This window comes from Vitiosangium sp. GDMCC 1.1324, from assembly GCF_003044305.1.
Taxonomy (GTDB): domain Bacteria; phylum Myxococcota; class Myxococcia; order Myxococcales; family Myxococcaceae; genus Archangium.
Map to the genome: position 1 here is coordinate 57,672 of NZ_PZOX01000014.1, position 57,671 is coordinate 115,342.

The 57,671-nt window shown below is 69.4% G+C and carries 32 protein-coding genes (2 of these 32 cut by a window edge); 17 read left to right on the forward strand and 15 right to left on the reverse strand.

Annotated elements, in window-relative coordinates; translation table 11 throughout:
• Positions 1 to 1,250: the 3' portion of a hypothetical protein gene (locus tag DAT35_RS34065; protein WP_146210008.1), read on the forward strand. Its footprint begins 514 nt before the window's first position; 1,250 of the gene's 1,764 nt are visible here — the last part of the coding sequence; its start codon lies beyond the left edge, outside the window; the stop codon is at positions 1,248 to 1,250.
• 48 nt (positions 1,251 to 1,298) lie between these two features.
• Here DAT35_RS34065 and DAT35_RS34070 read toward each other — a convergent pair whose 3' ends face one another.
• A complete protein-coding gene (locus DAT35_RS34070) occupies positions 1,299 to 2,288 on the reverse strand; it encodes a LysR family transcriptional regulator (protein ID WP_233261886.1) in 990 nt (329 codons plus the stop codon).
• Between DAT35_RS34070 and DAT35_RS34075 the strand changes: the two genes are divergently transcribed.
• The 3 genes from DAT35_RS34075 to DAT35_RS34085 all read left to right on the forward strand — a co-directional run bounded on the left by DAT35_RS34075 (position 2,287) and on the right by DAT35_RS34085 (position 4,820).
• Complete coding sequence (locus tag DAT35_RS34075) at positions 2,287 to 3,201, forward strand: NmrA family NAD(P)-binding protein (protein WP_108073070.1); 915 nt, start codon at positions 2,287 to 2,289, stop codon at positions 3,199 to 3,201. The genes DAT35_RS34070 and DAT35_RS34075 overlap by 2 nt on opposite strands.
• A 66-nt stretch (positions 3,202 to 3,267) precedes the next feature.
• Positions 3,268 to 3,813: a TetR/AcrR family transcriptional regulator gene (locus tag DAT35_RS34080; protein WP_108073072.1), complete on the forward strand. Its 546-nt coding sequence runs from the start codon at positions 3,268 to 3,270 to the stop codon at positions 3,811 to 3,813.
• Positions 3,810 to 4,820, forward strand: a complete 1,011-nt coding sequence (locus tag DAT35_RS34085) for an SDR family NAD(P)-dependent oxidoreductase (RefSeq protein WP_108073074.1) — start codon at positions 3,810 to 3,812, stop codon at positions 4,818 to 4,820. Before DAT35_RS34080 ends, DAT35_RS34085 begins: the two co-directional genes overlap by 4 nt.
• 71 nt (positions 4,821 to 4,891) lie before the next feature.
• Here the strand turns inward: DAT35_RS34085 and DAT35_RS34090 are convergent, their stop codons facing one another.
• Positions 4,892 to 6,505 (reverse strand): glycine--tRNA ligase, encoded by a 1,614-nt coding sequence (locus tag DAT35_RS34090; RefSeq protein WP_108073076.1) that lies wholly within the window; start codon positions 6,503 to 6,505, stop codon positions 4,892 to 4,894.
• A gap of 91 nt (positions 6,506 to 6,596) precedes the next feature.
• Complete coding sequence (locus DAT35_RS34095; protein ID WP_108073078.1) at positions 6,597 to 7,910, reverse strand: hypothetical protein; 1,314 nt, start codon at positions 7,908 to 7,910, stop codon at positions 6,597 to 6,599.
• Positions 7,911 to 8,064: 154 nt separating this feature from the next.
• Here DAT35_RS34095 and DAT35_RS34100 point away from each other — a divergent pair, with 154 nt between their 5' ends.
• Positions 8,065 to 9,447 (forward strand): MATE family efflux transporter, encoded by a 1,383-nt coding sequence (locus tag DAT35_RS34100; RefSeq protein WP_233261887.1) that lies wholly within the window; start codon positions 8,065 to 8,067, stop codon positions 9,445 to 9,447.
• A complete protein-coding gene (locus DAT35_RS34105) occupies positions 9,447 to 10,853 on the forward strand; it encodes a hypothetical protein (protein WP_158502019.1) in 1,407 nt (468 codons plus the stop codon). Before DAT35_RS34100 ends, DAT35_RS34105 begins: the two co-directional genes overlap by 1 nt.
• A gap of 24 nt (positions 10,854 to 10,877) precedes the next feature.
• Here DAT35_RS34105 and DAT35_RS34110 read toward each other — a convergent pair whose 3' ends face one another.
• A complete protein-coding gene (locus tag DAT35_RS34110; protein ID WP_108073081.1) occupies positions 10,878 to 12,242 on the reverse strand; it encodes a metallopeptidase TldD-related protein in 1,365 nt (454 codons plus the stop codon).
• 195 nt (positions 12,243 to 12,437) lie between these two features.
• Between DAT35_RS34110 and DAT35_RS34115 the strand changes: the two genes are divergently transcribed.
• Positions 12,438 to 13,709: a TldD/PmbA family protein gene (locus DAT35_RS34115; RefSeq protein WP_233261888.1), complete on the forward strand. Its 1,272-nt coding sequence runs from the start codon at positions 12,438 to 12,440 to the stop codon at positions 13,707 to 13,709.
• 50 nt (positions 13,710 to 13,759) lie between these two features.
• On the opposite strand, the gene DAT35_RS34120 is transcribed toward DAT35_RS34115, so the two are convergent.
• From DAT35_RS34120 to DAT35_RS34135, 5 genes are all read right to left on the reverse strand, one after another.
• Entirely contained in the window at positions 13,760 to 14,884 is a 1,125-nt protein-coding gene (locus DAT35_RS34120) for a hypothetical protein (RefSeq protein WP_108073085.1), read from the reverse strand.
• A 17-nt stretch (positions 14,885 to 14,901) separates the two neighbouring features.
• Positions 14,902 to 16,815: a hypothetical protein gene (locus DAT35_RS34125; protein WP_108073087.1), complete on the reverse strand. Its 1,914-nt coding sequence runs from the start codon at positions 16,813 to 16,815 to the stop codon at positions 14,902 to 14,904.
• Positions 16,816 to 16,959: 144 nt separating this feature from the next.
• The gene (locus tag DAT35_RS34130; protein WP_108073544.1) at positions 16,960 to 17,955 is read right to left on the reverse strand and encodes an aromatic ring-hydroxylating dioxygenase subunit alpha; all 996 of its coding nucleotides are present in this window, start codon (positions 17,953 to 17,955) and stop codon (positions 16,960 to 16,962) included.
• 20 nt (positions 17,956 to 17,975) lie between these two features.
• On the reverse strand, positions 17,976 to 18,146 hold the full coding sequence (locus tag DAT35_RS58385) for a Xan family putative trans-acting RiPP leader peptide (RefSeq protein WP_146210009.1): 171 nt from the start codon (positions 18,144 to 18,146) through the stop codon (positions 17,976 to 17,978).
• Between the two features lie 105 nt (positions 18,147 to 18,251).
• The gene (locus DAT35_RS34135; RefSeq protein WP_108073089.1) at positions 18,252 to 19,505 is read right to left on the reverse strand and encodes a threonine synthase; all 1,254 of its coding nucleotides are present in this window, start codon (positions 19,503 to 19,505) and stop codon (positions 18,252 to 18,254) included.
• A gap of 245 nt (positions 19,506 to 19,750) precedes the next feature.
• On the opposite strand from DAT35_RS34135, the gene sbnB reads away from it, so the two are divergent.
• The 6 genes from sbnB to DAT35_RS34170 all read left to right on the forward strand — a co-directional run bounded on the left by sbnB (position 19,751) and on the right by DAT35_RS34170 (position 38,510).
• Positions 19,751 to 20,764, forward strand: a complete 1,014-nt coding sequence (gene sbnB / locus DAT35_RS34140; protein ID WP_108073091.1) for a 2,3-diaminopropionate biosynthesis protein SbnB — start codon at positions 19,751 to 19,753, stop codon at positions 20,762 to 20,764.
• A 2-nt stretch (positions 20,765 to 20,766) separates the two neighbouring features.
• Complete coding sequence (locus DAT35_RS34145) at positions 20,767 to 21,435, forward strand: hypothetical protein (protein ID WP_108073093.1); 669 nt, start codon at positions 20,767 to 20,769, stop codon at positions 21,433 to 21,435.
• 33 nt (positions 21,436 to 21,468) lie between these two features.
• Positions 21,469 to 22,896 carry a hypothetical protein gene (locus DAT35_RS34155; protein ID WP_146210010.1) on the forward strand — a complete coding sequence of 476 codons (1,428 nt, stop codon included), beginning with the start codon at positions 21,469 to 21,471 and terminating at the stop codon, positions 22,894 to 22,896.
• A gap of 18 nt (positions 22,897 to 22,914) precedes the next feature.
• Entirely contained in the window at positions 22,915 to 36,624 is a 13,710-nt protein-coding gene (locus DAT35_RS34160) for a non-ribosomal peptide synthetase (RefSeq protein ID WP_108073099.1), read from the forward strand.
• A gap of 337 nt (positions 36,625 to 36,961) precedes the next feature.
• Complete coding sequence (locus tag DAT35_RS34165; RefSeq protein WP_108073101.1) at positions 36,962 to 37,399, forward strand: hypothetical protein; 438 nt, start codon at positions 36,962 to 36,964, stop codon at positions 37,397 to 37,399.
• Positions 37,400 to 37,490: 91 nt separating this feature from the next.
• Positions 37,491 to 38,510: a type VI immunity family protein gene (locus tag DAT35_RS34170; protein ID WP_108073103.1), complete on the forward strand. Its 1,020-nt coding sequence runs from the start codon at positions 37,491 to 37,493 to the stop codon at positions 38,508 to 38,510.
• 227 nt (positions 38,511 to 38,737) lie between these two features.
• Here DAT35_RS34170 and DAT35_RS34175 read toward each other — a convergent pair whose 3' ends face one another.
• From DAT35_RS34175 to DAT35_RS34185, 3 genes are read right to left on the reverse strand one after another with little or no spacing between them, the layout of a single operon-like run.
• On the reverse strand, positions 38,738 to 39,733 hold the full coding sequence (locus DAT35_RS34175) for a hypothetical protein (RefSeq protein ID WP_108073105.1): 996 nt from the start codon (positions 39,731 to 39,733) through the stop codon (positions 38,738 to 38,740).
• A gap of 32 nt (positions 39,734 to 39,765) precedes the next feature.
• Positions 39,766 to 40,293: a (2Fe-2S)-binding protein gene (locus DAT35_RS34180; protein ID WP_108073107.1), complete on the reverse strand. Its 528-nt coding sequence runs from the start codon at positions 40,291 to 40,293 to the stop codon at positions 39,766 to 39,768.
• Positions 40,290 to 43,145: a xanthine dehydrogenase family protein molybdopterin-binding subunit gene (locus DAT35_RS34185; RefSeq protein ID WP_158502020.1), complete on the reverse strand. Its 2,856-nt coding sequence runs from the start codon at positions 43,143 to 43,145 to the stop codon at positions 40,290 to 40,292. The genes DAT35_RS34180 and DAT35_RS34185 overlap by 4 nt, the downstream gene beginning before the upstream one ends.
• Positions 43,146 to 43,298: 153 nt before the next feature.
• Here DAT35_RS34185 and DAT35_RS34190 point away from each other — a divergent pair, with 153 nt between their 5' ends.
• On the forward strand, positions 43,299 to 44,273 hold the full coding sequence (locus tag DAT35_RS34190; RefSeq protein ID WP_158502021.1) for a sterol desaturase family protein: 975 nt from the start codon (positions 43,299 to 43,301) through the stop codon (positions 44,271 to 44,273).
• Between the two features lie 3 nt (positions 44,274 to 44,276).
• On the opposite strand, the gene DAT35_RS34195 is transcribed toward DAT35_RS34190, so the two are convergent.
• Both DAT35_RS34195 and DAT35_RS34200 read right to left on the reverse strand, forming a co-directional pair.
• Positions 44,277 to 45,182, reverse strand: coding sequence for an ATP-grasp domain-containing protein (locus DAT35_RS34195; protein WP_233261889.1), 906 nt, complete (start codon positions 45,180 to 45,182; stop codon positions 44,277 to 44,279).
• 235 nt (positions 45,183 to 45,417) lie between these two features.
• Positions 45,418 to 51,963, reverse strand: coding sequence for an IPT/TIG domain-containing protein (locus DAT35_RS34200; protein WP_108073115.1), 6,546 nt, complete (start codon positions 51,961 to 51,963; stop codon positions 45,418 to 45,420).
• A gap of 242 nt (positions 51,964 to 52,205) precedes the next feature.
• On the opposite strand from DAT35_RS34200, the gene DAT35_RS34205 reads away from it, so the two are divergent.
• Positions 52,206 to 53,015, forward strand: a complete 810-nt coding sequence (locus DAT35_RS34205; RefSeq protein WP_108073120.1) for an intradiol ring-cleavage dioxygenase — start codon at positions 52,206 to 52,208, stop codon at positions 53,013 to 53,015.
• A gap of 55 nt (positions 53,016 to 53,070) precedes the next feature.
• Here DAT35_RS34205 and DAT35_RS34210 read toward each other — a convergent pair whose 3' ends face one another.
• Complete coding sequence (locus DAT35_RS34210; RefSeq protein ID WP_108073123.1) at positions 53,071 to 54,387, reverse strand: GNAT family N-acetyltransferase; 1,317 nt, start codon at positions 54,385 to 54,387, stop codon at positions 53,071 to 53,073.
• A gap of 151 nt (positions 54,388 to 54,538) precedes the next feature.
• Between DAT35_RS34210 and DAT35_RS34215 the strand changes: the two genes are divergently transcribed.
• Positions 54,539 to 57,034, forward strand: a complete 2,496-nt coding sequence (locus DAT35_RS34215) for an esterase-like activity of phytase family protein (RefSeq protein ID WP_108073126.1) — start codon at positions 54,539 to 54,541, stop codon at positions 57,032 to 57,034.
• 127 nt (positions 57,035 to 57,161) lie between these two features.
• Positions 57,162 to 57,671 carry the beginning of a substrate-binding domain-containing protein gene (locus DAT35_RS34220; RefSeq protein WP_158502022.1) on the forward strand. 2,103 nt of this gene lie beyond the right edge of the window, so only the first 510 of its 2,613 coding nucleotides appear in the window; the start codon lies at positions 57,162 to 57,164; its stop codon lies off the right edge, out of view.

Sequence of the window (57,671 nt, forward strand, 5' to 3'; positions counted from 1 at the left end):
TCGCCGACCGGCGATGGGCCGACGTCTCGCTCGCGCTCATCGAGGGTGACAAGGTGCCATCTGCGAGCGTGTTGTCATTCGTGCGTCCCGCGCTCGACAAGATGCCGCCGCTCCGTGTGAAGCTCGCGGTGGAGGAGCACCCGCTCGGCACACGATACGTGCTCGACGATGGAGTGTGGTTGACCGACACCAGCATCGACGCGGCCGATGCGTCGGTGGGGGCCGCGTTCGTCCGCAAGGTCGCGAGCTGGCTCGAGGTACCGGTCACACTCGAACCCGGCGTGCCGCGTTCGTCGTTCTGCGTGCGCGCGGCGCCGAGCGAGAGCGTGCGGCGCGTCGGCGTCGAGACAGAGTTGCTGTCCATCGGCTCCCAGGATGGTGTCGATCTGCTCCTCCACGTCGCGCGAGGCGTCGGCATCGCCGAGTTCGAGGAGCGCAGCCCGCACCAGCGGCGACGCCTTGTCGACCTCTTCGCGCGTGCGCTCGTCGGTGCACGTGTGAACACCGATGCGGCATACCGCGGCTTCGAGCGCGTCATCACGGAGCCTACATCGCTAGCCTTCGGCGCATTCGCGGGCGAGCGCCTCGTCACGGCATGGTGGCGGCGAGGGAAGTCGGCCATTGCGATAGAAGGCAGGGACATTTTCGAGCTGCCGGGGCTCTGCACAGCGATCGCCAGCACGTCTCGACGGATCGCCCTCTCGCTCGTCACTCCGGGTTTCGTCAACGAGCGCTCCCAGGGCTACGGGCAGGATGATGCCGCGGTCATCGTCATCATTGACGTCGATACGGGGCAGGTGCACGAGGTGCTCCGCAGCGACGAGCACCTGAAGTTCGGTTTCACGCACCTGTGCTTCGCGGGTGACGTGCTCGGTGTCCGGGCCGAGCGCGACGGAATGCCAATCATCGTGACGCTCGACGGCGGCAAGCGGAAGGAGCTCCCAGGGGACTTCCAGCAGTGGGCGCGCGAGGCGATGCGGGTCCCTCCCTCGGTCGACAACCTCTATTCGACATATGAGCTGCCAATGCTCTGGGCCGGACCGGATGCGGTCGTGGCCGTCGAGGAGCGAGCGCGCGACAGCGGGCGCACGGACGAGGGCGCGACACTCGTCCTGCTCAACCTGCGCACGAATGAGCGGCGCCCCCTCTTCGACGCAGCGGGCCTCGAGCCGCTCGCGTGCTCCGCGAGCGGTGCACGGTGCCTCGCGAAAATCGATTCCCGGAGACTCTTCGTCGGGAACCGGACCTGAGCGCCCTCTTGGTCTGACAGCTCCCCGTGCCCCTCGCTGCCGGCGGCGTCATTCGCGGCGACCCTCTCGCCCCCTCCGTCTCTGTTCCAGTGGGAGCATCGGTTCTACGAGCGCGGCCAGCGCGTCGACGAAGAGTCTGACCTTCGCGGGGAGGTGCTGCCGGCTCGGGTAGACGGCATACACAGTGCGAAGCATCGCGGGCTCTGGACCGAAGAGGACCTGGAGGCGTCCCTCGCGCACGGCATCCCTGCACACGATCGCCGGGAGTCGTGCAATGCCAACACCAGCGATCGCGGCGTCGCATGCGGCTTCGAGATCGTTGAACACCAGCACGGGCTCGATTTTCGACTGCACACCCGAAACAGCCCATGTCTCGAATGGCCTGGTGCCAATACAGCGCGCAGTGCGGAAAGTCTTCGCGCTTGGTGTTCCGTGCGCTGCAAGAAACTTCGGGCTCGCGACGTAATAGACGTGCGCTTCACCGAGCTTCCTCGCGACGAGCGAGGAGTCGTCCAGGTCCCCCACTCGAATGGCGAGGTCGAAGCCCTCCTCGATGAGGTTGACACGGCGATCGGCGAGTACCACCTCGACTCGCACCTTCTGATAGCGATTGAGGAAATCGGCGATGACTGGAGCCAGGAAGCGGCGGCCGTAGAGCACTGGCGCCGACACCCGCAACAAGCCTGCCGGCTCTGCTTGCCGCTGCTGCACTTCGTTGTTGGCTTCGTCAATCTGCGCCGCGATAGCGGAGCACCGCTCGTAGTAGGTGGCTCCGACGTCTGTCACGCGGATGCGGCGCGTCGTCCGCTCGAGCAGCCGCACGCCCAGTTGCTCCTCGAGCTTGGCGAGCCGCTCGCTCACGGTCTGCTTGGTGAGGCCGAGTTGCTGCGCTGCTCGTGTGAAGCTGCCCTCTCGAACGACGGTGGCGTAGAGGAGCATGTCGCCAGGCAAGATCATGATTGTCTGATCCTGCCTGACAAACCGTTCGATGCAAGGCGCATTGTCCGGACGCGGGGACGACAGCATCTTGTAGCCCATGGACACCAAGCTCATCGTCGTGGTCGGTGGCGCCGGCAAGCTCGGCCGCCTCATCGTGAACTCTCTCCTCGCTCATCCAGACACCCGGGTCCGGGCCCTGGTGCGAAATCCAGGCAAGCCCGAGGTCGCGGCTCTCGCGCAAGACCGGGTCGAGCTGGCAGCTTTCGATGCCGTCAGCGCCGATGACGAAGCACGCGCGGACGCGGTGCGCGGCGCGTTTACCGTCGTGTCGGCGTTGCAAGGTTTCGGGCCCGACATCATCATCGACGCGCAGCTCTCGCTGATCCGAGCCGCGAAGGCCGCTGGAGCCCGGCGCTTCATTCCCTCGGCCTTCGCCTACGACTTCTTCACGCTTCCCGCGGGTATCAACGTGCACTCCGACTGGCGCCGGACGCTCGGAGAGAGCGCGCGGAGCGAAGTCTCGGATTCGTTCGAAGTCGTCCACGTGCTCCAGGGAATGTTCGCCGATCGCAACGTGCTCGGCTTCCTCGGACTGTTCGACGGCGAGAAGGGCATCGTCCGCTACTGGGGCGATGGGACGACGCCCATCGACTGGACGACGTGGGAGGACACGGCTCGCTTCACCGCCGCGGCCGCGCTCGATGAACGGAAGGTGCCGGAGCGCCTCTTCGTGTCCGGCGACCGGATGGACATCCTCACCTTCGCGAAGACGTGGGAATCGATCCGCGGCAGAAAGCTCTCCCGCGAACGGCTCGGATCGCTCGAGGAGCTTGAGCGCGAGACGAAGCGCCGCATCGCACAGGAGCCGCGCAACGTCCCCGCCTGGCTCCCTCTCATGTACGCGCGCGGCGTCTTCGGCGGTCAAGCGTTGCTGGGGCCGAGCCACAACTCCCGCTACCCGGAGATCCACGCGGAGAACCTGGCCGCGGCCATCGCTCGGGGAGCACTCTGATACCGGGTGCGGCACGCCGACGGCCGGGGACTTGATACTCAACCGTCTGGACGGTACAGTTTCTCCATGCAGACACGCCCCTCTCGTCGAGAAGCCCTGCTGGAAGCCGCCGCGCGCATCGTGCGGCGTGATGGTTATGAGGCGTTGTCCCTGGATGCCGTGGCCGCGGAGGCGGGCCTGAGCAAAGGGGGACTCCTGTACCACTTCCCGTCCAAGGAGGCCCTGGTCGCGGCGCTCGTGGAGCAGCTCGTGGAGTCCTTCGAGACGGCCCACGCGGATGCAGCGGCGGCCGGCCCCCCCGGGCCCGGGGCCTGGAGCCGCGCCTACGTGCGGGCAACCCTGGACAGACCCGGGGAGGAGGACGCCGTTTCCGTCGCGATCCTCGCGGCCGTGGCGATGAACCCAGCGCTGCTCCAGCCGCTGCGTCAACGCTACTCCGCCTGGAATGAGGCACTCAGACGGGATGGCTTGCCAGGGGTTGATGCCTGGGTGGTCCGGCTCGCGGTCGACGGGCTCTGGCTGAGCGACCTTCTGGGCTTCGAGCCCCCGACGGGCAAGATCCGCTCCCGTGTCGTCGCGCGTCTGCTGGAGCTGGCGGGAGGGCAGCCATGAACCGGTGGATTCCTCGCTGGCTGGCCTGGGGAATGGTCATCGCCTCCTTCCCGGTGTGGAGCGGCGTCTTCGTTGCTCCATTCCTGCCCTTGCCCGCCGAGCAGCGCGCCCTGGTGGCTGCACTCTCCGTGGGCCTGGGAGAGGGACTCTTCTGGGTGGGGGGCGCGCTGCTGGGGAAGGAAGTGCTCGCGCGGCTGCGCAAGCCCAAGGTGAACACGGGGAATAGCTTCGCGGGCCGCCGTGCCCTGGTCCTCGGTGCTTCGGGAGGGTTGGGCGAGGCGATTGCGCGCGCCCTCCACCGGGAGGGAGCCTCCGTCGGGCTGGTGGTCCGAGACCCCGTCAAGGTCCAGGTGCTGGCCACGGAGCTCGCGGCGCCGGTACTCCAGGCAGACCTCACCGACGCCGCCTCGCTGGAGCGGGCCGCGGCATCCTTCGGAGCGTTCGACCTGCTGATCAACGCCTCTGGCCAGGACACGCGTCAGTCCTTCGCCAGCCACACGCCCGAGCAGCTCCAGCGCGAGCTGGCGGTCAACCTGGCCGGGCCCATGCTGGCCCTGCGCGCCTTCCTGCCCCACCTGCGCGAGCGGGGTGTGGCCCTGCTGCTGGGGGGCTTCGGGGATGGACGGCTGGCCTTCCCCTACTACACCGCCGATGTCGCCGCCCGTGCGGGCCTGGCGGCATTCAGCGAGGCCCTCAACCGGGAGCTGGCGCTGGAGGGGAGAGACATCGTGGTGAGCTATCTCTGCCCCGAGCCCGCCGACACAGAGGCTGAGCGGCCCTTTACCCGGCTCTGGCAGGAATTGGGCACGAAGGTGGTGGCCCCCTCAGCGGTGGCCGACTTCGTGCTCCAGAGCGCGCTGGCCCGCCGCAAGGTCGCCATCATGGGGAGAGCGACTGCGCTGCTGTCCATGATCAACGCGCTCTCGCCCGCACTCGCCGATCTGCTCGCCCTGCGCCGGATCGGGCGCGCCCTCCGGGAGGCCTTCGGCCGCAAGGCCCTGGTGTAGAATGAATGACTCCACCAGGAGAGGCATCCGCCCCCCTGGTGGAGAAATCCACCGCTTCGGCCTGACGCCGCCTACTGCATCTTCTCGCGCAGGTAGGTCTCGAGCTCGGAGATGGCCACGCGCTCCTGCGCCATGCTGTCGCGGTGGCGCACGGTGACCGTGTCCTTGAGCGATGTGTCCTTCCCCTCGCCCAGCGTGTCGAAGTCGACCGTGATGCAGAACGGCGTGCCGATCTCATCCTGGCGCCGGTAGAGCTTCCCGATCGCGCCGGTGTCGTCGTAGACGGTGCGCATCGAACCCGTCGACTGGAGCTTCCTCCGGATGCTCTTCGCGGTGTTGACGATCTCCGGATTGTTCTTCTTGAGCGGAAGCACCGCCACCTTGATGGGCGCCAGGTGCGGCTTGAAGTGCAGCACCGTCCGGTAGAACTCGTCGACCACCGGGTCCACCTGGCCGCGCAGCTTCTTCGCCACCTCGATGCTCTCCGCGCCGGGCAGCGAGAGCAGCCCCGTGATGGACGGCAGCCGCTCGCCGAGCGCCTGGGCGATCCGCTCGCCCTCGGCGATGATGGTCTCCTTCGCCTGGGCCGAAAGCTTCTCGTTGCGGCCCACCGACTTGAGGAACGTGCCGAGCGCCTCTTCCACCGGCTTCAGGCGGTCCGCCGGAGCGGGCTTCACCTGCTCCTCCGCGTAGGCCTCGCTCAGGATCGCGAGCACGCCGCGGTCCACGCCGGCCGACGGCTCAATCACGAAGGGCACCACGTGCTGCTTCGTCTCGGGATCGAAATAGGTGAGCTTCTCCGTGCTGTGCGCGTTGGGGCTGACCCGCGCCTTCAGCCCGAGCGCGCCCTGGTCCTTGCTGTGCGATCCCAGGTCGTAGTCGGTGCGGTTGGCGATGCCCTCGAGCTCCTCCAGTCCGTGCGGGAAGCGGTAGAGCAGGTCCACCGTCGCCTTGGCGTAGTGGGCGAGCTCGTTGGGCTTCTGGTGGTACGGCTCGAGGTTCTGCCGGGACAGGCCCACCGACAGCCACCAGTTGATCCGATCCTCCACCCACTTCTTGTGCCAGGCCTCGTCCTCGCCCGGGCGGACGAAGAACTCGATCTCCATCTGCTCGAACTCGCGGACGCGGAAGATGAAGTTGCGCGGGGTGATCTCGTTGCGGAACGCCTTGCCAATCTGCGCGATGCCGAACGGGAGCTTGCGCGACGTGGAGTCGAGCACGTGCTTGAAGTTGACGAAGATGCCCTGTGCCGTCTCGGGACGCAGGTACGAGAAGGACTCGGGGTCCGGCACCGGTCCGACCTGCGTCTTGAACATCAGGTTGAACGGGCGCGGCTCGGTGAGATCCGTCGACGCGCAGTTCGGGCACTTGCCGGAGATCTGATCCGCGCGCCAGCGCATCTTGCAGTTCTTGCAGTCGACCATCGGGTCCACGAAGGTCTCTTCGTGGCCCGAGTAGCGCCAGGCCAGCTTGTTCATCAGGATCGCCGCGTCGATCCCCTCCATGTCCTCGCGCTCCCAGACGTTGGCGCGCCACCAGGCGAGCTTGAGGTTGTTCTTCAGCTCGACGCCCAGCGGGCCGTAGTCGTAGGTGCCCTGAAGGCCGCCGTAGATCGCCGAGCCGGGAAAGATGAATCCCCGGCGCTTACACAGGGAAACCAACTGCTCCATCGTCTGCGCGGACATCGAACTGTTACTCCTTCGCGTGCCAGATCGGCAAGGTGCGGCAGCCTACACCGACTGGCGCGGAAGAGAGTGGCCCCGCGTTGGGCACCGTTCAGGCGCCGACGAGGGCGCGCTTCGCCACGAGCGCGGTGAGCACGTCCCGCATCCGCTCGCGCGACCACACCACCGAGCCGCCCTGGCGCTCCTCCACCGCCTCGTCCAGCAGAGCCCCCACCCGGTGCGAGCCCCCACCCGACAGCCGCTGGAGCAGCTCCACCAGCCCGCGGCTCTCCGGGAAGCACGTCACGTTGCCGTTGGCCGCCACGGCCAGCTCCCCGCTGGCGAGCTTGCGCCAGACGAGTCCCGCGTGTGTGGCCAACTTCATCGCCCGTGCCTCGTCGAGCACCGCTCCCGAGTCGGGCGGAGGCACCTGCAGGAAGCCGCTCCCGCTCACGTACCTCAGCCACGAGAGCTCCATCTCCCGCTCCAGGCCTCCGTCCACCAGCCGCTTCAGCCCCTCGACCGCGCGCCGGGTGGAGTCGCGCAGGCTCTCGGGCAGGGCGCCCGCCAGCTCCTGACGGCGCGCCGGCTCGTAGGCCGTGAAGGACATGTCCTCCTCGAGCGGCGGCAGCACCGCCTCGAACACCTTGTCCGGCATGCTGTCCACCAGCGGCGAGGTGTTCAGGTAGATGGCCAGGTTGTTGGTGACCGACAACCCCCCGGTCCCCTCCGCGCAGTGCCAGAAGGAGCCCGGCCAGTAGAAGAGATCGCCCGGCTCGCCCTCCAGCGCCATGGCCGGCGGAGGCAGCTCCGTGAAGCTGCGAATCTGGAGCGTGAAGTCGAGCGACTCCGGATCCAACCCGCCCTTCGTGTAGGGGAGCAGCGACTCATAGGTCCACAGCAGCATGCGCTTGTGGCCCTCGGCGATGAACGCGAAGTTGCCCGTCACGTCCTTGTGCACGCCAAAGGGAGTCTCGCGATAGTCCCCGGCGAAGATGTCCGAGTCGATCCTCCAGGGCGGCAGGCCGATCTCCTGGAACAGGCCGTCGGTGAACTGGCGGTAGCGCTCGAAGATGAGGTTCGACCGGCTCTGCAGCCCACTCATGTGGAAGCAGAAGCTCTGGCCCTTCGTCTCCTGGCGCATGCGGCGGGCCCAGCCCTCGAAGGAGCCGTCCTCCTGGCGCGGCATGTAGGGGAGCTGCACCATGAGCTGTCCGCGCTCGATGGCCACTCGCGAGGGGCGGGGACGCATCCACGCTCCGGCCGTCGGGGCATACCGGACCGTCTCCTCCGAGGCGACACGGAAGAGTTCCTCCGGAGAGGCCAGGAGCTCGCCACCGAAGACCTTCTTGAAGACCCGAGGCTGCTTGCCCCAGACCTCCCGCGCAAAGCTCTTCCAGAAACCGGTGGGGGGCTGAAAGCTCATGGCGTCCTTTCCCCACCGTCCGGAGGAGGGGAACGGCGGGCAGAAGCTCGATGGGGGGCGCTCAACGCTAGGCGATGCCCGGTGCGAAGTACAGACGCCCTCCATGGGCCCGGGTCGCGGCGACTCGGCCGGGTGCGCTAGCCTCCCCACTCCCATGTCCCCCCCGACAGCCGTCTCCTCCCGCAGTGAAGAGCTCCGGGAGTTGTGGAAGCTCGCCATCCCCATCGCCATCGCCCAGGCGGGCCAGTCGCTCATGGGATTCGTGGACACGGCCGTGCTGGCTCGCGCGGGCACGTCCATCCTCGCGGCCGTGGCCCTGTCCAACGCCGCCCTCTTCGTGGTGGGCAGCTTCGGCGTGGGCCTGATGATCGGCGTGGACCCGCTCGTGTCCCAGGCGATGGGCGCCGGCAATCCCTCCCGGGCCCGGACCCTGCTCTGGCAGGGCAGCTACCTGGCGGTGCTCGCGGGCCTGGTGCTCGCGGTGCCGGTGGTGGTCGTTCCCCGGTTGCTGCCGCACTTCGGGTGGGGCTTCGAGGAGCTCCCCCACGTCCAGGACTACCTCACCTGGCGCGCCCCTGGTCTGCCCCTGATGATGCTCTTCATCACCACGCGGGCCTACCTCCAGGCCGTGGGGCGCACCGGCGTGCTCGTGGTGGCCACCGTGGTCGCCAACCTCTTCAACCTCGCGGCCGACATCCTGCTCGTCTTCGGCGGAGCGGACCTGCCCGCCTTCTTCGGTCCGCTGCGCGCGGTGCCCGCCATGGGCGCCAAGGGCGCGGCCATCGCCACCACGCTGTGCACCCTGGTGCAGTGGCTCATCGTGAGTGTGGCCGTGCGCCGCGTGCCCGTTTCCGGTGGAGCGCCCTCGCGGCGGCCCGTGCCGGCGGACATGCTCCAGGCCCTCCGGGTGGGCGTGCCCATCGGGCTGCAGATCATCGCGGACGAGGGCATTCACGCCCTCACCAGTGTGCTCGCGCGAGGGCTCGGCCCGGAGAGCGTCAGCGCGCATCAGATCGCCATCTCCTACAGCATCTTCTCCTTCACGGTGGCCGTGGGCATCGGCAACGCGGCCAGTGTGCGCGTGGGCTGGGCGGTGGGGGCTCGCAACGCGTCCCAGGCGCGGCTCAGCGGGCAGCTCGCGCTCTTCTCCGGCGCCTGCTTCATGGCGTGCAGTGGGCTCCTCTTCGTGCTCTTCCCCGAACAGCTCGCCCGGTTGATTGGCGCCGCGCCCGACGTCGTCTCCCTCCTGGTTCCGCTGCTGATGGTGCTGGCCCTCTTCCAGCTCTCGGACGGCGTGCTGGCCGTGGGCTCGGGCGTGCTGCGCGGCATGGGCGAGACGCGCTTCCCCTCCACCGCCGTCCTGGTGGGCCATTACCTGGTCGGCCTGCCCGTGGGCCTGGTACTGGCCGTCGTGCTGAACTACGGCGTGGTGGGCCTCTGGGTCGGCCTGTGCGTGGGACTGGCCACCGTGGCACTCGCCATCCTCTGGCGCTTCGAGCGCCTGAGCACCGGCCCCCTCCAGCCTCTGGAGGCATAGTGCTAACCTCCTCCTCCATGCTGGCCCCCCCCGCTCCCGCCCCCCTCTCACCGGCCCAGGGTGAGCCCTCGCTCGCGCTCCCCCGCTCCTTCTGGAAGGACTTCGCGAAGCGGTACTGGGATCGCGAGCCGGTCCTCTTCCGGGGCCTGTTCCAGGCCCACTTCCCCTCCACCGAGGAGATCTTCGCCGCCGCCGTGGAGGCCAGCGCCCGCAGCCTGCGCGACGAGTACCCGCCCATGAGCGTCGTGCGCTTCTTCGTCGAGCACGAGGACAGCCCCGATGGGATGCCGTACTACTCGCTGATCTTCCCGCTCACGAAGAAGCACCTGCCGCTGCCCGAGGACCGCAGCGCCAACGACTACGTGGAGCGCGTCACCCGGAACCTGGGAGGCAAGCGCTTCGGCCTCGTCCTCAACCGCGCCCAGTGCCACCACTGGGGCCACTGGCTGCAGATGCGCAGCTTCCTGTCCGGCTTCCATGAGGCCGTGGGCGTGCCCCTGGGTCTCAGCGACTCGTGCGTCTTCTTCGGCAACTACCTCTACACGCCCTTCGGTGTGCACAAGGACGACCTGCACATCTTCTACTTCGTCGTCGAGGGGCAGAAGACCATGAGCATGTGGCCCTTCGAGCTGCTCTCCGGACGCGAGGAGGTGCCGAAGGATCCGGGCTTCATCCACCGGCCGGGCGCCATCGCCCTGCGCGACAAGGCCGATGAGAAGCAGGTGCTCGCCCAGGCCACCACCCTGGTGGGCCGCGCCGGAGACCTGATGTACTGGCCGGCCTCCTACTGGCACCGCGCCGAGCCCTCCCAGGGGTTGGCCATCAGCGCCTCGCTCGGGGTGAACTTCCAGCCTCCGGAGTTCGCCGGCCGCGCGCCCAAGGGCCAGTGGCCCGGCCGCCTGCGCCACACCGAGCTGCCCGGGAGTGGCGCCTGGCGCGTACCGGCCTCCGTGCGCAAGTCCATCCAGCAGCGGACCCGGCGCGAGGAACTGCTCGCCGCAGAGCGTGAGCAGCTTTCCGACTGGACCCGCTACCTCACCGCTGGAGCCCTGCTGGGCTCCCCTCCCGAGGCCACGGGCGAAGCGCCCCTCACCCCGAAGGAGTGGATCCGCACCAGCCCCCAGCGCCCCATCGTCGCCGTCTCGCTGCCCAAGGGGCAGGTGCTGCTCTCCGCCAACGGCCACTCCACCACCCTGTCGCCGTCCCCCACGGTGCGCCGCCGGATCGACGCGCTCCTCAAGGCCCTCAACAGCGGCAAACCCCAGCACGTGGAGGCGCTCGAGGAGGCCTTCTTCACCCGGCTGACGGCGCGCGGATTCAACACGCGGGCCTTCCGCTCGCTGCTCCAGGACCTGGTGCGCTGGCGCGCCGTGTCGCGCTGCGAGCCGCTCGTGGCCCGCCGCTGAGCCGCACCGTGCCCGGAGAGATGCTCATCCCCCCAACAGCGGCGGGAGGATGAGCGTCGGAGTGCCACACCCCTCGGCAGTGGGGAAGAACGTCAGGTCCGACCCCACGCCTCGCAGTCCACGGAACGTCTCCAGCACGGGCAGGTTCAGCTCCACCGGGGCGATCCTCCGCACGCGCCGGCCCTCGTGGACCTCCCAGCCTCCCGCCATCAAGGACACCGTGCCCGGACGCGGCATCGTGGTGAACATCTCCACGCGCGCCACCAGCTCCGTGTGGCGCTCGGGGAGCGCATCGCCGCGAGGGACGATGAAGAGGTTGAGCGCCGAGGGCACCGGCGCGGAGGACTCGAAGCGCAGGCCACGGCCGTTGGGCTCCGCGCCGAGCCGTGCCGCCGTCCCGGCCGAGTGGAGGAAGCCCTGGAGCCGCCCCTCCTCGACGAGCCGCAACCGGCGCGTGGGCACTCCCTCGTCATCGGAGCCTCGTCGCCAAGCACCCAGGGGATGGAGCGGATCGTCCTCGACGCCGAGCACCGAGGGAAAGAGCTTCTTTCCAACCGCGCGGGAGAGGGCGGGTGTCGACGCCACCACGTCCCCCCGCAGCAGCCAGGCCAGCCCCGCGACGAGCGGCGCCGCGACCGCGGGCCGGAGCACGAGGGGCAGACCCGGGTCCACCGCTTCCGCGGGTCCCTCCAGGGCCTCGACAGCCTGAGCGAGCCGCTCCCGCAAGGAGGTGATGGCCCAGTCCTCCGCCACCGGCGAGGCCACCGCGTCCACGATGGCCCCGCGCGATGTCTCACAGCGCACGAACGCCTCCTCGCGCGAGTCCGAGCCGAACCGAAGGGTGCCGTCGCCCCGCACGAGCACCCTCCAGCTCACGGTTCGTGCGAGCACCACCGCCTGGACCACGACGCCGGGCGGAACCACCGTGTGGACGAGCAGCTCCGCGAGCCACTGCATCCGCTGAGCCGGGAGTTCCGGAAGCGGGGGCGGCACGTCTTCATCCAGGCCTGGTGCCACGACAGGCGGAGCGGCGGAGCCCGGCCCCATCCGAACCAGCGCCAGGGACAGCACACGCTCGAGGTCCTCGGGCGCGCCGACGGGCAACACCGCGTGCCCGGAACGCTCTCCCTGCCACACTCGCGCCGCCGCCGACAGCGAGTCGCCCCGGTTGAAGGTGAGGCCCCCCGTGCGAGCCTCGTACTCCAGCGTCAGCCCCCGGCTCGCCGTGAGGAACAGCTCGGAGGAGGAAACGTCATGCCTTCGTGAGAACGCGGTCAGCGCATCCCGAGCCCACCCGGCCAACACACGCGGCGCCATGGCCGCGCCCACCTCACGCCCATCCGCGCCGGTCTCCGGCATCTCGCTCTCCGCGCTCACTCCACCCATCATGCCCCATCCCCTCTCCCTACCCGAGTGGCTACCGGCGGGACGGGTGACTCCCGGCGGCGCTTTTCGCGGACTGGTCCGACCATCGGACCACTTGCTCGAAACCAGGCCCGGAGGGCTGCCTGCCCTCGAGTCGTTCGTCCCCCGTCAACGGGCTCGCCGCGAATGGGTTAAAAAGGTGCTCGGAGGCACATCGTCTTGCGGGACTGGTTCGTGGAGCGGCGCGAGGTGACCGAGGTCGTCTACCAGCGCTCGGGATTGCGTGTGCAGTCGCCCGTGCTCGAGCGCGGTTTCGCGGCCCGCCAGGACGTGCCCGGTGGCAGTGAGCAGACCTGGGCCGAGGTGGCGGGAGGCTCGCTCCCAGCAGGTGCCCTGCCCTCGGAGGTGCTGACTCCGGCGCGCGAGCTGCTCGGACCCGAGTCGCCCCCGTGGAACGAGAGCGCGGCGACGGAGCTGGTGCGTCGGCTCGTGGACACGGCCCGCGCCGCCGGCGCCGCGCACCTGGATGTGCTGCTGCGGGAGGTGGATCAACACACCCTCTTCGCCACCGAGTCCCTCCAGGCCAGGGACCGGCGCCGCTACGCGCTGCTCGAGGTGAAGGCGTACCACGCCACCGAGGCGGGCATGGCCGAGCTGTGGCGCTGCGCGGCCCGGCCGGACGGTGCGGCGATGCGCGCGGCCCTGCCCGAACTCGAGGCCCTGGTGGCCGGACTTGCGCGCCAGCTCCAGGAGTGCACTCCCGTCGTGCCGTGCCCCACGGGTCCGCTGCCCGTGGTGTTCCCTCCCGGTGCCGCCTCCGCCTGCTTCTTCCACGAGGTGTGTGGCCATCCCATGGAGGGAGACGTCATCGCCCGGGGTGGCTCGTACCTGGCCCACCGGCTCGGACAGCGCGTCGCCGAGCCGTTCCTCTCCGTCTCCGACAATCCGACCGACGGACATGGGGCGCTCGCCTACTCCTGGGATGACGAGGGCCAGGCCGCCCAGCCCGTGCACCTCATCCGCGAGGGCGTCGTCGGCGCACCGCTGCTCGATGTGCGGAGCGCCGGAGCCCTGGGCCGCGCCCCCAACGGCCATGGCCGGCGGGTGGGCTTCAAGCACCCTCCCCTGCCTCGCATGGCGCACACCTGCGTCGAGCCCCACCAGGGCTCGCTGGAGGGACTCCTGGCCGACATCTCCTATGGGCTGATGATCCGCCACCTGACGCCCCGCCACATGAACCTGCTGTCGGGGGACTTCAGCTTCTCCATCGTCGAGGCCCAGGAGATCCGCGACGGCCGGCTGGGACGGCTCGTGGGGCCGGGCATCCTGCGCGGCAACGGCCTGGAGGCGCTGGCGGCCATCGACGCCGTGGGCGCGGACTTCCAGAACCTCTTCGCCACGCGCGGCTGCCGCAAGCTGAATCACGGCCCGCTGCCCGTCTCCTTCGGACAGCCCACCGTGCGCTTCCGGCGGCTGCACGTTCATCCCTGAAAGGCCGGGACCCGCTCACCCCGTGGGGGCGTGGCGGGCCTCACCCTGTCTCACGGCAGGCACTGCCAGCTCGTGTCCGGCTCGGGCACGTGCTCGGCGAGCGGATCCTCCGGCCCCGCCTCGGGCATGGCGTGCAGCCGGGCGAACGAGACACCTGGAGTGGCGTCGAAGGAGAACCCAGGGGTGGACCAGGGACGCGGGCCACCAGGACCCGGCTCCTCGCCAGGCGCCGACGTCACGGTGTCGTGGAAGCTCACCGCGACCTGCCCCGTCGCGCCCTTGGGCAGAACGAGCGCGTAGTACCCGAGCGGGCTGATCTCCCCAGGAGGCAGGGCGAAGTAGCCCATGGGAGAGCGGCCGGGGGGAGGCGGCTCCGGGTCGCCTTCATGCGCGTCCGGCGCCCAGCCGATCGGATACAGGGTGCCCTGACTGGCCTCCGCGGAGATTCCACCGGAGGGGGAGTCGAAGACGTCAAGCACGGGGCTGGGGGCATAGAGCCAGATGAGCGCCACGCCCCCCGTCTTCGTGGGGTCGACCAGGTCGGCGGGAGTCGTCGCCGTGCCCATGCTCGTCAGCAGGTTGGCCACCGCGCCGAGCGCGCCGGCTTCACCCACCACCGTGGCCATCTGCAGCGGGCAGGAGCCCACTCGCGGCACGATGGGGCGCAGCGTCGTCGTCGAGTAGTACTTCGCGGGAGGAACGGGCGGGAAGACCTCCGGAGGGAAGAACTCCGGCTCGTTCCAGAGCTCGATGCCCCCTTGCGGAGGCGTGGACTTGACCTGGTACACGGTCTCACCCGTGGACAACCCTCCCAGCTCCCAGAAACCGTTGGGCGCCGAAGCCCCGCTGGACACCTCGGAGCTCCCCTGGGTGACGCTCATCTGCGCCACCAGCGGGCTGGAGCGCATCAGGTAGGGGATGCCCACCATGAGCGCGGGAGGAGGTGCCTCGTCGTCCGGAGACGGCTCCTCTCCCGGGGGCGGCGCCGGCCACGTGGCGACGGTGAAGAAGAAGGCCTCCGGGTCGTACACGATGCCCGACACGGTGCTCCGCCGCGACGGCAGCTCCGAATAGAGATCACTGCCCTGGATGGGCGTGGACTGCGACTCCACGCTGGAGCAACCCCCCAGCGCGGCGGCGAGCGACAGGCTGATGACGAAGGATGTGGCCCTCATGTCGTTCCTCGGGAAGCTCATTGGGCGGGGATGACGTGCCGGGAAGGCGGAGTCGTGACGTGACACGCGTTGGCGCAGTTGCCGTAGGCGTTGGGCGTGTTCTGGAGGCTCTCGAACTTCAGGTCGAAGTACTCGGTGCCGTGCGCGTTCACGTGGCAGCCGTTGCAGGCCATGATGCTCGGCCGCAGGGTGCTCTCCCGCGTCAGGTGGCACAGCGTGCAGTCCGCCTTGTTCTGCGCGTACTTGCGCGAGCCCATGTGCAGCCGGTGCACCATGTCGGAGATGTGGCCCACCGTCTCGTCGAAGTGGCACGTCTTGCACGACTCCACATGGTCCACGGACATGCCGTGGTGCAGGTTGACCAGCGAGTTCACGCCGTTGTGGCAGATCTGGCAGTTGCCCACGCGGCCCGGGTACGAGGTGGGCTTCTCCTGGCCCACCTGGAACATGAACGAGTCCAACCGGTTGAGGCGCTCGCCCATGAAGGAGCGGTGCCCCTTGAGCAGCAGGGCGTAGGTGCCCGGCTTCGCGTCCGACGGCAGCTTGACGCTGTAGCGCGTGGGCTGCTGGGCGTCCACGTAACCGGCGATGACGCGCAGCAGACCCGGCTCGACGATGAACTTGGGCTCGCTCGTCTCCGGGTAGGCGAAGTAGGGCAGCGAGTAGGTGCCGTTGACGACCTTCAGCTGATCCAACGGGCCCACCACCTTGTAGCCGGCCTCGGAGCTGCTCGCGTCACGGAAGGTGGTGATCATCCACTCGTTGAAGTAGGCGATGCCATTGGACTCGCTCGCCAGGTACTGGTTGTACGAGGGGAGGGAATCGCGCGGGTGCAGGCCGTTGCCGTCACCGTCGTGCAGGGAGATCTGGAAGTCGACCGTCTCGCCCGGCATGAAGTACTTGCCGTTGTTCGGCTTCTGGAAGCGCACCGTCTGCTCGAGGCCGAAGCCGCATGGCACCTGCTCCTCCGTGGCCAGCCCCGCGGCGTCCAGCTTGTAGCAGGTGGCCTGGCGATCCGGCTCGTTGACGAAGGTCACCGGGAAGACGAAGGGCTCCTCGGGCATCAGGCTCCAGGTGAGGCGGATGACGCCCTCGCCCGTGAGCTGCGGCATGCGGAACGACTTGAACGGGTTGGTCGAGTTGGCGAACGAGACCTTCACACCCGTGTGGGTGATGGGGGTGCCGAAGTCCGGGGACGGGTGCATCACCGGATCCCCCGGGTACTCCGGACGGGACAGGCCATAGAGGGTCCAGCTCGCCCGGGTGCGCCCGGTGACGCTGTTCTCCGCGAGGAAGTCCTTGCGGCCGTACGTTTCCGAGGCGCGCACGGTGCCGTCCGCGTCGAGCACCTCGAGCTTGAAGGTGTCGTCGTCGGAGATCATCCACGCGGCGTTCTCGAAGAACGTCTCGCGCTGGAACATGGCCTCGCCCTGGCTGCGCCACTCGTCACGGCCGATGGTCATCCCCGACCAGTCCAGGCTCTTGAAGCGCGACTGCTTGCGGATCCACGTGGCCTGCGTGCGGCGATCATTGAAGAAGGCCGGATCCACGGGGAGCGAGAGCCGGGTGGCCACCGCGTCCATGGCGGTGAACTCGCGCAGGAAGTAGAGCGAGCCGGCGACGATGGGCATCTTCGCCTCCGGCGGCGCGGGGTCCTTCAGCGGCAGCGAGTCATTGATGCGCTGGCACTTGTCCGGGTAGCCCGGCAGGTTGAGCGACCCGCGGGACACCGGCTCGCCGTTGGGCAGGATGGCGCAGCCGTTGAAGTACAGCAGCGACAGGGAGATGGCCCCGGACGCCGAGCTCGAATAGGGGTCGAACGCCTTGGCGCCACGGCCACGCGTCCCCTCCGCGTCGGTGGTGGTGAAGACATCACAGCCCGACGCGAGCAAGACAAGACACAGGAGGAGACTCTTGCGGTGCAGGTTCATGCGGTGGGGGGTGCTGCGCGCTCCGCCGGGGCGGCAGGCGGGGGGAGATGGAGCGTGAGGGTGGGCGCAGTCTACAAGAGCGTTCGCGCGAAATGAAAGTCGGAGGCCATAGGAACCCCAGAAACCGAGAAGAAACGGCCGCGCTCAGCCCGGAGTGGGTCCATCCACGGGCCGGCCCAGCCGCAGGGCGATCACTCCCCGGCGGTACTCGATGGGCAGACGGTCCGCCTTGACGTGGACCTCGCCGGCGAAATCCAGCGGGTGCGCCCGGGGCCGCTGCGCCTCGGCGATCAGACGATCCTGCTCCAGGATGGCCAGCTCGGACTTCACGAAGATGTCCGGGAAGTGCCGCAGCGCCGGGTGGTACGAGGAGAAGTAGAAGCACTGCATCTTCTCTTCCGACCACGGTGAAGCAATGGCGTACACCGTGTGCGGGAAGAAGAGCGAGGGCTTGAAGGTGAGGCGCACCGCGAAGGGGAACGTCACCTCGTAGGTGAGCGAGGTCCGGTCCACCTTGGGAGGCGCTCCGTCCAGAGGAGGAGCCAGCGCGGGATAGGAGATCTGCGCCCGGACTCCCGAGGCCGTGCGCTCTACCTCGTAGGCAGGCACCTCCTGCTGCTCGGGATTGCCGAAGGTCCCCTTGTGCACCCAGGACAGGTGCGTGACGTCGAGGACGATCTCCATCATCCGGCCCGCGGACACGTCCCAGTCCAGACGCGGGAGCGCCACGGTGGCCACCTTGCCCGTCTCCAGCTCGGGCCACTCGGGCAGCGGCGCCGCGGGCTCGGGCGCCAGACACACCCAGATGAGGCCGTAGCGCTCGGTGGCGGAGTACGAGGCCAGTGCGGCGTTGGGAGGAAGCGGAGCGCCCGGCTGCGAGGGCACGTGCACGCACCGCCCGTCACGCCCGTACGTCCACCCGTGAAAGGCACAACGCAGGCCCTCGGCGGAGACCTCTCCGGCGCAGAGATCAGCGCCGCGGTGCGCGCAGTAACGCTGCGTCACGGCGACACCGGAAGCCGTGCGCCACACCACGAGCTCGCGACCCAGCAGCCGCGCCGCCAGGGGGCGATCCTTCAGCTCCTGGGAGAACGCGACGGGGTGCCAATACGGGGAGAAGGCTTCTTCGTAGGAGCGCACGCCTGGGTCCAGCGAAGGGCTCACGCCAGCGCGAGCGGGGCGATCTTGCTCTCGATCTCCTCGAGCAGGAAGTTGATCTCCTCCAGTTCGTCGAGCTTCTCCGGCACGGCGGGCGCGGCGGCGGCAACGGAGGGGGTGGACTCGGTGGCGGAAGCCTCAGCGGAAACCGGGGTGGTCTCTTCCAACGCCATGGGGGGTGCCTCCTGGGGGGGAGTAACTATGCAGCGCGGGTGCATAGTCTCGTGTCCAAGGGCTTGCTGTCAACGCATGATTTCCCGATTTCTGAGGTTCCAGCGTCAATTCGAGGCTGGCAGTCTCAATTTATGGAGCACGGACTCCAGGGCGGCCAGGTCCGGGGGCAGGTCCACGGGAGGCGCCGCGGTCTGGATGGCGCTGCGCACATCCTTCAACCCGTTGCCCGTGACGACGACGACGGCGTCTTCACTCCGATTCACGATGCCTTCACGCACGGCACGGGTCAGACCCGCCAGGGCCGCGGCCGCGGCCGGCTCCCCGAAGACAGCGGTCCGCCGAGCCATCCTCGGCATGGCCTCGAGGATCTCCTCGTCCGTCACCTCGAGCAGCGCGCCCTGGGACTCGCGGATGGCCTGGAAGGCCTTGCGCCAGTTGCGCGGCTGGCCCACGGCGATGGAGTCCGCCAGCGTCCGGGCCTCCACGGGCACCGGCTCGCCCCCCGAGGCATACGCACGCACCATGGGCGAGGAGCCCGCGGCCTGCACCCCGAGCATCCTCGGCAGCCACGGCAACAGTCCCAGCCGGTGCATCTCCCGGAGGCCCTTCCACGCGCCCGCCAGCGTGCAGCCGTCTCCCACGGAGAGCACGACCCACTGCGGCATCCGCGCGCCCAACTGCTCGGCCAGCTCCAGCCCCACCGTCTTCTTCCCCTCGACGAGGTAGGGATTGATGGCGCAGTTGCGGTTGTACCAGCCGTAGCGCTCGCACGCGGCATGGCACAGCCAGTACGCCTCGTCATAGCTGCCCGCCACCCGCAGCACCCGCGCTCCATAGATGAGGAGCTGCGCCACCTTGGGCTCCGGCGTCCGGTGAGGCACGAAGATGACGCTGTTCAGCCCGTACGCCGCGGAGAAGCCCGCCAGCGACGAGGCCGCGTTGCCCGTGGAGGCACAGGCGATGACCTCGCGGCCCAGCTCGCGCGCCTTCACCACCCCCACCGCGCTGGCCCTGTCCTTGAACGAGCACGTGGGGTTGCGCCCGTCATCCTTGAGCACCAGCCGCGCCAGCCCCAGCTCCTCCGCCAGGCGGGGCGCCTCGTACACCGGCGTCAGGCCCACCTGTAGCTCGGGCAGCTCCTGGCGCGCGTCCACCGGCAGCAGCTCCATGTAGCGCCACTGATCCCTCCGGCGGGAGGGGAGCGACTCGCGCGTGAGCGTCCGCGCCACCCGCTCGTAGTCGTACCCCACGTCGAGGATGCCCTCGGTGCCACAGGCCGGGCACGTGTACGCGACGTCCAGCCCGTGCGTCCGCCCGCAGCGGACACACGTCAGCGTCGTGATGTGTTCGAGCGCCACCGCGTCTCCGATCCGCCCGGATGGCGTGCTCGCCCCCGGCGCGTTCTCATCCTCTCACGCGTTGAAAAAACACGGCAGAACCGCATAGGCTGAGAGGACCATGAAAACAGCGAGCTTGGCAACTCGGGAGATCGCGCTGGGGGCTGGCGGGAGACCCTCTACAATCCCTTCCAACTGACCCGGCTCGAGCAGTCACGCTCATCGCAACACTCCCCACGCCGGTCGGTTCGAAAGGCCCTCAGGCAATGCGTTTCGATTTCTCCATCATCACAGGCAAGGTCACCCACGACATCATCCACGGCGACGTGGCCGGGTGCATCCAACAAGTGGAATCCGCCTACCTGACGCACGGGGAAGGCAACAGCGTCAACCCGGACAGCTACTTCCTGCGCTTCCCCGAGAAGCCCGACGCCCGCATCATCGCCCTGCCCGCCTACCTCGGCGGGGACGTGGATGTGTCGGGCATCAAGTGGATCGCCAGCTACCCGGCCAACGTGAAGCGTGGCTTCCCGCGCGCCTCGGCGGTGCTGCTGCTCAACAGCTACGAGACGGGCTATCCCTTCGCCTGCCTCGAGTCCTCCATCATCTCCGCGGCGCGCACGGCGGGCTCGGCGGTGCTGGCGGCGCAGTGGATGAACGGCGGAGCTCGGCGCGCCCGCTGCCTGGGCATCGTGGGCAACGGCCTCATCTCGCGCTACCTCTATACCTTCCTGCTGGCGGCGGGCTGGGAGGTGGACGAGGTCCTCCTGTTCGACACCACTCCCGGTGAGTCCGAGCGCTTCTCCCAGCAGGTGTGCCGCCCCGAGCGTCACCAGCGCGTGAGCGTGGCGCCAGACCTGGACTCCCTGCTCAAGCGCAGCGACGTCATCATGCTGGCCACCACCGCCGCCACCCCGTACATCCACGACCCGGCCCTGCTCGCGCACAACCCCCTGGTGCTCAACATCTCGCTCCGGGACCTGGCGCCGGAGCTGCTGCTGAAGTCCTACAACCTCGTGGACGACGTGGAGCACGTGATGAAGGCCAACACGTCCCCCCATCTCGCCGAGAAGCTGACGGGAGGACGCGCCTTCGTCACCGGAACGCTCGCCCAGCTCATCCGCGGCCAGTGCAAGGTGGATCGCTCCCGCCCCATCATCTTCTCGCCCTTCGGCCTGGGCGTGCTGGACCTGGCCGTGGGCAAGTGGGTGTACGACCGCGCCGTCGCCTCTGGGAAGGCGATCGCCGTGGATGACTTCTTCTTCGAGCTCGCGCGCTGAGCATGGGCTCCGAAACTCGCGGCACGCACACGGAGAGCCCTCCGCAGCGCTCCCCCCGCACGTCTCCCCGCTGGGAGGGGCCGGCGGCGGCGCTCGGGGGGCTGCTGTGGTTCCTCTACTACGCCGTCGATGTCTGGGCCGGGCTCCAGACCGGACAGGTTGCTTCCTCCGACCTGAACGCGACCCCGCTGTCCTGGCTCGGCTTCTCCTCGTTCGGCGGAGGCCTCCTCTTCCTGGACTTCGCGCTCGTGGGGCTCCCGCTCCGCCTCCAGGGACGCGCCCGGTGGCCAGCCAGGGGAGCGCTGGTGCTGGCCGCCCTCGCCCTGACGGCGTCCACCCTCTACTCGCTCCTGCTGTCGGGCCTCACCGGGTCCGTTCGCCTCGTCCAGGAGTTCGGGGCCATCGGGGTGCTCAGCTCCTGTGTCAGCGCGACATTCCTCGGCATCGCCATGGGGCGTGAGGCCACGCTGCCTCGCCCGGCCTCCACCCTCCTGCGCTCCTTCGGCGGCCTGATGGTGGCCCTGCTCATCCTCTCCAACTTCCACGGCCCCTTCCCCGCGTATGCAATGGACGGCCTGCCCTTCGGCATCGCGGGACTGGTGTGGATCTTCCTGGGCTCGGTCCTGTGGCGGACCCCCCCGGTATTCCGCGCCCCTGCCGCCGCTGACTAGACTCCCCCTCCCCCCACAGGCTCCCCCCATCCGATGCGCTTCGCTCCCGCCGCCGCCCTGGTCCTCCTCTGGAGTTGCGCCGCCACCGCAGAGTCCTGGCGTGGGGCCGAGCCGGCCCCCGAGCCCGCCTCCGTCACCGAGCCCGCGCCTCGGGCAGAGGAGTCCACCGCGCCGGCGGCCCCGGCTTCGTCGTCCATGGACTCGCTGATGCGGCCCGCGGTGATCACCGACCCCGAGGAGGACGGCTCGGACCTGAGGACGCCCCACCGCGTTCCCATCACCGACGCGGCTCCACCCCGGAGCGAGGAGGAGTCGCAGCCGCGCGACCTCCTCACCCTGGGCGGCCTCTACTACCAGCGCGCCGAGCTGAGCGGCGCACTCGCCCCCGAGGACACCCGCACCTCGCTCCATCCCTCCGTCCCCTCGCTCGTGGACCTCTCCCTGGACATCAAGCCCTCGGAGAGCATGTCCGGCTTCGTCAAGGGACGGCTCCTCTATGATCCGCTCGACAAGGTGCTCTCCTCGCCCAGCGTCCAGCTGGATCAGTTCTGGTTCCAGTTCGGCATCGCCCGGCGGGTGTTCGTCAGCCTCGGACGCCAGCAGATCAAATGGGGCAGCGCCCGAGTCTGGAACCCCACCGACTTCCTCCGCCAGCCGAACCCACAGCCGCTCGATGCGTTCGACCTGCGCACCGGCGTGGACATGCTCAAGGTGGGCATCCCCTGGGAGGAGATGACGTCGAACCTCTGGTTCATCGCCACCGCGGACCTCAACGGCACCGGCGAGGACAAGCTGCGCTACGGAGGCGCCGTGCGCGCCGAGACGGCGATCGGCGGCAGTGAGCTCGCCGCCACCGCCGTCTTCCAGCAGGGACGCCGCCCGCGCTACGGCCTGGACTGGGGCATCGGCCTGGGACCGCTCGAGCTCTACGCCGAGGCGGCGCTCGTGCGGGACTCCGACGTGAAGCACTGGAAGCGCACCGCCGAGGGCTTCGCGGAGGATCCCCTCCAGGGCCCGAGCGTGCTCGCCAGTGGAGGCATCACCGGGACGTTCCGCGTCGCCGATGTCTTCCGCTCCGTCCTGCGCCTGGAGGGCTTCTACAACCCGCTCGGGTACGACGACCGCGGGATGCTCACCTGGCTGCAATCCACCGGGGACTACCGCCCGCTCTACTTCGGCCGCTACTACGGCATGGCCCAGGTGAGCCTCGCCCGGCGCAGCCAGTACGAGCCCACGGTGATGGCCACCGCGCTGATGAACGTCGAGGACCGCACCGCCCTGGGGCGCGTGGACTTCAGCATGTACGCGCTGCGCGATGTCATCGTCCGGTGCTTCGTGGAGATGCCCTTCGGCGAGCGCGGCGGCGAGTTCCGTTTCGAGCCCGACCCGTCCGTGGCGGACCTCCCCGCCTCGGGCCTCGCCCTCTTCCGCGCCGGGTTCAGCGTCCGCATCCGGTTGTAGGGAAATACCGACTCCGCCATGGCCTCGCGAAACGACCTCGACACCCTCTCCCCTGGCGAGAAGCGCGCGCTGCTCAAGCAACTGCTCGAGCGCGGAGCCCCACCGGCCGCGCGCCCCAACGTTCCCGTCTCCCACGAGGGGCCTACACGCCGTCCCGCCCAGGAGGCCGCGGTGCCCTCCTTCGCGCAGGAGCGGATGTGGTTCCTGCACCAGCTCGCACCGGGCTCGGCGGCCTACAACGTGCCTCGGGCCGTGGAGCTGGGCGGCTCGGTCGACGCGGGCGTGCTGGAGGCGGCACTGCGCCAGCTCCTCTCGCGCCACGCGGCGCTGCGCTCCGTGTTCCCCTCCACCGAGGGCCGTCCCCTGCTCTCCTTCCGGGAGCCCCCCGCCCGGGTTCTCGCCACCGAGGACCTGTCCTCCGCCGCCGAGGCCGAGCGAGAGGGACTGCTGGCACGCCGCCTGCGCGAGGAGGCCACGCGCCCCTTCGACCTGGAACAGGGGCCGCTCTACCGGTTCCACCTCTTCCGGCTCTCGCCCCAGCGCCACGTCTTCCTCTATGGGGTGCACCATCTGGTGATCGACGGCTGGAGCGCCAACGTGCTCATGCGCGAGCTGGGCGCCCTGTACACCGCGCTCGGCCAGCAGCAGGCCCCCCAGCTCGCGCCCCTGCCCCTGGAGTACGCCGACTTCGCCTCCTGGCAGCGCACTCCGGCCGCCGCCTCGCGTGAGACCGAGCACCTCGAGTACTGGAAGCGCCAGCTCGCCGAGGCTCCCTCGCTGCTGGAGCTGCCCACCGACAATCCCCGTCCCGCCGTGCGCTCGGACACCGGTGCGCAGACCGAGCCGCTCCCGCTGCCAGCCACGTTGACCGGAGCGGTGCGCGCCCTGTGCCGCGAGCGTCAGGTGACGCCCTTCATGGTGTTCTACGCGGCCTTCGCCGCGCTGCTGCACCGCTACTCGCAGCAGGCGGAGCTATGCGTCGGCACGCCCGTCGCCGGCCGCACGCACCTGTCGATGGAAGGCGTGGTCGGCCTCTTCGTCAACACCGTGGTGCTGCGCAGCCACGTGTCGCCCGGCGCTCCCTTCGCGTCCCTGCTGTCCCAGGTGCGAGAGACGACCCTGGGCGCCTATGCGCACCAGGAGGCCCCCTTCGAGCGCGTGGTGGAAGCGCTCCAGGTGGAGCGCAGCCTGAGCTGGACGCCGCTCTTCCAGGTGATGTTCGACCTGTACCAGGAGGAGCGCTCGCTCACCGATGCGCTGGGTGGCCCTGGCGCTCGCGCGGTGCACGTGGACACCGGCACCAGCCACTTCGACCTCTCCCTCACCGTGGTCGAGGGCGCGTCCGGTTTCTCACTCTCATTCCAGTACAGCACCGAGCTCTTCGAGGCCGGGACGGTGCAGCGGATGCTGGGCCACTACGTGCGGATGCTCGAGCACGCGGTGACGGTGCCCCAGACGCCCGTGGACGAGCTGCCCCTCCTCTCTCCCGCAGAGCGCGAGCAGGTGCTGGTCGCCTTCAACGACACCGCCCGCCCCTTCGACGCCGAGGCGACGATCGTCTCCCTCTTCGAGGCCCAGGCGGCTCGCACTCCGGATGCTCCGGCGGTGGTGGCCCCCGAGGGCACGCTCACCTTCCGCGCGCTCGCCGAGCAGGCCTCACGCCTGTCCTCCCATCTGGTCGCGGCCGGCGCGGGCCCCGAGGCCGTGGTGGGCCTGTGCCTGGAGCGCTCGCTCGACGCGGTGGTGTCGCTGCTGGCCATCTTCATGAGCGGTGCCGGATGTCTCCCGCTGGAGTCCTCCCACCCGGTGGCCCGCCGCGCGGCGCTCGTGCGCAAGGCCGGCGCCCGGCTCGTCGTCTCCCGGCCCGCGCTGTTCGCGGGTGAGCCGCTCGACGTGCCCCTGGTATCCCCGGACGTGCGCGCCCAGGCCGCGCCCACAGTGCCCCACCGGCCGGCCCGCGCCGAGCACCTCGCCTATCTGCTCTACACCTCCGGCTCCACCGGCGAGCCCAAGGGCGTCGAGCTGACACATCGCAACGTCGTCCATTGCTTCGCGGCCTTCGACCCGTACTACGAGACGCGGCCCGGAGACCGCTGGGCCTCCTCCGGCAGCCTGTCGTTCGACATCCACCTGGAGGAGCTGCTCTTCAGCATCACCCGCGGCGCCTGCACCTTCCTGCGCGACGTGGGCCCGCTCGGGCTGGGGCGCGACATCCTCCGCCACGGCATCACCCACGTCGTCATCATGCCCTCCTCGCTCGCCACGGCTCTCGAGGAGCCCGGGGCCCTGGAGGCCTTCCGCTCACTGAAGGTGCTCGTCACCGGCGGCGAGGTGCTGCCGGATCCCCTGGTGCGGCAGCTCGCGCTCACGCGCACGCGGCTCGTCAACACCTATGGCCCCACGGAGACGAGCATCAACGTCGCCGCGGAGCGCTCGGTGCCGGAGCGGCCCGTGCGGCTGGGACGGCCTCTGGACCGGTGCCGGTTGTACGTCCTGGACGAGCGCGGTGAGCCCGTGCCCCCCGGTGTGCCCGGCGAGCTCTACATCGGCGGCACGTGCCTGGGGCGCGGCTACCGGAGCCGCCCCGAGCTCACGGCCGACCGCTTCGTGCCCGATGCCTTCTCCGGCGTCCCCGGTGAGCGGCTCTACCGCACGGGAGACCGGGTCCGGTGGAACGCGGATGGCTCCCTGGGCTTCCTGGGGCGCACGGACTTCCAGGTGAAGGTCCGCGGCGTACGCGTCGAGCTGGAGGAGATTGAGGCCACCCTGCTACGGCAGCCCGGTGTGAGGCAGGCCGCGGTGGTGGTGCGCGGCAGTGGCCGAGACACGCGGCTGGATGCCTTCTTCGTCCCGGACAGCGCGGCCCCCGCCAACGGCAAGCGGCTGCGCGAGGCCCTGCGTCTCACGCTGCCCGAGGCGATGGTGCCCTCGCGCTTCGTCGCGTTGCAGGCCGTGCCCTTCACCACCAGCGGCAAGGTGGATCGCAAGGCGCTGGCGGCGCTCTCCGTGGAGGAGGCCTCGGTCGAGTCCTCCGAGGGCGAGCCCCCGCGCGGCCCCGTGGAGGAGCTGCTGGCCCAGCTCTTCTGCCAGGTGCTCGGGCGGGAGAAGGTGTGGCGCGAGGAGAACTTCTTCCACCTCGGCGGCCACTCGCTGAGCGCCACGCGGCTGCTGGCTCGCGCGCGCCAGGCTTTCGGTGTGGAGCTGCCGCTGAGCGCCATCTTCGCCACGCCCCACGTGGCGGGACTGGCACAGGCCATCACCGGACTGAGGGGCAGTGCCCAAGCCGAGGTGCCCGCGCCCACGCCGCGTCCGGCGGGTGCGTCTCCGGTGCTGTCCGCCGCGCAGGAGCGCATGTGGCTGCTGCATCAGCTGCGGCCGGACTCGAGCGCCTACCACATGTCCGAGGCCGTGGAGCTGGAGGGCGCACTGGACGCCAGGGCGCTCGACGAGGCGCTGCGGCTCCTGCTCACGCGCCACCCCGTGCTGCGCACCACGATCTCCGTACGAGACGGACAGCCCGTGGCGCACGTGCGTCCCGTGCCCGAGCACGTACTGCGGGTGGAGTCACTGGAGGGTCTTTCCGAGAGCGAGACCCAGGCCCGGTTGGCGGCGCGGCTTCGTCAGGAGGCAGACAGGCCCTATGACCTGGAGGAGGGCCCTCTCCATCGCTTCTGGCTGTGGCGGCTCGGCTCCGAGCGCCATGTGCTGCTGCTGGCCGTCCACCACCTGCTCGTGGACGGCATCGCCCTGGACCTCGTCGTGGGCGAGCTCGGCGAGGCCTACGCCCCCCTGAGCCAGGGCCAGCAGCCCGCGTTGGCTCCCGTGCGTCTGGACTACGCCGACGTGGCCGCCTGGCAGCGCACCGATGCGGTCCGCGCCCGGGAAGACGCCCAGCTCGGGTACTGGCGCAAGCAGCTCGACGGAGTCCCCGGGCTGCTGCAACTGCCCACCGACAGGCCCCGTCCCGCCGTCCTCTCCGACAAGGGAAGCGCCACCCCTCGTCTGCGCCTGACTCCGGAGCTCGTCCAGGCCCTGGGCGCGCTGTGCCGCCAGCACCAGCTCACGCCCTTCATGGCCCTGTGCGCCGCATTCTCCGCCCTGCTGTACCGCCACTCGGGCCAGGAGGACTTCTGCGTCGGCACGCCCGTCTCCGGCCGCACCCACCCGGCCACCGAGAACGTGGTCGGCCTCTTCGTCAACACCGTGGTGCTCCGCACCCGCGTCGAGCCCTCCGCCTCCTTCGCCTCGCTCCTATCCCAGGTGCGCGCCACCGCCCTGGAGGCCTTCACCCACCAGGACGTCTCCTTCGACAGGCTCGTCTCGCACCTCGGCGTGGAGCGCGGTCCCTCGCACTCGCCGCTCTTCCAGGTGGCCTTCGCGTGGCACCGCACCCACCACGCCTTGAGCAGTGCCTTCCACGGCCTCGCCTCCCGCCCCGTGCCGCTGCCGGCCTCCGCCACCAAGGCGGAGCTCGCCCTCGCCGTCCACGAGAGTGACTCCGGCCTGGAGCTGGAGCTGGAGTACAGCACCGAGCTGTTCGAGGCCGCTTCCATGCGCCGGCTGCTGGAGCACTACCTCCAGCTCCTGACGCACGCGCTGCGCTCGCCCCATGCGCGCGTCGACTCCCTCTCCCTGCTCTCCGGGGACGAGCGTCACTTCGTCCTGCGCGCCTGCAACGACTCGCTCCAGCCCGTGCCCGAGCAGGACACTGTCGTCTCCCTCCTCTCCGCCCACGCGCGGCGCGCTCCCGAGCAGGTGGCGCTGGCCTTCGAGGGAGGCCGGTGGACATACGCGGAGCTGGAGGCCCACACGAACCGCGCGGCACGTGCCCTGGTGGCCCAGGGCGTCGGTCCCGAGTCACTGGTGGCCCTGGTGGGCCCTCGTACCGAAGCCACCGTGCGCGCCGTCCTCTCCGTCCACAAGGCCGGCGGTGCGTTCCTCCCTCTCGAGTCGCGCCTGCCTCCCGCTCGCATCGCCCAGGTGCTCTCCGAGAGCCGCCCTCCTTTCGCCCTGGCGCTCGGTGACGCGGGCTCCCTGCTCACCCAGGCGCTCGAGCTGCTGCCCCCGGAGCTGCGTCCACGCCTCCTCTCCCTGGAGCACCTGGACGCCCACGGCCCCGAGCCCCTGCCCGCTCGCTCCACTCCCGACTCCCTCGCCTACGTCCTCTTCACCTCGGGCTCCACCGGCGTTCCCAAGGGGGTGATGATCGACCAACGCGGCATGCTCAACCACATCCTCGGCATGCAGCGCTCCCTGGGCCTGGGCTCCAACGAGGTCATCACCCAGACGGCCGCGCTCAGCTTCGACATCTCCGTCTGGCAGATGCTCGGGGCCTTCGCCCTCGGCGGCACCACCTGGCTGCTCGACGACGACGTGGTGCGCGAGCCGCTTCGGCTGGCCTCGGCACTGGAGGCGTCCGGCGCCACCACCGTCCAGCTCGTTCCCTCCGTGCTCCAGGCCCTGCTGGAGGACGGCGAGCCTCACTCCCTGCCCTCCTTCGCTCGCCTTCGCAGGATGGTCACCATTGGCGAGGCCCTGCCGCCCGCCGTTTGCCGTGCGTGGTTCTCGCGCTATCCCCAGGTGCCTCTCGCCAACACCTACGGCCCGGCCGAGTGCTCGGACACCGCCACCGTGCACGTCATGGACGCGCCGCCCTCGCGCGCCAGCACCCCCATCGGCATGCCCAAGGCCAACATGGAGGTCTACGTCCTCGACGAGGCCCTCCAACCCGTGCCCACGGGCGTCGTGGGCGAGCTCTACATCGGCGGCGTGGGCGTGGGCCGCGGCTACCGCCACCGCCCGGAGCTGACGGCCGAGCGTTTCCTCCCGCATCCCTTCAGCCAGCGGCCCGGTGCCCGCCTCTACCGCACCGGTGACCTGGGACGGCGCCTGCCGGACGGGCGGCTCGAGTTCCTCTCCCGCACCGACTTCCAGGTGAAGGTGCGCGGCATGCGCATCGAGCTGGCGGAGATTGAATCCGCTCTGCTCCAGTTGCCCCCGGTGCGCTCGACAGTGGTGCTGGCTCGCGAGCGTCGGCCGGGGGACAAGTACCTGGTGGCCTTCGTGGTACCGGCGGACTCGGGCACCAGCGAGGCCTCGGTGAAGGAGTCTCTCGCGGGGCTCCTGCCGGGCTACATGGTGCCCGCGCGAATCGTGCTTCTCGAGGCTCTCCCCCTGAGCCCCAATGGCAAGGTGGATCGCAAGGCCCTGGCGGCACTGCCGGTGGAGGAGTCGGCGCGGGCCCCCGAGGGCGAGGCTCCCCGTGGGCCAGTGGAGGAGCGGCTCGCCGGGCTCTTCCGGCAGGTGCTGGGGCTGGAGGATGTGCGGCGCGAGGATGACTTCTTCCAGCTCGGTGGCCACTCCCTGACCGCCACGCGCCTGATGGCCCGCGTCCGCCAGTCCTTCGACGTCGAGCTGCCGCTGAGTGCCCTCTTCGCCCACCCCACGGTGGCGCGGCTGGCGCTCGAGGTGTCGCGGTTCCAGGGCGGCGCGTCCGGACTGCCCGCTCCCACGCCCCTACCGGCCGGTACGCCGCCGGTGCTGTCCACCGCGCAGGAGAGCCTGTGGTTCGAGCAGCAGCTCCAGCCGCGCTCCAGCGCGTACCACACGCCCGAGGCCGTGGAGCTGAAGGGCTCGCTGGACACGGGTGCGCTGGAGGAGGCACTGCGCTGGCTGCTGGCGCGCCACTCCGTGCTGCGTGAGGTGCTGCCCACGCTCGATGGCAACCCCGTGGCCGCCGTGCAACCGGTGCCCGCCCGGGCCCTGAGCCATGAGTCCCTGGCCGGCGTGCCCGAGGCCCGCGAGCGGCTCACCCAGCGGCTGCGCGAGGAGGTGGAGCGCCCCTTCGACCTGGAGCGAGGCCCCCTCTACCGCTTCTGGCTGTGGAGGCTCGGCCCCGAGCACCACGTGCTGCTGGTGGTCTTCCACCACGTGCTGGTGGACGGCCTGTCGCTCGACATCCTCCTGCGCGAGCTGGGTCAGGCCTACGCGTTCCTGCGCCAGGGCCAGCCTCCCGCGCTGCCCCCGGTGCGGCTGGCCTACACCGATGTGGCCGCCTGGCAGCGCACCGACGCCGTGCTCGCACGCGAGGCGTCACAGCTCGAGTACTGGAAGCGCCAGCTCTCCGGCGCGCCCGGGCTGCTGCAGCTCCCCACCGACAAGCCACGCCCCGCGGCGCCCTCGCAGCAGGGCGGCTTCACTGGCCTCCACACGCTGTCTCCCGAGCAGACGCAGGCCCTCCAGGCGCTGTGCCAGCAGCACCAGGTGACGCCCTTCATGGTGCTCTACGCCGCTTTCGCCGCGCTGCTGCACCGCTACTCGGGACAGGGAGAGCTGTGCGTGGGCGCACCTTCCGGTGGCCGTACCCATCCGGCCCTCGAGGACGTCGTCGGACTGCTCGTCTCCACCCTGGTGCTGCGCACCCGCGTCGAGCCCTCGGCCTCCTTCGCCTCGCTGCTGGGCCACGTACGCACCACCCTCCTGGAGGCGCTCGCCCACCAGGACGTACCCTTCGAGCGCATCGTGCGCTCGCTCAGCATCGAGCGCAGCGCCAGCCACTCGCCCCTCTTCCAGGTGATGTTCGACTTCGTCAGCGGTGAGAACACGCTGGCCGATGTCTTCCCCGGACTCGAGGGACAGTCCGTCCTGAAGGTCTCCTCTGGCAGCCCCTTCGATCTCTCCCTCAGCGTCTTCGAGCGCGGCGGCACCCATGAGCTCGGCATCCGCTACAGCGCGGACCTGTTCGAGCCCGGCACGGTGCGGCGGATGCTCGGCCACTACCTCCAGCTCCTGACGTACGCGCTGCGCTCGCCCCATGCGCGCGTCGACTCCCTCTCCCTGCTCTCCGAGGACGAGCGTCACTTCGTCCTGCGCGCCTGCAACGACTCGCTCCAGCCCGTGCCCGAGCAGGACACCGTCGTCTCCCTCCTCTCCGCCCACGCGCGGCGCGCTCCCGAGCAGGTGGCGCTGGCCTTCGAGGGAGGCCGGTGGACATACGCGGAGCTGGAGGCCCACACCAACCGCGCGGCACGTGCGCTCGTCGCCCAGGGCGTCGGCCCCGAGTCACTGGTGGTCCTGGTCGGCCCTCGCACCGAGGCCACCGTGCGCGCCGTCCTCTCCGTCCACAAGGCCGGCGGTGCGTTCCTGCCGCTCGAGTCGCGCCTGCCTCCCGCTCGCATCGCCCAGGTGCTCTCCGAGAGCCGCCCTCCTTTCGCCCTGGCGCTCGGTGACGCGGGCTCCCTGCTCACCCAGGCGCTCGCGCTGCTGCCCCCGGAGCTGCGTCCGCGCCTCCTCTCCCTGGAGCACCTGGACGCCCACGGCCCCGAGCCCCTGCCCTCCCGCTCCACTCCCGACTCCCTCGCCTACGTCCTCTTCACCTCGGGCTCCACCGGCGTTCCCAAGGGGGTGATGATCGACCAGCGCGGCATGCTCAATCACATCCTCGGCATGCAGCGCTCCCTGGGCCTGGGCTCCAACGAGGTCATCACCCAGACGGCCGCGCTCAGCTTCGACATCTCCGTCTGGCAGATGCTCGGGGCCTTCGCCCTCGGCGGCACCACCTGGCTGCTCGACGACGACGTAGTGCGCGAGCCGCTTCGGCTGGCCTCGGCACTGGAGGCGTCCGGCGCCACCACCGTCCAGCTCGTTCCCTCCGTGCTCCAGGCCCTGCTGGAGGACGGCGAGTCCCATTCCCTGCCCTCCTTCGCTCGCCTTCGCAGGATGGTCACCATTGGCGAGGCCCTGCCGCCCGCCGTTTGCCGTGCGTGGTTCGCTCGCTATCCCCAGGTGCCTCTCGCCAACACCTACGGCCCGGCCGAGTGCTCGGACACCGCCACCGTGCATGTCATGGACGCGCCGCCCTCGCGCGCCAGCACCCCCATCGGCATGCCCAAGGCCAACATGGAGGTCTACGTCCTCGACGAGTCCCTCCAGCCCGTGCCCACGGGCGTCGTGGGCGAGCTCTACATCGGCGGCGTGGGCGTGGGCCGCGGCTACCGCCACCGCCCGGAGCTGACGGCCGAGCGCTTCCTCCCGCATCCCTTCAGCCAGCGGCCCGGTGCCCGCCTCTACCGCACCGGTGACCTGGGACGGCGCCTGCCGGACGGACGGCTCGAGTTCCTCTCCCGCACCGACTTCCAGGTGAAGGTGCGCGGCATGCGCATCGAGCTGGCGGAGATTGAATCCGCTCTGCTCCAGTTGCCCACGGTGCGCTCGACGGTGGTGCTGGCTCGCGAGCGTCGGCCGGGGGACAAGTACCTGGTGGCCTTCGTGGTACCGGCGGACTCGGGCACCAGCGAGGCCTCTGTAAAGGAGTCTCTCGCGGGGCTCCTGCCGGGCTACATGGTGCCCGCGCGAATCGTACTGCTCGAGGCTCTCCCCCTGAGCCCCAATGGCAAGGTGGATCGCAAGGCCCTGGCGGCGCTGCCGGTGGAGGAGTCGGCGCGGGCCCCCGAGGGCGAGGCTCCCCGTGGACCGGTGGAGGAGCGGCTCGCCGGGCTCTTCCAACAGGTGCTGGGGCTGGAGGATGTGCGACGCGAGGATGACTTCTTCCAGCTCGGTGGCCACTCGCTGACCGCCACGCGCCTGATGGCCCGCGTCCGCCAGTCCTTCGACGTCGAGCTGCCGGTGAACGCCGTCTTCTCCGCGCCCACGGTGGCGGGCCTCGCGGCTCGGATTGGCAACGCGCCTCGACGGAGGGAGGAGTGGCCTCCGGCCGGACCTCGCCCCTCGCGCGTTCCCGCGTCGCTGGTGCAGGAGCGCCTCTGGTACGCGCTGCAACTGCCCGAGGCGCCGCCCTACTCGCTCGTGCAGGCGCTCGTCCTCGACGGCGCGCTCGACGTGGCGAAGCTGGAGCGGGCACTCGCGGCGGTGGTGGAGCGCAACGAGACACTGCGCTCCACCTTCTTCCAGGAGGAAGAGACGCTCCTCGTGCAGGTGGGCGCTCCGGCGGGAGTGGGGCTCGCGCGCACGGACCTGTCGCACCTCTCGCCTGAACGGGCGATGGAGGAGGCACGCGCCGCGGTGACCCGTCACGACGCGCGGCCCTTCGACGCGCGCCTCGGACCCCTGTACCGCTTCGAGCTGCTCCGCCTGGACACGGCGGGCACCCGGCACGTGCTCATCGCGGCGGTCAGCCACCTCGTCATCGACGGCATGGGCATGCAGGCGCTCATGAACGAGGTGGCGATGGCCTACCGGGCGGCACTCGCGGACCAACCCGTCCTGCTGCCACTCGCCCCGGTGCAGTACGCCGACTTCGCGCTCTGGCAGCGGCGCCCCGAGCACGCACGCCAGCTCGACGAGAGCCTCCAGTCCTGGAAGCAGGCGCTGGCGGATGCGCCCACGGTGTTGGATCTGCCGCTCGACTTCCCGCGCCGGGCTCCGGCACTCAACGCCAACATGAGGCAGGTGCCCATCTCCCTGGGCACCGGGGACGCGGCGGCGCTCAAGGCGCTGGCCCGGCGCGAGGGCGTGTCCACCTTCACGGCCGTGCTCGCCCTCATGCAGGCGTGGCTGCTCCGGCTGAGCAACCAGCCCCACGTGGTGGTGGGCTCCCCCTTCTCGGGGCGCACCCTGCCCGAGACGGAGCGGCTGGTGGGCTACTTCACCAACGTGCTGCCGCTGTGCACGGACGTCTCGAGCGATCCATCCTTCCGTACACTCCTCAAGCGTGCCCACGCGGTGGTGACGCACGCCACCGCCCACCAGGAGCTCCCCTTCAAGCGCATCGCGGACGCCGTCCAGCCCGACGCCGATCGCACCGCGCCCGCGCTGGCCCAGGCGCTCCTGCTCTTCGAGCCCTTCGATCCACCCGGCTTCGAGGGGCTCGAGGCCACGGCGCTCGAGGCCGACGGCGTGCTGCCCGCCTATGACGTGGTGCTCAGCCTCGTCGAGCGGGCCGGGGGAGGGCTGGGGGGCGTCGTCGCCACCGACAGCGCCCTCTTCACGGCCACGACGATGGGCCGCATGGCGGATGCCTTCCAGCAGCTCGCCGCCGAAGCCGTGCGAGCCCCGGACCTGCCGCTGTCTCGAGTGCCGCTGCTGTCGGCGGAGCAGCGCGCCCGGGTGCTGGCGGAGCTCGACGGTGGGCCGAGGGCCGTGCCTCCCGGGGCGTGTGTCCACACGCTCTTCGAGGCCCAGGTGCGGCGCACACCCGAGGCGCCCGCCGTCGCCCATGGCACCACCACGTGGAGCTACGCCGAGCTCAACGCCCGAGCCAACCTCCTGGCCGTGCAGCTCCTCTCGCAAGGACTGCGGCCCGAGGAGCGGGTGGGCGTGATGATGGAGCCATCCGCGCAGGGCATGGCGGTGCTGCTGGGCATCCTCAAGGCCGGTGGCGCGTATGTCCCGTTGGATCCAGGCTGGCCGGAGCAGCGCAAGCGCGCCGTGCTGGCACGCGCCGGAGTCCGGCGCCTGTGGCTGGACGCGGAGGCGATGGAGACTCACTACGACCTGGCACCCATGACGGAGGTGCCCCCCCGGCCCGAGCACGTGGCGGAGGACCTCGGCCCCGGACCGAGGACGGTGTCCGACTCGCAGCTCGCGTACATCGTCTTCACCTCGGGCTCCACGGGCGAGCCCAAGGGCGTGATGGTGGAGCACCGCTCGGTGGTGAACCACAACCTGGCCATCGCCGAGCGCTTCGGCCTGCGCCCGGGCGATCGCATGTTGCAGTTCGCGCCGCTCAGCTTCGATGCGGCCGCCGAGGACCTGTACCCGCCGCTAGCGGTGGGAGCCACCGTGGTGATGCGCAGCGGACTGCTGCCCGCGCACGCCATGACGCCCTACCTGGAGCAGGAGGACATCACGATCATCAGCCTGCCGCCCACGTACATCGAGGAGTGGGTGCGGCAGATGGAAGCGCAGGGCCAGCGCGTGCCCGAGCGGCTGCGGCTGCTGGCGCCCGGCGGCGACGTGCTCAAGCGCGAGACCTTCGAGGCGTGGCAGGGCGTGGGCGGCACGCACGCGCCCTGGGTCAACGTCTACGGCCCCACCGAGTGCACCATCACCTCGGCCACGTGTGACATCCCCGGAGCGGAAGGCGTGGGCACGGCGCCCACGTTCCCCATCGGACGGCCCATCACCCGCGTGCGCTTCTACCTGCTCGACGAACACTTCGAGCCAGTGCCGCCAGGGCTGCCGGGCCGGGTGTACATCGGCGGAGCGGCACTCTCGCGTGGATACCTCGAGGCCCCGCACCTGACGGCCGAGCGCTTCCTGCCGGATCCATTCTCCCGCGAGCCCGGCGCGCGCATGTACCACACGGGCGATCTGGCGCGGCTGCTGCCCGACGGGCGCCTGCGCTTCCTCGGGCGGGCGGACCACCAGGTGAAGATCCGCGGCTTCCGCATCGAGCTGTCGGAGATCGAGACCTGCCTGCGGCGCTACCCGCAGGTGGAGGAAGCGGTGGTGCTCGCGCGCACGTCCTCCACGGGCATGCAGCAGCTCTGCGCCTACGTCCAGGCACCGGCCCCGGTAAAGGCGGACGCCCTGCGCACGCATGTGGCGGAGCAATTGCCCTCGTACATGGTGCCTGCGGCCTTCGTCGTCCTGGAGAAGCTGCCGGTCAACAACAACGGCAAGGTGGACCGGCACGCACTGCCGGACCCCGAGGCGCTCGCCGCCGCGGCTGCGGCCCCCGTGCCCGAACAGACCGAGGCGAAGCTGGAGACGCCCTTCCGCTCGACACTGGAGATGCGGCTGCAGCGCTTGTGGAGCGAGGTGCTGAACCAACCTGGCCTGGGCGCGGAGGATGACTTCTTCCTGAGCGGAGGCGACTCCATCCTGGCGATGCGGCTGCTGGGACGGATGGAGGAGGAGTTCGGCCTGCCGGTGCCACTGGCGACGCTCTTCCAGGCACCGGTGCTGAAGGACACGGCGGATGCACTGCGCGAGCTGATGGAGGCCGGGCCCTCACAATCGAGCGTGGTGCGCCTGTCGGGTCAGGACACACCGGCCGACGCCCCGCCCATCTTCTTCCTGCACCCGGGCGACGGAGAGCTGCACCACTACCGCCACCTCGCGCCCCGACTGGAGCCGCATTACCGGAGCTTCGGCATCCAGGCACCCGAGACCCTGTCCCAGCGAACCTTCGCCAACTTCGACGAGCGCCTCTCGACGTACGTGAAGGACATCCAGGCCGTGCAACCACGGGGGCCGTACCGGCTCGTGGGCTACTCGTACGGTGGCTATCTGGCGATCGGCGTGGCGGCGGCGCTCGAGGCGCTGGGGGAGAAGGTGGAGCTGATGGCCATGCTCGACACGATCACCCTGCAGGTCTTCAAGGAGATCGAACCCACGCGAGCGGATCCCGCGCTGCAGGTCGCCGAGGAGTTCGGCGTGCTGGACGAGGAGCTGGAGCGAGAGCTGGCGCCGCTGCAACTGGACGCGAAGTGGGAGCGCGTGGCGGCCCGAGCGAAGGCGAAGGGGACCGCGGCCAACCACTTCGACGGACGGGAGCTGGCGCGGCTGTGGCGAATCCTCGGGGAGATCCTGGTACCGCAGGTGCGTGAGTGGAACGTGCCCGCCTCGCTGCGCGCGAGGCTGCTGCTCTTCCGCGCCGAGGGCACGCGCGCGGATGACGAGACGCTCGGCTGGGGACACCACGTACCGCGCGAGCAGATCGACGTGGTCCAGCTACCGGGCAGCCACTTCAGCCCCTTGCAACCACCGGACGTGGACTCGCTGGCCAGGCGACTGCGCGCCATTCTGGAGCAGACACCGCGCTGAGGCACCGGGCGCGAGGCGCAATTGACGGTATAGAGAGTACACAGTGACCTCTCTTCAACCTGACTCGTCCTGGACCTGGTCGTGGGCGCTTTCGCGCACTCTCCTCGCCGCCTCGGCTGTCGCGCTTCTCTGCCTTTCCTGCTCCACGACCCCATATGCGCCGCACGGCTCGCTGCCCATAGACCACCCAGCGAGCGTCCAACCTCGAGCCACATGGAGCGCTCCGCACACCAGCTCACGGTCCCAGTTCAACCAGTCTTGTGGCGCGGCATGCGGCGCCCCAGTCAATGCAAGCACTGGCGAAATCCTCGCGCCGGCAGTGTCCCGGGCTGGTCAGGTGGTCGAGAAAATCCGTCAAGCCACCGAGGCCATCCAGGGCTTCCTCACGGTCAGTCGGTTTCTCGACGTGGATCAGAAGAAGGTGGTCGAGGACATCCTCGTCTTGTGCGTGAGGGAGGCCAACACAAAGGTGGACGAGGAACTCTTCGGAAAGGGGCGCGCACTGCCTGATTCCGAGTGCGGCAAGGAGCCAACCGTCAAGGATAAGCTCGCGCCCACCTGGCGGAGACATCTCGGAAAGCTGAAGCACGCCGCCGCCTTCGAGTGTATCCAGCGTCGGCTCTCAGAGAAGTTCCCCAACAACTTCTCAATCGAGCCGCGCCTTCGAAAGGATGACATCACCAAGGAGGTGCTGCTCACCTTCAGTGCATCTACGACCTCAAGTTTCCATGCGGTTACGACGTGGGTACCAATCCGTGGACTCCCGAGGTCGTAGCGCAGATAGAGTCCTACGGACGCCTTGGTGGTGAGTGCCCTCCCGCCCTGGTTACCCCGCAGCAAGCCATCGTTCGCCAGTAGAGAAGCCCATGATTTCCATCCGCCCGCGAGTCCGAATCCCAGGACCCATCCGATATACGTCGTGGACTCCCGAGACAGGCGAAGGTGCGAATAACTGGGACCGCCTCATTGCTCGTGACGTCGTGCGTATTGTCTTCTTCGTGCCCCACGACAACTACGACATCGCCACCGAGATCTCCCACGCTCTTGACAGCTACCTCCACGCTGTCAACGCCTACCCGGTCGCTCTCTCGCAATACACTTGCTGCTACTGGGAACCGGGCAAGCTCGATGACAAAGGCTGGGAGCTCATACGGGCCACCCTGAACCCGCGAGAGCGCCGATACGCTGATGAATACACACGCGACGAGGCCTTCTATCCCCTGAAGGACGGTGCAGATCCCTACTTTGGCATCTACGGCCAGCAAGACAGCGGCTTCTCCTTCGAATATCACGCTCGGATTCCTTGGAGAGAGGCACCAGCTAGCAGAGCGAGTGTCTTCCGCGCGACCCTGCCCACGGAGTACCTCGAGGAACGAGGAGCGGGCTTCGTGCGTGAGCTTGTTCTCGACTTGGCCTCTCGTCTTCCATTCGCCTCCGGACATGCGGGACTTGCTCTTGACGTCGCATATCCCAGACTCAGTCGGCTGGATGCGCTGCGCCCACTGATCTTCCGTCATCCTGGATTCGATATTCGCGATGCCGGCATTCGCGACGAGATGGGCATCAAGGTGGATGGCGTCCACTGGATGAACTTCCTCGGCCAGCCCGTACTTGCCGAGTTGGGTGGAGCTGCGGGACTTCGCGCCCAGCTCCAGTCCCCCTCCACGGACGTGCGGGAGTTGGGCGACGGGCGCGTTCTCGTGACCCTGGGGTCAGAGCCCGAAGCGGGAGACCTGGCCCAGGGCGAAACTCTCCCCGCCTACCGCGAACTCGCGAGGGTGTTGGAGCCCTGGCAGGAGCCATTCCCTTGGGACCATCTCCGAGACCAGGGTAAAGCCGCCGACGAAGAGGAGTGGCGCCTCTGGTGGCGCCGATTCCTCGACTAGCTCCCGAGCCGCGAGCACCCGGATCAGAAGCTCCGCTGGAGCCCCCGGTGTGGCCCTGGCCAGGGCGGTAGTACGAATCTCCCTCCGCAGCGCCACCAGCTCGCCCGTGCCGAGCAGCAGCTCCGGCTGCCAGTCTCCGGGACGGATGAGGACCGTCCCCGGGTAGTCTCCACACAACATCTGCCTTCAGTTGCGAGTCCAGGGCGCCGCGCATGTCGGCCTGCGCTTCAGGGGCTGGCGCCGGTGATGGGCGTGGCGATGCAGCCAGGGGCCTTGGGATCCTTGCAGCACCGGGCGAGTTCCTGGACGCTGCGCCGGTAGGTGGTCTCCCACTGCTCCAGGGGCATGGAGAGCCCCGGCGGCATCCAATGCGAGTTCGGGTAGAGCAGCCCCCACGAATCCAGGTACGGGCTGAGCGACTCGCCCACGGACTCATACATGGCCGTCGTGCAGGTGTGCAGCGAGCCGATGCGGTGGCAGCCCGTGCACGTGTTGCCCCGCGTGGAGAGCGCGAGCGGCTTGGGCCACTTCTTGAAATCCTCGCCAATGTCATTGGCGTACCAGCCGAGCGGATCCCTCGGCATCTTGCCGGTCTGTCCGATGAGCGGGCTGTACATGAATGGATCACTGTCATGACACGAGCCGCAATTGCTGGCGGCCGTCTTGACGGGCGGGTTCCAGAAGTCGCGCGCGGCCACCTTCCCCGGGGGCGGTGTCGCCTCCTCGGGGGAAGGAACGCGCCGCCCGTCCAGCCCCTTGTCCGGCGACAGCGGGTTGGGCGCGAGTGCCTGGAACCAGCACGTGCTGCCCGTCTCCACATTGTGCGAGATGAGGTCCACCTCGTCATAGAGGTAGCTGTCCGCCGGGCGGATCTTCTTCTGACGGCAGTAGGCGCTGATCTGCACCTTGCCATCGTCTCGCAGCACCAGCGCCCGTGAGCCTGGAATGCATTGCCCGTCGGTGTTCTCGCCCTCGCCAGGAGGCAGGAGCGAGGGCCGATCGCACGTCATCTGGGGAACGTAGGCGGCGGGGACCTTGCCGTTGACGGTGATGGGGACGTTCGTGCCCGTGCGGCAGTCGAACGAGGGAATGGGTCCGATCTTCTCGGCGCACTCCCGGGCATAGGGCAGCAGCTCTTGTTGCGCCCGTGCCCCCGGTGCGAGCAGCACCAGCAGCCAGCAGGCACCAAGGCGGAGGAAGGGTATCGGTCTGGACCAGCGCATGGGGGAACGGGCGCCTCCCTGGAGTCGAGTGCTCACCGCTGAATCAACCCGGGCGTGCCCAGGATGACCTTGCGGATGGCGGCGTAGTAACGGGCGTAACCAGTGCATCGGCAGATGTGGCTACCGCAGGCGTCCTGGATGGCCGCCTCCAGCCCGTCCAGGGGGATGGGCCTGGCGCGCAGCTGCTCCATCAGCATGTTCGTGGCCATCAGGAAGCCGGGGGTGCAGTAGCCACATTGGAAGGCGAACTCGTCGAGGAAGGCCTGTTGGAGGGCACTCGGGCCCTTGGGCCCCGCCAGACCCTCCACGGTGGTGATGGACTGTCCATTGAGCTCGCCCACGGGCGTCGAGCACGCGAGCGTCGGCACCGCGTGCGCCTGGGGAACCCGGCATGCGGCGACCGTGCACGCGCGGCAGACGCCGATGCCGCAGCTGAACTTGGTACCCGTCAGCGACAGCTCCTCGTGCAGGAAGTCCACCAGCGGCAGCGAGGCCGGCACCTTGCGGGTATATGTCTTGCCATTGACCGTGAGGGTCACATTGACGAGGGGGGCGCTCATGAGCGGAGGGACTCCAGGATTCTGGCCGGGGTGATGGGCAGCGAGCGGAAGCGGCGTTGGGTGGCATCGGCGACGGCGTTGGCGATCGCCGGGGCAATCGGGCACAGCACCGCCTCGGCGATTCCCTTGGGGTGATCCTCCGGCGGTGGCAGGGGCGGCAGCAGGTTCAGCTTCAGCCGTCCCAACGGCAGGTCTCCGGCCAATGCCACCTTGTAGCGGTCCAGGTTCCAGTTGCCCTCGCCCGCGCCTCCCTCGCCCAGCGGGAGTTGCTCGAGCAACGCGTAGCCGATGCCCATGGCCACCGCGCCCTCGGACTGGCCGCTGACCAGCTCGGGCTGGATGATGCGCCCCGCGTCGAGGAAGGTCTGGACCTCGACGACCTGGACGCGGCCCGAGGTGGGGTTGATCTCCACCGCCACCAGGGCACCCGAGGGCGAGTAGAGGCTGCGCCCGTAGGAGGCGCTCTCGGTGGTGGGCGCGACGACGTTCTTGCGCTCGTGCCACTGCCACTGGACGGCGCGGGCCTGCCGTGTGCACAGCCCGTCGATGGGCCATGTCCAGGTGGAGCCCTCCAGCGTGTAGTCCGCCTCCACCCAGCGTGCCTGGTAGAGAGCGTGCACCATGGCTCCCGCCACCCCGTTGTCCGCGTGGAGCCGGGCGGCGATGTCCGCCAATGCCAGGCGCGGCAGCTCCTTCGCCACCAGGAAGCCGTCTTCCCAGCGCGTCTCCTCCGCCTTCAGCGGGTTGCCGGGCGCCAGCCCCCAGAGCTTCCGGGCCGCGGGGAACAGCCCCGTGGTGAACAGCACGCGGCTGGCCTGCTCGATGGCGTGGACCTGCTGGAAGGCGGTGATGCACGCGCTCGAAGACATGGAGTAGCTCTTCGTGTAGTGCGGATTGTCCCAGGGGCTGCCGCCCCGCTCGGGGGTGGGCCGCTCGTTGCGCCTCAGCAGTTGCGAGGAATTGGAGAGGAGGAAGGCTTCGTGTGGCAGCTGCGCGGCCGCGGCCTGGGCGAGTTTGGAGTTGCCACCCTGGGGTTGCTGTGCGGCGTTGACGAAGCCGAGCACGTCGAAGAACTCCACCTGTCCCATGTCCGCACGCGAGGCGTTGGTTCCAAGGTAGCGCGCGGTGCTGATGGCCAGCGAGGTGGCCGAGCCGTTGCCCATGTCCACGCAGTTGGTGGTCAGCCGGAGAGCGCCCTGGGCATCGATCTCGACCGCGGCCATCACCCCGTCCGCACCCGTGCCATAGGCCTGGTTGGTCAACGCGAAGCCGACCCCATAGAGCAGTCCCTGTTTCTGGCGCTTCGCCTTCTCCTCCTTGCGCTGGGTCCACAGTTCCTGCTTCCGGGCCATCTGGCAGATCTCCGCCAGACGCAGGGGATGCGCGAACGGAGCGCCCGTCACGGAGTGGTCCCCCTGGGCCAGCGCGTTCTGCTCGCGCAACTCGATGGGGTCCCGGCGCAGCGCGAGGGCGATCTCGTCCATCATGGACTCGACGGCGAAGAAGGCCTGCGGCCCACCGAAGCCTCGCATGGAGCCCGCCACCACGCCGACGGAGGGCTGGGCGAGCGCGTCGATGGCCACCCGAGGCACCTTGTAGCCCCCGCCCCCGCAGTAGCCCGCGAGCTGGGCGACCCATTGGCTGTAGTTGTTCTGGCCGCCGGCCAGCAGCGAGAGCTGACTGACGACGGCCTGGAGCCGGCCCTGGCCATCCACCGCGATGGTCTGGGCCATCTTCGCCCCGAGCTGCTTGATGCCGCCCTGGAACTGCTCGAAGCGGTCATAGGCGATGCGCACCGGGCCCTCGGCATAGGTGGCCGCCAGGAGCATGAGGATGGGAAAGAGAGACACATCCCGCCCGCCGAAGCCTCCCCCCGGGTAGCAGGAATTGAGCACCACGGTCTGCACGTTGAGCGGACCCTGGGAGTGGGCCGAGAAGAGGCTGAAGGCGTCCGAGAGATCGCCGTTGGTGCTCTGGGTGCCCAGCACCAGGTGCATGCGCTTGTTGGCCCGGTCGAACCACGCCAGGCCCGCCTCGGGCTCCATGAACATCGGATCGAGCACCTGGGTTTCGTAGGTGGCCTCGAACGTCTTCCAGCCCGCCGTCTTCAGCTCCTGCTGGATGAGGCCACGGACCTTCGTGGCCTCCTTGTCCGCCAGCGTGGCCGTCGAGTAGGGGTCACTCGAGCCGTTCTTCACCTGGGAGAACTGAACCCCCTTCGAATCGCTGTAGTACGTGAGGTAGGTGGGCGGGCTGTAGGCCGCATAGGCGGTGGGCTGCGGGACGGGAGGACCGTACTGGAGCACCTGCCGGTTGAAGCGCAGCAGCCGCGAGGCCTCTCGGTAGATGGATGGGTTCTCGAAGATGAGCAGGGCCACCGGCTGTCCGAGGTAGGTGGGCACCTGATTCAAGGCCGCCAGGAACGTCTTCTGCCGCGGGGCGGGCGCCGAGGTGCTCGACGGCATCTGGAGACCATCGCGGACCAGGTCCTCCGCCGTGACGACTCGCATGGGCTGCAGCTCGGGCGGCAGCATGGACAGGTCGATGGCGAGGAGGTTGCGATCCGCGGAGGTCGCTCGCAGGAGCATGACCTGGCGCTCGGTGGTGGGCCACCCCTTCATGTCCCGAGCACGGAAGTCGCGTGCGTAGATCTTCTGCCCGGTGACCTTGGGAAGCCCCTCGATGCGGTAGCGCGCCTTGCCCGGAGCTCCCATCCAGCCCGAGCCGCTCGGCTGGGTCTTCTCCGCACGTTGGGCCATCGACGGCAGCGCGTTGAAGATGACGGTGAGTCCTCCCGCCGCGGCGGCCGATTTGAGGAACTGCCTGCGGGTGAAAACGAAGTGATCGGTCAAGGAGTGCTCCCTCCGCCCGAAAGCGAACACTCCGAGTGAACAGGGTCAAGAACCGGGTGTATGTATTGGTTGAATGGAAACACTTGCCAGGCCACCAGGCACACAGCGCCCAGCGGCCCGGTCACCGTGAACCTTCGGGTAGCATCGCGGCGCATGGAACCCACTGCCCTCCCCGGCGCCACACCCTCCTGTGATGCCCGTCCTGAGCATCGGTGGGGGCACGGGGTCTTCCGGCACCTCTTCGTCCCGGCAGTGCTCGCGCTCTCGGCCGCGTCGTGGGCCTTTCACGAACAGGGGGCACGCTTCCTCAAGGCCTCGTCCATCCCGCTCGATTTCACCTCGGCGGTGTTGCTCCTCTCGATTGTCCTCCTCTGGTGCGCCGAGCAGGCGTATCCGGCCAATCCGGACTGGAACTACCGGCTGCTCGCCGAGGGCGAGCGCGGCTGGAGCGGCTGGCAGCGTCTGGGCCGCGACCTGCTGTATCTGTTCGTCATCACCCAGGTGACCACGCTCCTCGTCTTCCTCACGTCCATCCAGGTCGAGTCAGGGCTGAAGTCGCGGGGCTTCGGATTCGGAATCTCACATTCCCTCTGGCCGGACGCCCTGCCCTTTCCCGTCCGAGTCCTCCTCGTCTTCCTGCTGATGGAGCTGTCCTCCTACTGGCTTCACCGCGCGGCACACCGTTTTGGCTTTCTGTGGCGGTTTCACAGCACCCACCATGCCGTCACCGAGCTCACGGCGCTCAAGGCGTTGCGAACCCATCCCCTGGACAACGTCCTGTTCTATCTCGCCCGGTACGTCCCCTTGCTCCTGCTCGGCGCGGGCTCCGAGGAAGTCGTCACCGTCGTCTACTTCGGAGCCATCCTCAGCCTGCTCGCGCACAGCAACATCGATGTCGCGGAGGGTGTACTCGGCCTCGTGGTCAACCTGCCCCACTACCACTCGGTACACCACGCCGCCGACCTGGCCGCGAGCCAGTCCAACTTCGGGTGCCACACCATTCTCTGGGATCGCCTCTTCGGCACGTTTCAACGGCCCGCGGAGGGAGCCCGGCCCCTGGGCATGCAACCGGTGGGACCGCGCACCCTGTGGCAGGAGCTCATCGCCCCCCTCTACCGCGCACCGTAGCGCTCACCGTTCCACGCCCAGCAACGCCGCGAACAGGTCGCGTGGGTCCATGCTCGCGGGAAGCCCGGAGACACCTCCATCGTTCACCTCGACCACGGCCCACTGGCCGCTCTCTAGCATCGCGACGTCCATCGTGAAGAAGCGCGCGTCGATCCTCCGGGCGAGCCGCTCGAAGGCGGAGAAGTCCGGCACGTCGACATCGAAATCGTGGGTGGACTCCGCCGCCAGCAGCCTCCCGCTTCCGAAGAACAGCCGGAACTCGAGGTGCGCGGGCCCGCTCGGCGTCTGCCCCCGGACCTTGAAGGGCAGGAAGCGCCTGACGACGAACCCCCGCTCGAAGCGCTCGCCTCGCTCCTCGAGCAGCACGCCGCAGATCCGCTCGAAGTCCGCTCGCGTGGCTCCGGCCGGAACGAAGCACGCCTCGGCCCAGCGCTCCTTCGCCGACTTCACGTGGTCCTTGACGATCCACGGTGACGGTCCCAGCGCCTGCGCGGCTTCCCACGCCTCCGAGGGGTCCGTGCCCTCCGTCCAGACGGAGCGCGCCGTATATCCCTTGAGCCGCGGGTACCAGTTCGGCAGGTAGTGGGCCGCCGCGTACTGCGCGGGGGTCGTCATCAGCTCGTGGCCAAGCGCCCCGAGCGCCTCGTCGAGCGCTTCGTACTCCTCGCCCGTGAGCATCCATCCCCGGTAGAGCAGCCGCAGATGGCCCCGTTCGGGAATGGTGGCGCACGCGCGCTCCGGGTCGTCCTCGAGCAGGGCAGCCAGGTCGAGCTGGAAGGTATCGATTCCCAGCGCGTCGGCCGCGTCCGCCTCCGTGTCGAAGGAATCGGATTGATGCGGGTTGCGGCCGAACACGATGGCCTGCCTGATGCGGGAACGTCCTCCAGCACGCGAAGCCAGCGGCATCATGAACCTCTCGTCAGGGGGTGGGCTCCCCCAGACGGAGGCTGACGCCAGGGCTGACAAAGACAAACAGGTGGCTTTTCGCGGCGATGGCCAGCGTCGCGGCGCGACTTCCGGCCTTCAAGGAGGCCCGACGCGGCCCGCTCCGGAAGACTGACAAATCATTGCCGGCCGCTCGCTGAGCAACAAGGGCCTGGAGCCACGAGCCGGTTCCAGGCCCTTCGCATTCACAGCCGTGGGCTCACCACCGCGAAGCCCTCCGACGCAGCCGCAGCGCCAGGCCGAGCAGGAGGAACGGCGCGGCCCCCGGCAGGCCGGGGACTCCCGCGCAACCACCACACCCCTCTCCGTTGCCTTCGCCCTCGCCCTCGCCCGGCCGCGACTCCTCCGTATAAGTGAAGCCCCCGTCCAGACGGCCGTTGGCTCCACCTGGGTTGAGGACGACCACATCCACCGTCTCCGGCGTGGCGTGGGGAGGCGTGATGGCCGTGAGAGAGGTCGAGCTGGCCACGACGACGTTCGTGGCATCCACCCCTCCGAGCGTCACCCGGGCGTTGGGGGCGAAGTTGATACCTCGAACGGTGATGACGGTCCCCCCCTTCGTGGAGCCGGTGTTGGGGCTGACGGAGGAGACCACCGGGGGCCCGTCCACCTCGTAGAGGAAAGCTCCCGCCTGGACTGCCCGGCCCCCATCCGAATTGATGACCTCCACGTCCACTCGGCCCGGCTCGTGGGCCGGCGAGACGGCACTGATGGAGGTGCCGCTCACCACGAGCACCGAGGTGGCCGCCACGCCTCCGAAGCGCACGGTGGCGCCCGGCGCGAAGCCCGAGCCCCGCAGGGTGACCGATGTGCCGCCGCTCGACGGGCCCGCGGCCGGCGAGACGGAGGAGAGGACCGGGGGAGGCGCCGCCTCATAGGTGAACGCCCCCGCCAACGTCGCCCCCTGCCCATCCGGATTGGTGACGGTGACGTCCACCCGTCCCGCCACGTGGGCCGGCGTGGTGGCCGTGAGGGAGCTCGGGCTCGCCACCTCCACCACCGGGGCCGCCACACCGCCGAACGTCACGCGGGCGCCCGGCGCGAAACCGCTGCCGCTGAGCGTCACCACCGTCCCTCCGTTGCCCGAGCCGAGCCCCGGAGAGAGCCCCACGAGCGTGGGGGCCGGAGCCACCTCGTACGTGAAGCCCTCGAGCAGGGCGCCCTCCTGTCCATCGGTGTTGCGCACCACCACCGCCACCCTGCCCGGCGCATGCGGCGGGACGAGCGCGGAGAGCGAGGTGTCACTGGTGACGGTGACACTGCTGGCGGCCACGCCGCCGAAGCGCACCGAGGCCCCCGGGCCGAAGCCGGTCCCCGTGACGGTCACCCGCGCCCCTCCTGTCGAGAGGCCACTGCCCGGGGCCACCGAGACGACCGTGGGCGGAGGCGGCACGTCGTAGGTGAAGGCCCCCGCCAGGGTGGCGCCCTGCCCATCCGCGTTGCGCACCACCACGTCCACCTTGCCCGGCGCGTGCGCGGGCGTGGTCGCGGACAGGGACGTCGCGCTGGTCACGCTCACCGCCGTGGCCTCGACGTCCCCGAGGAGCACCCGGGCCCCCGGCGCGAAGCGGGCACCCGTGAGGGTGACGCGCGTGCCTCCCGTGGCGGGACCGTGCCCCGGATTGATGGCGGCCAGGGTCGGCGCCGGCACGGGCTCGTACGTGTAGGCCCCGGGCAGCGTGGCCAGCTGACCATCGGGGTTCCTCACCACCACGTCCACCGTGCCCGCCGCCCGAGCGCTCGTGGTCGCGGTGAGAAGGTTGGAGGCTTCCCACGTCACCTCGGTGGCGCTCGCACCGCCGATCAGCACCGTGGCACCCGGTGCGAAGTTGCTCCCCATGAGCGTGACGCGCATCCCGCCGGAGCTCGGGCCACTTCCGGGGCTGATGCCCGAGACGCTCGGCGCGGGAGCCGCGACGTACCTGAACCCATTCTCCAGAGTGCCGGTCTGCCCGTCGGGAGCCCTCACCACCACGTCCACCGTCCCCGGCGCATGCGCGGGCGTGGTCGCGGCGAGCGACGTGGCATCGTTCACATAGACGTCCGTGGCCGGCACCCCGCCGACGCGCACCGTGATGCCCGGGACGAAGTACCTGCCGGTGAGGAAGATCCGCGTGCCACCGTTGGACGTGCCCTCGCTGGGGCCGAGCCCCGTCACCACCGGCGCCGGGGACAGGCTGAAGGTGAAGGAGGCACCGAGCGTGGCCGTCTGCCCATCCGGGTTGCGCACCACCACGTCCACCTTCCCCGGAGCATGCGCGGGCGTGTACCCGGTGAGGGTGGAGGAATCGACCACGGTGACGCTCGTCGCGGTGGCGCCGCCCATGCTCACGGTGGCTCCGGGCGCGAAGTATCCGCCACGCAGGGTGAAGGACTCTCCACCCAAGGACATGCCGGTGTTCGGGCTCACGGACTCGAGGTACGGCGCACTGGAGGCGATGTACGTGAAGCCACCGCCCTGCGTGGCCGACTGCCCGTCCGCATTCTCCACCTCCACGTCCACGAGGCCCGGGGCATGCGCCGGCGTGAAGGCCGAGAGCGAGGTGGCACTGAGGACGGACACGCCCGCGGCCTCCGCCCCACCGAAGCGCACCTTCGCTCCGGTCCGGAAGCCCGAGCCGGAGATCGTCACGTATTCGCCCCCGTTGCTCTCGCCCCAATACGGGGTGACGAAGGAGACCACAGGCGGCGCCAGATAGGTGAAGCCCTTCGTGAGCGCCGCGGACTGCCCGTCGGGGTTGATGACCGCCACGTCCACGACCCCCGCCGCTTGCGCCGGAGCCGTGGCGGTGACGGTGTTGGCACCGACGACGGTCACGTCGGTGGCCTCGACGGAGCCCAGGGTCACCCGGACCCCCGCCACGAAGTTCGAGCCCGTGAGCGTAAGCGCACTCCCCCCTCGCGTCGGCCCGGAGCCCGGAGCGACGCCCGTGAGCACCGGCGCGGGAGCCTTCTCATACGTGAAGCCCCCACCCAGGGTGGCGCGGCTCCCGCTCGGGTTGGAGACCACCACGTCCACCACCCCCGCTGCGTGCGCCAGAGTCGTGGCGGTGAGGTGCTCGGCATCCGCCACGGTGACACCGCTCGCCGCCATGCCCCCAAAGGACACCGTGGCACCCGGCTCGAAGCCCGAGCCGGTGAGGCTCACCCGCGTCCCTCCGGTGGAGGGGCCGGACACCGGGCTGATGCCCGTGATGCGCGGCGGCGGCGCCAGCTCGAAATTGATCCACGCCGCGCCCATGGCACAGCGCACCAGGAGGGACCCGGACGCCGCAGACTCCGGCACGATGACCTGCATCCGCGTCCCCGTGTTGGAGAGGACCCTGGCTGCACTGGAGAGGCCGGGGAAGAGGGCCTGGCACCCGGACAGGTTCGTGCCAGACAGCTCGACGGTGGCACCCACCGCGGCCCGGGCGGGGCTGACGCCGGTGAGTGACACGACGCTCGCGGAGTCGATGATGAGGCTGGCCGAGGAGGTGGCGCTGCCCTGCGTGTTCACCACGGTGATGGGACCGGTGGTGGCTCCCAGAGGCACCACGACGAACAGCCGTGTGTCACTCCCGGTGTACGAGAAGAGCTCCGACTTCACGCCGTTGAAACGGACCTCGGTGAGCCCGGTGAAGCCGGAGCCTTCGAGCAGCACCTCCGTACCGGGGCCGGCCCGGGCCGGGGCGAAGCCGGTGAGGGAGGGAGCATTCACGGCCTGGAGGGTGAAGCTCTCCGCCGAGACCGCCATGCCACCGCTCGTATAGAGCACGATGGGACCCGAACGCCCACCCTTGGGGATGGTGACGACGACCTGCGTGTCGCCGAGGACCTTGTAGGAGCTCGAGATCCCCCCAGTCACGCTCGCCCAATAGGTACTGGCGAGGCCCGTACCGGTGACTGTCACCTGGGTGCCGGGCGGGCCGCTCGTGGGCGAGATGCGGGAAATGACCGGTCCCGGCACCACCGTGAAAGGCCGGCTCGACGTGGCGGTGCCCAGAGGGTTCTGCACCGAGATGGGACCCGAGGTCGCGCCCTCGGGTGCCCAGAGGTAGAGGGACGCGTCGGAGGCCACCCAGAACCGGGCCGGGGAGCCATTGAGGCGCACCTGGGTCGTCCCAGAGAAGCACCCTCCCTGCACCGTGATGGTCACGCTGTTCGGCCCACCGGATTCCGGAGAGAACCCGGTGATGAAGGGCGCACAACTGCTCACCACGGAGAAGTCCACGGAAGAGAGGGAGGTGCCCGCAGATCCGGAGAGCGTCACGGGCCCGGAGACCGCTCCGCCCGGCACATCGGCGGTCATCTGGGTATCGCTCAGCACCTCGAACCGGGAGGCGGAGATGTTTCCGAAGCGCACGGTGCTGGTACCGGTGAAGCCCGTGCCGGTGAGCGTCACCCGAGTCCCGACCGGGCCACTCGCCGGTGAGAGGCCTGTCACGGTGGGCGGTGGGAGCACCGTGAAGGAGGTGCTGGACGTGGCGCTGCCCACGGAGTTGATGACCTGGATGGGCCCGCTCGTGGCTCCGGGCGGCACCTGGACGGACAACGCGCCATCACTGGAGAGGGAGAAGTACCTCGCCGGGATGCCGTTGAAGCTCACCCGCGTGGTGCCGGTGAACCCCGAGCCGTAGAGGGAGACGAGCGTTTCGACGCCGCCCGCTGAAGGGCGGATGCTCGTGAGGGTGGGCGCGCTGCTGGCATCCACGACGAACTCATCCTCGGAGTAGCTGAAGGACGCGGCGATGAGCGTGATGCGCCCGGTGCTCGCCCCGAGTGGGACGAGGAGCTTCATCTCGGTGTCGCTGACCACCATGAAGGTCGCGTTCCGTGACGACTCAATCCGCACCTGGCGGACCCGAGTGAAACCGGTGCCGGTGAGCGTCACCGGGGTGCCGATGGTGCCATGCGTGGGAGTGAAGCCGGTAACGGCCGGCATCGAGAGCACGGTGAAGGGCGTGCTCGAGGTGACCGACCCCGCGCTGGTGACGACCCGGATGGGGCCGGTGCTGGCAGCGGCCGGCACGGACGCACTCAGCCGCCCATCGCCCGTGAGGGAGACGGATGACGCCGGGACTCCGTTGAACTCGACCCGGCTCACCCCGGTGAAAGACGACCCATCGATGATGACCTGGGTGCCCACCTCACCGCTCGCCGGGGAGAAACGGCCGACGGTGGGTACGGCACTGCCGAGCACCGTGAAGCTCTCCGTGGAGGTGAGCCACTGTCCCCCCACGGAGACCCGCAGCTGCCCCGACCTGGCGCCTGCCGGAACGATGGCGGTCAGCTGCGTGGCACTCACCAAGGTGACGAGTGCGTACTCGCTCCCGAACTGCACGGACGGCGACCCCGCGAAGCCGCTGCCGGTGAGCGTCACCACGGTCCCCACCGCGCCGCTCGCGGGGCTGAACCCGGTGAGCGTGGGCGTCGCCATGACGGTGAAAGGGGGCGACCCCACCTGCCCCTTCGTGTTCACCACGCGGAGGGGCCCACTGGTGGCACCGCTCGGAACGTTGACATAGAGATACGAGTCGCCACTGAGCGAGAAGTTCGTCGCGGGAGTGCCGTTGAAGCTGACCTCCGTGGTCCCGGTGAAGTTCGAACCCGTGAGGGTGACGCTGGTGCCGACCCAGCCGGTACTCGGAGAGAAGCTGCTCAGGCTGGGGCTACCGCTGCTCTGCACGGAGAAGGTGGAGCCGGAGGTGGCCCGTCCGCCCGGAGCGTCAACGCGGAAGGTTCCGCTCAGGGTCCCGGTCGGGATGGCGACGGTGAGCTGGGTATCGCTCTTGGGGGTGACGGTCAGCGAGGTGTTCCCCAATCGGACGTCCGTGGCACCGGTGAAGCCACTGCCGTTCAGGGTGACGACCGTACCGACAGGGCCGGACGTGGGACTGAAGCCGGTGATGCGCGGGGCGGGCAGGACGGTGAAGTCAGACGACGAGACCCCCACGCCCTGCGAGTTGTACACCCGGAGACGGCCGGTGGACGCGCCCGTGGGGACATAGGCGTAGAGGCTGGTGTCGCTCTGCACGTAGACCGAGGTGACATCGATCCCGTTGAAGCTCATCGCGGTGGCCCCCGTGAAGCCCGTCCCAGTGAGGGTGACGCGAGCCCCCTCGCCCGCGGAGGCCGGGCTGAAGGACGTGAGGGTGGGCACGGCACTGCTGAGCACGGTGAAGACACCCAGGGAGGAGTACCCTCCCGGCGTGTAGACCCGCAGCTCTCCGGTCGTCGCGCCCGGTGGAACCGTGGCGGTGATGCGGGTGCTGTCAACCACCGTGAAGGAGGTGGCGTCGTCCCCGTCGAAGGTGACCTCCGTCGCACCGTCCAGGTTCTTGCCGGTGAGGGTGACCGTGGTGCCGACGGTTCCATACTGCGGCGAGAAACCGGTGAGCTGCGGCTCTGGAATCACCGTGAAGGCGGTCGAGGAGCTCACCGAGCCCGCGTCCGTGACGATGGTGATGAGTCCGGAGGAAGCCCCAGAGGGCACATCCGCCGTCAGCCTTGTGTCGCCGCTGACCGTGAATTCGGCGGCCACTCCGTTGAAGCGCACCACTCGCGCCCCGGCGAGGCCGGTGCCGATCAGGGCGACGTTGCTCCACCCGGCCCTCCCACTCGCCGGGGTGAAGCTCGTGAGGATCGGCGCGGCCAGTTCCTGACGAGCCTCTCCCCGAGGTGCATCCGAGACCGGACGCGAGTCCCCACATCCCCCCAACACCAGCGCCGTGACTGCCAGGAAGAATCCCCAGAACCGAGACATGCCGTACTCCTCCGCGAGGGGTGCGCATCCTCGGGGTTCCAAGGAGGAAGATCCAGGCCAGATTGATGTCTGTCCAACACTGCTGCAGAGGAGTCCTTGACGCGAAGCGCCACTCGTGCGCGCCCGACGACAGCCCCATGAATTGCATATTTTTACAGAAATGATGGATTAACTTATTTTTCGGCTTAAGAGGTTCTTAAGGAAAGCCCCCTACTTTTGCCCGCATCCCCAAGGGAGGCGACATGAGCGGCGATAACCACAGTCACGACAAGGGCCTTGAGCACGATCTGAAAATCCTGGCGTTGCGACAGGACCGCAGACAAATCCTGCAGTGGATGGCCGGCGCCACGTTCCTGGCGGGTTGCGGCGTCGGCGCCGAGGGACTCGGCATCGGCGCCGATGGCACCGGCACCGACGAGCTGGCGAACTGCTCGACAATTCCCGAGGAGACCCAGGGGCCGTACCCGGGTGATGGTTCCAACGGGCCCAACGCGCTCTCGCTGTCGGGCATCGTGCGCAGTGACATCCGCTCGAGCATCGGCAGTGCGACCGGCACCGCGGCGGGTATCGTGCTCACGCTCAAGCTCACCCTGGTCAGCAGCACGCAGAGCTGCAATCCCCTGTCGGGCTACGCCATCTATGTCTGGCATTGCGACCGGGACGGCAAGTACTCGATGTATGACCTTCCCGCCCAGAACTATCTGCGCGGCGTGCAGGCGACGGACAGCAACGGGGTGGCGACCTTCACGACCATCTTCCCCGGTTGTTACGCCGGACGAGTGCCTCACATTCATTTCGAGATCTACCCCAGCCTCGCGAAGGCCACCTCGGCCGCCAACAAGATCAAGACCTCGCAGCTCGCCTTCCCGCTGGACGTGTGCAAGACGGCGTACGCCGCCACCGGGTACGCCACGAGCGCGACCAACCTCACCAAGGTCAGCTTCGCCACGGACATGGTGTTCAAGGACGGAACGTCCCTCCAGATGGCGAGCATCACGGGCAGCAACACGGCGGGATACATCGCCACCCTGCCGGTGGCCATCGCGGCGTAGCGCAGCAGGGATGGAGCGTCGGGCCTGGGGACTCAGCTGGGCCCGACGCGGGCGCTCACAACGAGAGGAACATCAATTCCTCATCGACATACGTCTCGCCAATCTTCAGGGCCTTCGGCTCCACGCCATAGCTCTGGAACCCCAACGACAGATAGAGACCCCGCGCCTGAGGGTTGTGCGCCACCGTCGCCAGCATCAGCCGCTCGACCCCCTCCATCTTCCGGGCCTCCTCGATGACGGCCGCCATCAGCCGCCGGCCCACGCCGCGCGAGCGGACCTCTTGCGCCACGTACATCCCCCACACCATGGCCTTGTGCGCCTGTTTCCGGCTCTCCTCGCGCCGCAGCCCCACCATGCCCACCAGCCTCGAGCCCTCGAAGGCGCCCAGCACCACCTGCACCCCCACGTTCCCCAGCCGCGCACGCACCACGTCCAGCGGCCGCGCCGCGTCCTCCTCGAGCGAGGCGCCGAACGCCTCCGGGTGCTCCCTCAGGGCCCGCAGCCGCAGCGCCCAGAAGGCCTCGACCTCCTCGGGGAGGATGCGGCGAATCGTGATGCCTCCCGATGCCGCCACGAGGCCCTCGGCCTCCAGCACCGCGGTGAAGCCCGCCACGAAGTCCGGGTAGCGGAGCCTCCAACCCAGTGCCTTGAGCCGGGCATTGGACACCGCCCGGTCCCCGCGCAGCGACTCGTGAAGGCTCTCCAGCGGCACCGTGGGCGGCAGCGGCAGACCCAGACGCTCGCACAGCCAGCCCACCGTCTCCCGTTGCGGGGCCGGGCGATCGTCCGCCACGCAGTAACTGGCTCCGGGCACGCCCAAGGCGAGCGCCACGCGGATGGCCTCCACCAGATCGTCCACGTGCACGCGGGAGATGCGCCCGCCCCCGCCCTCTGGCAGCCGGAGCGTGCCGGCCAGCAGCCGCGTGTGCGTGCCGCGCCCCGGACCGTAGATTCCAGCGATGCGCAGCACCACCGCCCCCAGCGCCCGATAGGGCGACTCCGAGTCGAAGCGGCCACGCGCCGTGGGCGAGGACATGTCCACCTGCGAGTCCTCGTCCACGAAACCCCGCGCGCCGCCGTAGACGCCGGTGGAGGACAGATACACCAGTCGCGCGGGAGGATGCCGGGCCAGGGCTTCGGTGATGCGCGAGTCCAGCCCGGCGTCAGGGGGAATGGACACGACCACCTCGGCTCCCGCAGTGCTCTCCAGCGCCTCCTCCAGTGAGGCGACACGGGCCCCCGCACGCTCCAATTGTTCACGGCGCGCGGAGTCACGGGTGACGGCCAGCACCTCGCGGCCCGAGCGGGCCTCCACCATCGCGAGCCGCGTGAGCGTGTACCCCGTTCCGAGCAGGATGAGCGAAGGTGTCATTCCTCCGCGATAACGGGACTGTGGGGGTGGCCGCAAGCCCGGCGAACGCAGCTCGAGCAGCCGCACGTCCTTCTGAAGCGCGCGGCGACGTGACGCAAACTCCACCTTCCCGCGACGGTGACGCCATACGTGTCCGGTACTCGCCGCGGGCATGAACTCCCACGCGTCTTCCTTCCGCCCAGCCACCTCGCGGTGGTTGCTGATGGGGCTGCTGGTCTCCGTCGCCAGCTGCGCCAACAACGAGCCCAGGCTGCCCGAGCCCGAGCCGCCCCCCGAGAAACCCCAGCTCTTTGGTCGCGCCGTGCTCCCGGCCGACACCTTCGCCGAGGGCCCCGCCTCGGGCGAGTTCTCCGGCACCAACAAGAACGGCGTCCAGATCCCCTTCGCGAAGCAGCCCGTGCAGGGCTTCTCCGCGGTGCTGGACAACCGGGACGGCTCGTACCTGGTGATGAGCGACAACGGCTACGGCTCGATGGAGAACTCGGCCGACTTCCACCTGCGCGTGTACACCGTGCGGCCCTCCTTCAAGTCGAAGCAGGGTGGCTCCGGCTCCCTGGCCGTGGAGAAGTTCTTCGAGCTGCGCGACCCGGACAAGAAGGTCCCCTTCGCCATCACGAACCACTTCACCGCCGAACGGGTCCTCACCGGCGCGGACTTCGACATCGAGTCCATGCAGCGCACCCAGGACGGCACCTTCTGGTTCGGTGACGAGTTCGGCCCCTTCCTGTTGCACACCGACAACACCGGCAAGTTGCTCGAGGCGCCCATTCCCCTGCCGGACTTCGAGAACGAGGGCCGTCAGTTGCGCGCGCCGCAGAACCCGTTCAGCGAGGAGGCCTCGGCCGTCCGGGTGATGAACGCGGTGCGCACCCACGCCCGCGCCCACGGCAACCGCAAGGCGCCCGTCTTCTCGCCCGCGTACGCCCTGATCGATGACGCCAACGCCGCGACCGGTGTGCCCAACCGCCTGGCCCCGCCCGCGGGCTCGGGAGTGGCGGCGTCCACCAGCGATATCTTCAACGTGGCCTCGCTGCACTCCGCCGGCTACCCCGTCGTTCCCTGGACGGTGAACGACCCGGCGGCGATGAAGGGCCTGCTCGCGCTCAAGGTCGACGGCATCATCAGCGACCAGTCGGATGTCCTCTTCCAGGCCGTGCGCGACTTCGACGCCAACGGAGACGGCACGCCCGGTGACTTCCTCGACGCGGACGGCCTCATCGACCGGACGAAGTTCGACGCCCAGGGCCATCGCGGCAGCCGCGGCCTGCGCCCGGAGAACACCCTGCCGGCCATGGAGGCGGGGCTCGACAACCTGGTGACCACGCTCGAGACCGATACCGGCATCAGCACCGATGGCATCCCGGTCCTCGACCACGACCCGCGCATCGAGGCCGCCAAGTGCCGCCGCGCCGATGGCACGCCCTACACGACGGCGGACCAGGTGCTGGTCAAGGACCTCACCGTGGCGCAGGTCCAGAACCAGTTCATCTGCGACCTGCTGCTCTACAAGGACCCGGGGCGCACGGTGCAGACCTATCCGGCCCAGTCGAACGACCGTTCGCTCTCGCCCGTGTCCGTGGCCTTCGCGGCGAACAAGGGCCTGCCGGATGCGTATACCAAGCCCACGCTGCAGAACCTCTTCGACTTCGTGAAGTTCTACGCGGAGTACTACAAGAGCGGCGCGGGTGCCTCGCATCCCAACGCGGTGAAGCGCGCCAGGAACGCCGAGCGCGTGCGCTTCAACATCGAGACGAAGATCAACCCGCGCGCCGCGTATGCCGCGCGCACCCTCGCCCCGGCCCCCTTCGCCGAAGCCGTGGTGAAGGTCATCCTCGACAACGGCATGGCCGAGCGCGCGGACGTGCAGAGCTTCGACTTCCGCTCGCTGCTCCACGTCCAGGAGAAGTACCCGCAGCTGCGCACCGTCTACCTCTTCGGGGACTCTCCGGTGTACGCGGACCCGAGCATCACGGGCTCGGACGAGGGCACCAACCTCCAGCCCGAGGGTGACCACACCACGCCGTGGCTCGGAGGATTGCCCTGGCCCTACCGCTCCACTGCGCCCGGCTTCACCTTCCGCGTGCTGGGCAGTGGCGGCTTCGAAGGCATGGCCCTCACCCCGGATGGAAAGAAGCTCCTGCCACTGCTGGAGAAGACGCTCGTCGGGGGCAAGAACAAGACCCTGCTCATCCACGAGTTCGACATCGAGAGCCGCCGCTACACCGGCGTGAAGTACGAGTACGTGCTCGAGGAGAAGGGCACCAACATCGGTGACTTCATCCTCGTGGACGACACGCACGGGCTGGTCATCGAGCGCGACGGCTTCGAGCGCGATCAGGCCGTCCACAAGGCCATCTTCGAGGTGAAGCTGACGGAGAATGGAAAGCCCGTGCAGAAGCGGCTCGCGGTGGACCTGATGAAGATCGCGGACCCGAATGGCATCTCCAGCGGCTCGGAGGGCCTGGGCGTGGGCGAGACCTTCTCCTTCCCCTTCACCACCATCGAGGACGTGGTCGTCTTCGACCGCCGGCACATCGGCGTCATCAATGACAACAACTACCCCTTCGGCGCCGGCCGCCGCGAGGGCAAGGCCGAGGAGACGGAGTTCATCGTCATCGACCTCGACCAGGAGCTGGGCAAGCTGTAGTTCCCATCTCCAAGGCGGTCCGCGCCGATGTGGTGCGGGCCGTCCTCTCTTACAGGGAGCGGGTTGTTGCAGAGCCGCCACCCGGGCTCCACTTCAAAGCAACCTGACAGGTCTACGTACCCAGCACATGGCTCCTGGAAACTCCGCCCTCCCTGTCACCCATGCGGAGCTCGGCAAGTACCTGCTGCTCGCCACATTGGGACGAGGCGGCATGGCCGAGGTGTACCTCGCGCTCGCACGCGGCCCGGTCGGCTTCAAGAAGCTCGTCGTCATCAAGAAGCTGCGCTCGGACCTGGCCGACCAGGCCCCCATGGTGGCCATGTTGCTGGACGAGGCGCGGCTGGCGGCTCGGCTCCACCACCCCAATGTCGTGCAGACCCTGGAGGTCGGCGAGAACGCCGCGGGCCACTTCATCGCCATGGAGTACCTGGACGGCCAGCCGCTCGACAAACTCATCCGCGCGACGCTCCACAGGGCCGACCGGCCCGGCCCCGCCTTCTGGGGCCGCCTCGTCGCCGACGCCCTCGCCGGACTCCACTACGCCCATGAGCTGCGCGACTTCGATGGCACGCCGCTCCACATCATCCACCGCGACGTCAGCCCTCATAACCTCTTCGTCACCTACGAGGGCGAGGTG

What these genes read in the sequence shown, in the direction of transcription:
- DAT35_RS34205 (WP_108073120.1), top strand. Translation starts at nt 52,206, where the DNA reads ATGAGCGGCGATAACCACAGTCACGACAAGGGCCTTGAGCACGATCTG.
- DAT35_RS34110 (WP_108073081.1), bottom strand. Translation starts at nt 12,242, where the DNA reads ATGATGGGTGGAGTGAGCGCGGAGAGCGAGATGCCGGAGACCGGCGCG.
- DAT35_RS34190 (WP_158502021.1), top strand. Translation starts at nt 43,299, where the DNA reads ATGGAACCCACTGCCCTCCCCGGCGCCACACCCTCCTGTGATGCCCGT.
- DAT35_RS34120 (WP_108073085.1), bottom strand. Translation starts at nt 14,884, where the DNA reads ATGAGGGCCACATCCTTCGTCATCAGCCTGTCGCTCGCCGCCGCGCTG.
- DAT35_RS34155 (WP_146210010.1), top strand. Translation starts at nt 21,469, where the DNA reads ATGCGCTTCGCTCCCGCCGCCGCCCTGGTCCTCCTCTGGAGTTGCGCC.
- DAT35_RS58385 (WP_146210009.1), bottom strand. Translation starts at nt 18,146, where the DNA reads ATGGCGTTGGAAGAGACCACCCCGGTTTCCGCTGAGGCTTCCGCCACC.
- DAT35_RS34210 (WP_108073123.1), bottom strand. Translation starts at nt 54,387, where the DNA reads ATGACACCTTCGCTCATCCTGCTCGGAACGGGGTACACGCTCACGCGG.
- DAT35_RS34200 (WP_108073115.1), bottom strand. Translation starts at nt 51,963, where the DNA reads ATGTCTCGGTTCTGGGGATTCTTCCTGGCAGTCACGGCGCTGGTGTTG.
- DAT35_RS34215 (WP_108073126.1), top strand. Translation starts at nt 54,539, where the DNA reads ATGAACTCCCACGCGTCTTCCTTCCGCCCAGCCACCTCGCGGTGGTTG.
- DAT35_RS34145 (WP_108073093.1), top strand. Translation starts at nt 20,767, where the DNA reads ATGGGCTCCGAAACTCGCGGCACGCACACGGAGAGCCCTCCGCAGCGC.
- DAT35_RS34080 (WP_108073072.1), top strand. Translation starts at nt 3,268, where the DNA reads ATGCAGACACGCCCCTCTCGTCGAGAAGCCCTGCTGGAAGCCGCCGCG.
- DAT35_RS34075 (WP_108073070.1), top strand. Translation starts at nt 2,287, where the DNA reads ATGGACACCAAGCTCATCGTCGTGGTCGGTGGCGCCGGCAAGCTCGGC.
- DAT35_RS34170 (WP_108073103.1), top strand. Translation starts at nt 37,491, where the DNA reads ATGATTTCCATCCGCCCGCGAGTCCGAATCCCAGGACCCATCCGATAT.
- DAT35_RS34100 (WP_233261887.1), top strand. Translation starts at nt 8,065, where the DNA reads ATGTCCCCCCCGACAGCCGTCTCCTCCCGCAGTGAAGAGCTCCGGGAG.
- DAT35_RS34175 (WP_108073105.1), bottom strand. Translation starts at nt 39,733, where the DNA reads ATGCGCTGGTCCAGACCGATACCCTTCCTCCGCCTTGGTGCCTGCTGG.
- DAT35_RS34070 (WP_233261886.1), bottom strand. Translation starts at nt 2,288, where the DNA reads ATGGGCTACAAGATGCTGTCGTCCCCGCGTCCGGACAATGCGCCTTGC.
- DAT35_RS34180 (WP_108073107.1), bottom strand. Translation starts at nt 40,293, where the DNA reads ATGAGCGCCCCCCTCGTCAATGTGACCCTCACGGTCAATGGCAAGACA.
- DAT35_RS34085 (WP_108073074.1), top strand. Translation starts at nt 3,810, where the DNA reads ATGAACCGGTGGATTCCTCGCTGGCTGGCCTGGGGAATGGTCATCGCC.
- DAT35_RS34095 (WP_108073078.1), bottom strand. Translation starts at nt 7,910, where the DNA reads ATGAGCTTTCAGCCCCCCACCGGTTTCTGGAAGAGCTTTGCGCGGGAG.
- DAT35_RS34160 (WP_108073099.1), top strand. Translation starts at nt 22,915, where the DNA reads ATGGCCTCGCGAAACGACCTCGACACCCTCTCCCCTGGCGAGAAGCGC.
- DAT35_RS34195 (WP_233261889.1), bottom strand. Translation starts at nt 45,182, where the DNA reads ATGATGCCGCTGGCTTCGCGTGCTGGAGGACGTTCCCGCATCAGGCAG.
- sbnB (WP_108073091.1), top strand. Translation starts at nt 19,751, where the DNA reads ATGCGTTTCGATTTCTCCATCATCACAGGCAAGGTCACCCACGACATC.
- DAT35_RS34125 (WP_108073087.1), bottom strand. Translation starts at nt 16,815, where the DNA reads ATGAACCTGCACCGCAAGAGTCTCCTCCTGTGTCTTGTCTTGCTCGCG.
- DAT35_RS34090 (WP_108073076.1), bottom strand. Translation starts at nt 6,505, where the DNA reads ATGTCCGCGCAGACGATGGAGCAGTTGGTTTCCCTGTGTAAGCGCCGG.